The organism is Thiobacillus denitrificans ATCC 25259, assembly GCF_000012745.1.
In the GTDB taxonomy this organism is placed as follows: Bacteria; Pseudomonadota; Gammaproteobacteria; order Burkholderiales; family Thiobacillaceae; genus Thiobacillus; species Thiobacillus denitrificans_B.
On record NC_007404.1, the window covers coordinates 2255378 to 2309666 of the forward strand.

General features: G+C 66.1%; 61 protein-coding genes and 1 tRNA gene (2 of these 62 cut by a window edge). 19 read left to right on the forward strand and 43 right to left on the reverse strand.

Going from position 1 to position 54289, the window contains the following annotated elements; all coding sequences use genetic code 11:
- The 3 genes in view from TBD_RS10890 to TBD_RS10900 are tightly spaced (at most 25 nt apart) and all read right to left on the reverse strand, a layout consistent with a single transcriptional unit that may run on beyond the window.
- Positions 1–107, reverse strand: the start of a protein-coding gene (locus TBD_RS10890) for an anaerobic ribonucleoside-triphosphate reductase activating protein (protein WP_011312682.1). The gene continues 583 nt to the left of window position 1, outside the view; the window shows 107 of its 690 coding nt (coding positions 1–107); the start codon lies at positions 105–107; the stop codon falls past the left edge of the window.
- Positions 108–132: 25 nt separating this feature from the next.
- The gene (gene nrdD, locus TBD_RS10895; RefSeq protein WP_041432715.1) at positions 133–318 is read right to left on the reverse strand and encodes an anaerobic ribonucleoside-triphosphate reductase; all 186 of its coding nucleotides are present in this window, start codon (positions 316–318) and stop codon (positions 133–135) included.
- Between the two features lie 16 nt (positions 319–334).
- Positions 335–2365, reverse strand: a complete 2031-nt coding sequence (locus TBD_RS10900) for a ribonucleoside triphosphate reductase (RefSeq protein ID WP_011312683.1) — start codon at positions 2363–2365, stop codon at positions 335–337.
- 133 nt (positions 2366–2498) lie between these two features.
- On the opposite strand from TBD_RS10900, the gene TBD_RS10905 reads away from it, so the two are divergent.
- The 6 genes from TBD_RS10905 to TBD_RS10930 all read left to right on the forward strand — a co-directional run bounded on the left by TBD_RS10905 (position 2499) and on the right by TBD_RS10930 (position 6654).
- A complete protein-coding gene (locus tag TBD_RS10905) occupies positions 2499–2939 on the forward strand; it encodes a hemerythrin domain-containing protein (RefSeq protein ID WP_011312684.1) in 441 nt (146 codons plus the stop codon).
- 8 nt (positions 2940–2947) lie between these two features.
- Positions 2948–3205 (forward strand): DUF2249 domain-containing protein, encoded by a 258-nt coding sequence (locus TBD_RS10910; protein WP_011312685.1) that lies wholly within the window; start codon positions 2948–2950, stop codon positions 3203–3205.
- Positions 3202–4482, forward strand: a complete 1281-nt coding sequence (locus TBD_RS10915) for a hypothetical protein (protein ID WP_011312686.1) — start codon at positions 3202–3204, stop codon at positions 4480–4482. The genes TBD_RS10910 and TBD_RS10915 overlap by 4 nt, the downstream gene beginning before the upstream one ends.
- 152 nt (positions 4483–4634) lie before the next feature.
- Positions 4635–4889 (forward strand): DUF2249 domain-containing protein, encoded by a 255-nt coding sequence (locus tag TBD_RS10920; RefSeq protein WP_011312687.1) that lies wholly within the window; start codon positions 4635–4637, stop codon positions 4887–4889.
- 8 nt (positions 4890–4897) lie between these two features.
- Positions 4898–6040 (forward strand): hypothetical protein, encoded by a 1143-nt coding sequence (locus TBD_RS10925; protein ID WP_011312688.1) that lies wholly within the window; start codon positions 4898–4900, stop codon positions 6038–6040.
- A complete protein-coding gene (locus TBD_RS10930) occupies positions 6037–6654 on the forward strand; it encodes a hypothetical protein (RefSeq protein ID WP_011312689.1) in 618 nt (205 codons plus the stop codon). Before TBD_RS10925 ends, TBD_RS10930 begins: the two co-directional genes overlap by 4 nt.
- 10 nt (positions 6655–6664) lie before the next feature.
- On the opposite strand, the gene TBD_RS10935 is transcribed toward TBD_RS10930, so the two are convergent.
- From TBD_RS10935 to TBD_RS10950, 4 genes are all read right to left on the reverse strand, one after another.
- On the reverse strand, positions 6665–7270 hold the full coding sequence (locus TBD_RS10935) for a TetR/AcrR family transcriptional regulator (RefSeq protein ID WP_041432716.1): 606 nt from the start codon (positions 7268–7270) through the stop codon (positions 6665–6667).
- Positions 7271–7378: 108 nt separating this feature from the next.
- Complete coding sequence (locus tag TBD_RS10940) at positions 7379–7585, reverse strand: YgaP family membrane protein (RefSeq protein WP_011312691.1); 207 nt, start codon at positions 7583–7585, stop codon at positions 7379–7381.
- A gap of 71 nt (positions 7586–7656) precedes the next feature.
- Complete coding sequence (locus tag TBD_RS10945; RefSeq protein WP_011312692.1) at positions 7657–8802, reverse strand: OmpP1/FadL family transporter; 1146 nt, start codon at positions 8800–8802, stop codon at positions 7657–7659.
- Between the two features lie 26 nt (positions 8803–8828).
- Entirely contained in the window at positions 8829–9422 is a 594-nt protein-coding gene (locus tag TBD_RS10950) for a hypothetical protein (protein ID WP_011312693.1), read from the reverse strand.
- 258 nt (positions 9423–9680) lie between these two features.
- On the opposite strand from TBD_RS10950, the gene TBD_RS10955 reads away from it, so the two are divergent.
- Positions 9681–10925, forward strand: a complete 1245-nt coding sequence (locus TBD_RS10955) for a nitronate monooxygenase (RefSeq protein ID WP_011312694.1) — start codon at positions 9681–9683, stop codon at positions 10923–10925.
- Between the two features lie 28 nt (positions 10926–10953).
- On the opposite strand, the gene ubiT is transcribed toward TBD_RS10955, so the two are convergent.
- From ubiT to TBD_RS10985, 6 genes are read right to left on the reverse strand one after another with little or no spacing between them, the layout of a single operon-like run.
- Positions 10954–11406, reverse strand: a complete 453-nt coding sequence (gene ubiT, locus TBD_RS10960; protein WP_011312695.1) for a ubiquinone anaerobic biosynthesis accessory factor UbiT — start codon at positions 11404–11406, stop codon at positions 10954–10956.
- 10 nt (positions 11407–11416) lie between these two features.
- A complete protein-coding gene (gene queD, locus TBD_RS10965; protein WP_011312696.1) occupies positions 11417–11866 on the reverse strand; it encodes a 6-carboxytetrahydropterin synthase QueD in 450 nt (149 codons plus the stop codon).
- Between the two features lie 13 nt (positions 11867–11879).
- Positions 11880–12773, reverse strand: coding sequence for a U32 family peptidase (locus tag TBD_RS10970; protein ID WP_011312697.1), 894 nt, complete (start codon positions 12771–12773; stop codon positions 11880–11882).
- Positions 12774–12780: 7 nt separating this feature from the next.
- The gene (ubiU, locus tag TBD_RS10975; protein ID WP_011312698.1) at positions 12781–13782 is read right to left on the reverse strand and encodes a ubiquinone anaerobic biosynthesis protein UbiU; all 1002 of its coding nucleotides are present in this window, start codon (positions 13780–13782) and stop codon (positions 12781–12783) included.
- Positions 13772–14722 carry a TIGR01212 family radical SAM protein gene (locus tag TBD_RS10980; RefSeq protein WP_011312699.1) on the reverse strand — a complete coding sequence of 317 codons (951 nt, stop codon included), beginning with the start codon at positions 14720–14722 and terminating at the stop codon, positions 13772–13774. Before TBD_RS10980 ends, ubiU begins: the two co-directional genes overlap by 11 nt.
- Positions 14719–15927 (reverse strand): NAD(P)H-dependent flavin oxidoreductase, encoded by a 1209-nt coding sequence (locus TBD_RS10985; RefSeq protein WP_041432718.1) that lies wholly within the window; start codon positions 15925–15927, stop codon positions 14719–14721. Before TBD_RS10985 ends, TBD_RS10980 begins: the two co-directional genes overlap by 4 nt.
- A gap of 167 nt (positions 15928–16094) precedes the next feature.
- On the opposite strand from TBD_RS10985, the gene TBD_RS10990 reads away from it, so the two are divergent.
- The 7 genes from TBD_RS10990 (at position 16095) to TBD_RS11020 (ending at position 20722) form a co-directional block, all read left to right on the forward strand.
- Entirely contained in the window at positions 16095–16700 is a 606-nt protein-coding gene (locus tag TBD_RS10990; protein WP_011312701.1) for a riboflavin synthase, read from the forward strand.
- Positions 16700–17785 (forward strand): bifunctional 3,4-dihydroxy-2-butanone-4-phosphate synthase/GTP cyclohydrolase II, encoded by a 1086-nt coding sequence (gene ribBA / locus TBD_RS10995; protein ID WP_011312702.1) that lies wholly within the window; start codon positions 16700–16702, stop codon positions 17783–17785. The genes TBD_RS10990 and ribBA overlap by 1 nt, the downstream gene beginning before the upstream one ends.
- A 17-nt stretch (positions 17786–17802) precedes the next feature.
- Positions 17803–18270 carry a 6,7-dimethyl-8-ribityllumazine synthase gene (ribH, locus tag TBD_RS11000; RefSeq protein ID WP_011312703.1) on the forward strand — a complete coding sequence of 156 codons (468 nt, stop codon included), beginning with the start codon at positions 17803–17805 and terminating at the stop codon, positions 18268–18270.
- The gene (gene nusB / locus TBD_RS11005) at positions 18270–18707 is read left to right on the forward strand and encodes a transcription antitermination factor NusB (protein WP_011312704.1); all 438 of its coding nucleotides are present in this window, start codon (positions 18270–18272) and stop codon (positions 18705–18707) included. The genes ribH and nusB overlap by 1 nt, the downstream gene beginning before the upstream one ends.
- A gap of 107 nt (positions 18708–18814) precedes the next feature.
- Positions 18815–19768, forward strand: coding sequence for a thiamine-phosphate kinase (gene thiL / locus TBD_RS11010; RefSeq protein WP_011312705.1), 954 nt, complete (start codon positions 18815–18817; stop codon positions 19766–19768).
- Complete coding sequence (locus tag TBD_RS11015; protein WP_011312706.1) at positions 19758–20237, forward strand: phosphatidylglycerophosphatase A family protein; 480 nt, start codon at positions 19758–19760, stop codon at positions 20235–20237. Before thiL ends, TBD_RS11015 begins: the two co-directional genes overlap by 11 nt.
- Positions 20225–20722 carry a CinA family protein gene (locus TBD_RS11020; protein ID WP_011312707.1) on the forward strand — a complete coding sequence of 166 codons (498 nt, stop codon included), beginning with the start codon at positions 20225–20227 and terminating at the stop codon, positions 20720–20722. The genes TBD_RS11015 and TBD_RS11020 overlap by 13 nt, the downstream gene beginning before the upstream one ends.
- A 389-nt stretch (positions 20723–21111) precedes the next feature.
- Here the strand turns inward: TBD_RS11020 and TBD_RS11025 are convergent, their stop codons facing one another.
- Positions 21112–22002 carry a helix-turn-helix transcriptional regulator gene (locus TBD_RS11025; RefSeq protein WP_011312708.1) on the reverse strand — a complete coding sequence of 297 codons (891 nt, stop codon included), beginning with the start codon at positions 22000–22002 and terminating at the stop codon, positions 21112–21114.
- A 180-nt stretch (positions 22003–22182) separates the two neighbouring features.
- On the opposite strand from TBD_RS11025, the gene recA reads away from it, so the two are divergent.
- Positions 22183–23232, forward strand: a complete 1050-nt coding sequence (gene recA / locus TBD_RS11030) for a recombinase RecA (protein WP_238376448.1) — start codon at positions 22183–22185, stop codon at positions 23230–23232.
- Positions 23210–23671, forward strand: a complete 462-nt coding sequence (gene recX, locus TBD_RS11035) for a recombination regulator RecX (RefSeq protein WP_011312710.1) — start codon at positions 23210–23212, stop codon at positions 23669–23671. Before recA ends, recX begins: the two co-directional genes overlap by 23 nt.
- On the opposite strand, the gene TBD_RS11040 is transcribed toward recX, so the two are convergent.
- The 18 genes from TBD_RS11040 to TBD_RS11125 all read right to left on the reverse strand — a co-directional run bounded on the left by TBD_RS11040 (position 23668) and on the right by TBD_RS11125 (position 38803).
- A complete protein-coding gene (locus TBD_RS11040; protein ID WP_148203050.1) occupies positions 23668–25311 on the reverse strand; it encodes a tetratricopeptide repeat protein in 1644 nt (547 codons plus the stop codon). The two genes, recX and TBD_RS11040, sit on opposite strands and share 4 nt — an antisense overlap.
- A gap of 189 nt (positions 25312–25500) precedes the next feature.
- Complete coding sequence (locus TBD_RS15245) at positions 25501–25836, reverse strand: pilin (RefSeq protein ID WP_011312712.1); 336 nt, start codon at positions 25834–25836, stop codon at positions 25501–25503.
- A 276-nt stretch (positions 25837–26112) separates the two neighbouring features.
- Positions 26113–26188: transfer RNA gene (locus TBD_RS11050), tRNA-Lys, on the reverse strand.
- Positions 26189–26267: 79 nt separating this feature from the next.
- Complete coding sequence (locus tag TBD_RS11055; RefSeq protein ID WP_011312713.1) at positions 26268–27530, reverse strand: YeeE/YedE family protein; 1263 nt, start codon at positions 27528–27530, stop codon at positions 26268–26270.
- A 190-nt stretch (positions 27531–27720) separates the two neighbouring features.
- Complete coding sequence (gene queC, locus TBD_RS11060) at positions 27721–28395, reverse strand: 7-cyano-7-deazaguanine synthase QueC (protein WP_011312714.1); 675 nt, start codon at positions 28393–28395, stop codon at positions 27721–27723.
- Positions 28392–29042 (reverse strand): 7-carboxy-7-deazaguanine synthase QueE, encoded by a 651-nt coding sequence (gene queE / locus TBD_RS11065; RefSeq protein WP_011312715.1) that lies wholly within the window; start codon positions 29040–29042, stop codon positions 28392–28394. Before queE ends, queC begins: the two co-directional genes overlap by 4 nt.
- 45 nt (positions 29043–29087) lie before the next feature.
- Positions 29088–29885, reverse strand: coding sequence for a tol-pal system protein YbgF (ybgF, locus tag TBD_RS11070; RefSeq protein ID WP_011312716.1), 798 nt, complete (start codon positions 29883–29885; stop codon positions 29088–29090).
- The gene (gene pal, locus TBD_RS11075) at positions 29872–30438 is read right to left on the reverse strand and encodes a peptidoglycan-associated lipoprotein Pal (protein WP_011312717.1); all 567 of its coding nucleotides are present in this window, start codon (positions 30436–30438) and stop codon (positions 29872–29874) included. The genes ybgF and pal overlap by 14 nt, the downstream gene beginning before the upstream one ends.
- An 89-nt stretch (positions 30439–30527) precedes the next feature.
- Entirely contained in the window at positions 30528–31811 is a 1284-nt protein-coding gene (gene tolB / locus TBD_RS11080; RefSeq protein WP_011312718.1) for a Tol-Pal system beta propeller repeat protein TolB, read from the reverse strand.
- Positions 31812–31902: 91 nt separating this feature from the next.
- Positions 31903–32775, reverse strand: a complete 873-nt coding sequence (locus tag TBD_RS11085) for a cell envelope integrity protein TolA (protein ID WP_011312719.1) — start codon at positions 32773–32775, stop codon at positions 31903–31905.
- Positions 32772–33182, reverse strand: a complete 411-nt coding sequence (tolR, locus tag TBD_RS11090) for a protein TolR (RefSeq protein ID WP_011312720.1) — start codon at positions 33180–33182, stop codon at positions 32772–32774. Before tolR ends, TBD_RS11085 begins: the two co-directional genes overlap by 4 nt.
- Before the next feature lie 5 nt (positions 33183–33187).
- Complete coding sequence (tolQ, locus tag TBD_RS11095; protein ID WP_011312721.1) at positions 33188–33883, reverse strand: protein TolQ; 696 nt, start codon at positions 33881–33883, stop codon at positions 33188–33190.
- Positions 33880–34281, reverse strand: coding sequence for a tol-pal system-associated acyl-CoA thioesterase (gene ybgC, locus TBD_RS11100; protein WP_011312722.1), 402 nt, complete (start codon positions 34279–34281; stop codon positions 33880–33882). The genes tolQ and ybgC overlap by 4 nt, the downstream gene beginning before the upstream one ends.
- A gap of 2 nt (positions 34282–34283) precedes the next feature.
- Entirely contained in the window at positions 34284–35309 is a 1026-nt protein-coding gene (gene ruvB / locus TBD_RS11105) for a Holliday junction branch migration DNA helicase RuvB (RefSeq protein WP_011312723.1), read from the reverse strand.
- A 32-nt stretch (positions 35310–35341) separates the two neighbouring features.
- Complete coding sequence (locus TBD_RS11110; protein WP_238376449.1) at positions 35342–36808, reverse strand: GGDEF domain-containing protein; 1467 nt, start codon at positions 36806–36808, stop codon at positions 35342–35344.
- A gap of 44 nt (positions 36809–36852) precedes the next feature.
- Positions 36853–37428: a Holliday junction branch migration protein RuvA gene (gene ruvA, locus TBD_RS11115; protein WP_011312725.1), complete on the reverse strand. Its 576-nt coding sequence runs from the start codon at positions 37426–37428 to the stop codon at positions 36853–36855.
- 121 nt (positions 37429–37549) lie between these two features.
- Positions 37550–38065 (reverse strand): crossover junction endodeoxyribonuclease RuvC, encoded by a 516-nt coding sequence (gene ruvC, locus TBD_RS11120; RefSeq protein ID WP_011312726.1) that lies wholly within the window; start codon positions 38063–38065, stop codon positions 37550–37552.
- A gap of 6 nt (positions 38066–38071) precedes the next feature.
- A complete protein-coding gene (locus tag TBD_RS11125) occupies positions 38072–38803 on the reverse strand; it encodes a YebC/PmpR family DNA-binding transcriptional regulator (protein WP_011312727.1) in 732 nt (243 codons plus the stop codon).
- A 41-nt stretch (positions 38804–38844) separates the two neighbouring features.
- Between TBD_RS11125 and TBD_RS11130 the strand changes: the two genes are divergently transcribed.
- Positions 38845–39834: an ROK family protein gene (locus TBD_RS11130; RefSeq protein WP_011312728.1), complete on the forward strand. Its 990-nt coding sequence runs from the start codon at positions 38845–38847 to the stop codon at positions 39832–39834.
- Positions 39835–39839: 5 nt separating this feature from the next.
- Here TBD_RS11130 and TBD_RS11135 read toward each other — a convergent pair whose 3' ends face one another.
- From TBD_RS11135 to TBD_RS11150, 4 genes are all read right to left on the reverse strand, one after another.
- Positions 39840–41024, reverse strand: coding sequence for a toxic anion resistance protein (locus TBD_RS11135; RefSeq protein ID WP_011312729.1), 1185 nt, complete (start codon positions 41022–41024; stop codon positions 39840–39842).
- Positions 41021–42697: a flotillin family protein gene (locus tag TBD_RS11140; protein WP_011312730.1), complete on the reverse strand. Its 1677-nt coding sequence runs from the start codon at positions 42695–42697 to the stop codon at positions 41021–41023. Before TBD_RS11140 ends, TBD_RS11135 begins: the two co-directional genes overlap by 4 nt.
- A 22-nt stretch (positions 42698–42719) precedes the next feature.
- Positions 42720–43331: a YqiJ family protein gene (locus TBD_RS11145; protein ID WP_011312731.1), complete on the reverse strand. Its 612-nt coding sequence runs from the start codon at positions 43329–43331 to the stop codon at positions 42720–42722.
- A gap of 257 nt (positions 43332–43588) precedes the next feature.
- Entirely contained in the window at positions 43589–44902 is a 1314-nt protein-coding gene (locus TBD_RS11150) for an NAD(P)/FAD-dependent oxidoreductase (RefSeq protein ID WP_011312732.1), read from the reverse strand.
- Positions 44903–45019: 117 nt separating this feature from the next.
- Here TBD_RS11150 and TBD_RS11155 point away from each other — a divergent pair, with 117 nt between their 5' ends.
- Positions 45020–46513: a helicase HerA-like domain-containing protein gene (locus TBD_RS11155; protein WP_011312733.1), complete on the forward strand. Its 1494-nt coding sequence runs from the start codon at positions 45020–45022 to the stop codon at positions 46511–46513.
- Between the two features lie 75 nt (positions 46514–46588).
- On the opposite strand, the gene trpC is transcribed toward TBD_RS11155, so the two are convergent.
- The 5 genes from trpC to TBD_RS11180 form a co-directional block, all read right to left on the reverse strand.
- Positions 46589–47377 carry an indole-3-glycerol phosphate synthase TrpC gene (trpC, locus tag TBD_RS11160; RefSeq protein WP_011312734.1) on the reverse strand — a complete coding sequence of 263 codons (789 nt, stop codon included), beginning with the start codon at positions 47375–47377 and terminating at the stop codon, positions 46589–46591.
- Positions 47378–47382: 5 nt separating this feature from the next.
- On the reverse strand, positions 47383–48414 hold the full coding sequence (gene trpD, locus TBD_RS11165; protein ID WP_011312735.1) for an anthranilate phosphoribosyltransferase: 1032 nt from the start codon (positions 48412–48414) through the stop codon (positions 47383–47385).
- On the reverse strand, positions 48411–48980 hold the full coding sequence (locus TBD_RS11170) for an anthranilate synthase component II (protein WP_011312736.1): 570 nt from the start codon (positions 48978–48980) through the stop codon (positions 48411–48413). The genes trpD and TBD_RS11170 overlap by 4 nt, the downstream gene beginning before the upstream one ends.
- 143 nt (positions 48981–49123) lie before the next feature.
- Complete coding sequence (locus tag TBD_RS11175) at positions 49124–50392, reverse strand: NAD(P)/FAD-dependent oxidoreductase (protein ID WP_011312737.1); 1269 nt, start codon at positions 50390–50392, stop codon at positions 49124–49126.
- A gap of 40 nt (positions 50393–50432) precedes the next feature.
- Complete coding sequence (locus tag TBD_RS11180; RefSeq protein ID WP_011312738.1) at positions 50433–50636, reverse strand: hypothetical protein; 204 nt, start codon at positions 50634–50636, stop codon at positions 50433–50435.
- A gap of 164 nt (positions 50637–50800) precedes the next feature.
- Here TBD_RS11180 and TBD_RS11185 point away from each other — a divergent pair, with 164 nt between their 5' ends.
- The gene (locus tag TBD_RS11185; protein ID WP_011312739.1) at positions 50801–52093 is read left to right on the forward strand and encodes a sigma-54 interaction domain-containing protein; all 1293 of its coding nucleotides are present in this window, start codon (positions 50801–50803) and stop codon (positions 52091–52093) included.
- Positions 52094–52126: 33 nt separating this feature from the next.
- On the opposite strand, the gene trpE is transcribed toward TBD_RS11185, so the two are convergent.
- Positions 52127–53620 (reverse strand): anthranilate synthase component I, encoded by a 1494-nt coding sequence (trpE, locus tag TBD_RS11190; protein ID WP_041432726.1) that lies wholly within the window; start codon positions 53618–53620, stop codon positions 52127–52129.
- Positions 53621–53741: 121 nt separating this feature from the next.
- On the reverse strand, positions 53742–54289 hold the 3' portion of the coding sequence (locus TBD_RS11195; RefSeq protein ID WP_011312741.1) for a phosphoglycolate phosphatase. It continues 136 nt past the right edge of the window; 548 of the gene's 684 nt are visible here — the last part of the coding sequence; the start codon falls outside the window, past its right edge; the stop codon is at positions 53742–53744.

Sequence of the window (54289 nt, forward strand, 5' to 3'; positions counted from 1 at the left end):
TGGCAGTAGCCGCAGCGCCACGGGCAGCCCTGGCAGAACACCACCGCGGCCAGCATGCCGGGCCAGTCGGTGGTGGACAGCGGCGTGAGGCCGCCGACGCGGAGCATGTTGGCGCTCGCCGCCAAGGACAGATCAGCCGAGCGCGCAGCGGCCTTCGACGAAGAATTGCCGCTCGCGGTGCTCGCTCTGCTTGCCCTTGTTGAAGCTCGTCACCGGCCGGTGATAGCCCATGACGCGGGTCCAGACTTCGCAGCGCGTGCGCTCCTCGTCCTTGAGGGCCGCGGCGTCGAGGCTGTGGGGGATTGTCATATCGTTCATCTTCGTCTCCTTGGGTTTAGGCTGAAACAACACGCTTGCGCGACAGGGCTTCCTCGTCGCACTTCGGACAGAACTCGTGTTCGCCGGCGAGGTAGCCATGTTTGGGACAGATCGAGAAAGTGGGCGTGATCGTGATGTAGGGCAGGCTGAAGCGCTCGAGCGAGCGGCGCACGAGGTTCTTGCACGCCTCGGCCGACGAGATGTGCTCCGACATGTAGAGATGCAGCACGGTGCCGCCGGTGTACTTGCGCTGCAGCTCGTCCTGGCGCTCGAGCGCCTCGAACGCGTCGTCGGTGAAGCCGACCGGAAGCTGCGTCGAGTTGGTGTAATACGGCGCGCCCTCGGCGCCGGCCTGCAGGATGCCCGGATAGCGCTTGGCGTCTTCCTTCGCGAAGCGGTAGGTCGTGCCTTCGGCCGGCGTCGCCTCGAGGTTGTACATGTGGCCGGTCTCTTCCTGGAAGGCCGCGATCCGGCCACGGATGTGGTCGAGCAGGCGCACCGCGAAGTCGTGGCCCCATACCGTGGTGATGTCGTGCTCATCCGCGGTGAAGTTGCGGATCATCTCATTGACGCCGTTGACGCCGACAGTCGAGAAGTGATTGCGCAGCGTGCCGAGATAACGCTTGGTGTAGGGGAAGAGGCCGTTGTCCATCAGGCGCTGGATTTCCTTGCGCTTGATCTCGAGGCCGTTCCTCGCCATGTCGAGCAAGGCGTCGAGACGGCGCAGCAGGCCCGCCTCGTCGCCTTTGTACTCGTAGCCCAGGCGCGCGCAGTTGACCGTGACGACACCGACCGATCCGGTCTGCTCGGCCGAGCCGAAGAGGCCGTTTCCACGCTTGAGGAGTTCGCGCAGGTCGAGCTGCAGGCGGCAGCACATCGAGCGGATGTGGTTCGGCTTCATTTCCGAATTGATGAAATTCTGGAAGTACGGCAGGCCGTAGCGTGCCGTCATCGCGAACAGGCGGCCGGCGTTTTCCGATTCCCAGGGAAAGTCCGGCGTCATGTTGTAGGTCGGGATCGGGAAGGTGAAGACGCGGCCCTTGGCGTCGCCGGTCGTCATGACCTCGATGTAGGCGCGGTTGATCATGTCCATCTCGACCTGCAGCTCGCCGTAGGTGAAGGGCATTTCCTTGCCGCCGATCACCGGCACCTGCTCGCGCAGATCCTCCGGGCAGGTCCAGTCGAAGGTCAGGTTGGTGAACGGCGTCTGCGTACCCCAGCGCGACGGCACGTTGAGGTTGTAGATCAATTCCTGGATGCACTGGCGAACCTCTGCGTAACTCATCCGGTCATTGCGGATGAAGGGCGCCATGTAGGTGTCGAAGGACGAGAACGCCTGCGCGCCGGCCCACTCGTTCTGCAGCGTGCCGAGAAAATTGACGATCTGCCCGACAGCGGACGACATGTGCTTGGGCGGCCCCGCCTCGACCTTGCCGGGCACACCGTTCAAGCCCTCGTGGAGTAGCGTGCGCAGCGACCAGCCGGCGCAGTAGCCGGCCAGCATGTCGAGGTCGTGGACGTGGATCGAGCCGTCGCGGTGGGCTTCGCCAAGCTCGGGCGGATAGACGTGGTTGAGCCAGTAGTTCGCGACGACCTTGCCCGAGACGTTGAGGATCAGGCCGCCGAGCGAGTAGCCCTGGTTGGCGTTGGCGTTGACGCGCCAGTCCTGGCGCGAGAGGTACTCGTTGATGGACGCTTCGACGTCGACGACGGTCTTGCGGTCCTCGCGCAGCTTCTTGTGGCTTTCGCGGTAGGCGATGTAGGCGCGCGCGGTCTGGAAATGGTTGGATGCGATCAGGCTCTGCTCGACGACGTCCTGGATGCGCTCGATGTCGGGCGGGGTGTTGCGGAAGCTGTGCGCGAGCACCTTGACCACCTGGGCGGTCAGCAGGTCGGCTTCGTCGCCGCCGAATTCGCCGCTCGCCTGCCCCGCGCGCAGGAGCGCCGAGCGAATCTTTCCGGCGTCGAAGGGCGCCCGCCGCCCGTCGCGCTTGAGCACCTCGCGCAGCGCTGAAACCGTAACCGTGTCGCGACCTCTATCCGTCATGAGTTTCTCCTCGGTATCAATATTTTGTGGCAACCACGGCGTAACGATACAACATGTTGATTAAAGGTCAAGATGAATTTCAGGTTGTCTTGTCCTGTTACACTCCCCACTCAGCCATCACGGAGGAAAACCTATGAGCACTATCGTGGATTTTCTGGGCGCCGACCACCGCGCCTGCGACGACTTGTTCGCCTCGGCCGAAGCGGCCGCGGCGCAAAAAAACTGGGATAGCGCGCGCACGCTCTTCACGCGCTTCCACGAGGCCATGGAACACCACCTGACGATGGAGGAAGAAGTCCTGTTCCCGGCCTTCGAGAAGCGCCCCGGCATGGCCGCCGGGCCGACCCAGGTCATGCGCTCGGAGCATGTGCAGATGCGCGGACTCATGGACGACATGGCCAACGCGGTCGCCGCGAGCAACCGCGACGGCTATCTCGGGCTGTCCGAGACGCTCAACATGCTGATGCAGCAGCACAACCTGAAGGAGGAGAACATGCTCTATCCGATGTCCGACCAGGTGCTGAACAGCGAACGCGACGGCCTGATCCGGACCATGGAAGGCATGGCGCGGTAAGACTGCGCATGGAGGGGTCGGACGAAATCCTCGTCGACGCGCGCGGCCTGGCGGCACCCGAGCCGCTCGAACGCGTCATGGACGCGCTCGACACGCTGGGTCCGGGGCAGACGATCCGCCTGCTGCTGCATCGCGAGCCGTTTCCGCTTTACGAGCTGCTCGCCGAGCGGGGCTATGCGCACGCGACGCACGAGGACGTCGAGGGGAATTACGTTATCCTCATTCGATCCTCCCACGACCCGACCGCGCCGCCCGCCCGAGAATGAGTTTGCAAGCCGGCCTTTCCTTCGATCAAGCTCCCCCGTTCACGCTTCCCCTGCGGTTCTTCCTGACCGCGCCATTGTTCCTGCTGCTCGCCGCGGCTCTCATCGTCGCGGCGCCCGACGCGCTCGCGGCGCGTTCGACCCCGCATGCGTTCGCACTGACCCACGCCCTGACGCTCGGATTCCTCGCGATGACGATGCTCGGCGCGCTGACACAGATGCTGCCGGTCGTCGCCGGCGCGAAGGTCCCGCGGCCGCGGCTGGTCGCCTGGCTCGTCCATCTGCCGCTCGTCGTCGGTACGCTCGCCCTGATGGCAGGATTCCTGACCGCGGCGCCGGTCGCCTTCGGCATCGCGGTCGGCCTCCTCGGCTTCGGCCTCGTGGTCTTCCTGCTCGCCGCGAGCGTGAGCCTCGCCCGCGCGGCGCACTCCGCGACAGTCGGCGGCATGCGCCTCGCCGCCCTCGGCCTCGCGCTCACGGTCGTTCTCGGCGGCGCGCTCGCGCTGCTGCGCATGGGCTGGTGGACGCTGCCTGGCGTCCCCACCGTGGTCACCGCCCACATCGCGTTCGGGCTGCTGGGCTGGGTGCTGCTGCTCGTGATCGGCGTCGCCTACCAGGTCGTGCCGATGTTCCAGATGACGCCGCCTTATCCGCCCGCGCTGCGGCGCTGGCTCGGCGGCATCCTGTTCGCCTTGCTGCTGCTCTATGCCGTGGCGCCGACGGTCTTGCCGGTCGCCGCCTCCGCCGCGGCAATCGGCGTCGCCGGCGTGATCACGCTGTTCGCGCTGATCACGCTGAGGCTGCAGGCCAAGCGGCGCAGAAAGCTGCCCGACGTCACACTCGCCTACTGGCGCGTAGGCATGGCGAGCCTGATCGCCTGCGTCGCGGTGTGGCTGGGCGCGCGCCTCGCCCCGGACTGGCGCGCGAGCGACGCCTATCCGATGTTGCTCGGGATCCTGTTCATCGCCGGTTTCGCAGTGAGCGTCGTGAGCGGCATGCTCTACAAGATCGTGCCCTTCCTCGCCTGGTTCCACCTCCAGGCGCAACTGCAGGCGCGCGCCGGCAGCATACCGACGATGAAGGAGATGATCGGCGAACGCTGGATGCGCGCCCAGTTCTACCTCCACCTTCTCGCCTGCAGCCTGCTGCTCGTCGCCGCCGTCCGGGCGGAATGGACGCCGGCGGCAGGCGTGGCCCTCGCCGCATCGGCGCTGTTGCTGTGGCTCAATCTGCTGGCCGCCGTGCGGCGTTTTTGGCGCCACGGCGGACGCTTCCTCTAAGTCCCGCATTCCCCTGATCCTTCCCCCGGCGCCGCGCTCGACCCGTTCCCGGGCTTTGGGCGCGGACTGAAAATCGCGCGGCTGCGTCCGACATACAAATCGTGCGCCAGGGTTATAATAAGTATTCCATCTACATCTATAGGACGACAGCCATGAGTGCCCATCTCCACCTTCGGCAGGATCAGGTCTATCCCTTCGACGCCCGCGGCATCGCCAAGCGCTTCCGCCACGCCGCGATCTTCGGCGCGCTCGACGCGCTCAATGCCGGGGAACGCATGCGCTTCGTCAACGACCACGATCCGCTGCCGCTGCTCGACCAACTGCGCGCGCGCTACGGCGAGGGGGTCGAGATCCAGTACTTGCAGCGCGAGCCCGGGCAGATCGTGATCGACTTCATTCGCAACTGAGTCTTTCCATGGTGTTGCCGGCGCTGGTATTGCTCGCCCTGACGGTGTTCGCGGCGGCCTTGCTGGCGTCGCCGCACGGCGGGCGCGCCGCCGTCCTGCACCTGGTATTTGCGCTCGGCGCCATGCCGCTGATATTCGGCGCGATGACGCACTTCATCCCGGTGCTCACGCGCAGCCGCGGCGCACCGCCGCGGCTGGCCGCGATTCCGCTCGCGGCCATCGCCGCTGGCGCCCTCGTCGTCGGCTCGCTCGTCGACCCGCGTTTCGCGGGCGCCCGTCACGCCGCGGCCGGGCTCGGCCTCATGGCGACGACTGCCCTATTCGTCTGGAGCCGCGGCAGGCGACGGTCGATGCTCGGCCAGGCGCACCCCGGTCTCGCCTGGTACGACGCCGCGCTCGTCTGTCTCACTCTCGCGCTCGCGGCGATTCTTGCCGGTGCGATCTGGCCGCAGCAGTGGGGTGCGCTGCGTCGCCTCCACGTTCACCTCAACACCATCGGTTTCGTCGGCATGACCGCGCTCGGCACGCTCGCGGTCCTGCTGCCCACCGCGAGCGGCAAGCCCGATCCCGAAGCGGGACCCTGGCTGCGCGCCGATCTGCCGCTCGCCCTGGGCGGCACGCTGCTGACGGCGATCGGCGCGGCGTGGGCGGAGCCGATCGCCTGGCTAGGTGCGCTGCTCTGGGGGGCGGTGCTGCTGCATGTCGGGCGGCGCTGGGCGCGCCGTTATCGCGCCGACATCCTTTCGCTGCACGGCGCCGCGCCGCTGCTCGGTGCCGCCTGGGCCGGCCTGACGCTGAGCTTGGGCTTCGGCGTCGCCGACGCCGTTCCGGCTCTCGCCGCGTTCGACGCGCAACCGCTCTTCGCCTTCGTCGCCGGCTTTCTGCTGCCCCTCGTCTCGGGCGCAGCCAGCCAGTTGCTGCCCGTTTGGCTGCGCCCCGGTCAGCAGGGGCCGTGGCACGCCGACCTGCGCCGTCGCCTCGGTCGCTACGGCGGGGCGCGGGCTGGGCTCTTCCTCGTCGGCGGGATCGCGGCCGGGGTCGGCCTTGCCTGGGGGCTCGTGCTCGCGGCCGCGGTGCTGATCCTGTTCCTGCTACAAGTCGTGCTCGCGTTGGCTCACGGCACGTCCATTCGCAAAAGGAGGCCCTCATGAACACCCCGGCTTTTTTCGACGCTGCACCGCGCATCGCCGTATACGACCCGCTCGCCGAATTTCTCGGTGCCGCCGACGGCGGGCGGATCGAGTACGGCTATGGCGACGCGGTCAAGCTCGCGGGCCACTCCTGCCCGACCGTCGCGGGCGCCTACCTGATGACGCGCGCCGCGCTGGCGCGCCTCTACCCGGACGCGTTGCCCGAGCGCGGTGGCATCCGGGTCGACTTCGCGGCGTCGCAGTCCGCCGGCGTGACCGGCGTGATCGCGGCCGTCGCAGGCCTGGTGACGGGTGCTGCCGGCACCGGCGGGTTCAAGGGGCTGGCCGGACGCTACGCGCGGCGCGACCTATTGACTTTCGACGCGGCGGGCGCAGACGACATGTGCGTCACTCGTCTCGACACCGGCGCGCGGGCGACGCTCGCCTACCATCCCGAGACGGTGCCGGCCGAGCCTGCGCTGCAGGCCTTGATGGCCGCGGCGCTGAGCGGGACGGCGAGCGCACAGGAACGCGAGGAATTCGGACGACAGTGGCAGCTGCGGGTCAAGCGCATCCTGATCGACCATTGCGACGACCCGGCGCTGATCGAGTGTCGCATCGACGCGGCGGATTGAAGTCGCCCTGCTAGGGGCGCGCGGCCCAGCCGTCGATGAAGGTCGCGATGACGGCGTCGGCCTGCTCGCTCAGTTCGAAGCGATTGTCCGAAAGCACCCAGCGAAATGCGAGCCCCTGAACGGCCGCGATCAGGATGCAGGCGTTCTGCTGCGGAACGATTTCGGGCCGGATCTCGCCTTCGGCCTGCGCGGCGGCGATCAGGTCGGCGATGAAGCCGAGAAAGAACTGCACGAGACCGTTCATGCGCGCGCGAAACACCGGATCGCCGCTTTGCAGTTCCTCCGAGAACAGCAGGCGCGGGATCCCGGGCTGGCGCTGGATGAAATTGAGGTGCGCGCGGATCACGGCCTTCAAGCGCTCGAGCGGCGGCAGCCGGGCAAGGCCGAGGCCCGCCATTTCCTGCTGCAGGCGCTCCTGGATGGTGTCGATCAGCGCGACGAGGACGTGGCTCTTGCTGCCGAAGTGGAGAAACAGCGTCGGCTGCGCGATGCCGACCGCCTGCGACAGCGAGCGCGTGGTGAGCTTGGCGACGCCTTCGTGGCGGATGATCTCCATGGCCGCCTCGACCACGTCATGACGACGGACTTCTGCGGATTTCCTTTTTTTTGCGGGCATCGGGCTCGATCGTTGCGACCTGGGTTGCCGGATATTAAGCGTCCCCGGGGCCGGACGGCAAAGAACCGCGGAACGCCCGCGAGCATTCCGCGGGCGCGGGGACGATCCTCAGGAGCAGCAGCCTCCTTCCCTGACGCCGGCGCGCTTGAGCATGAAGGCGAGCGGACAGAAGCCGGTCACGCCGCTCTGCGCGAGATTCGCTCCGACGAAGGCGGTCAGCCAGAGCCAGGCCGGATTGTTGGTGAAATGCGCGAGTGCGATGCTGACAAGCACCATCAGGCCCGCCATCAGGTGCACGATACGGTCTACGGTCATGAGAACCTCCGAGTGAAAAGCCCCGTGGGGGGCGGGAAATGCGCGGAGGCCGGCCGGAGCCGGCGCACCGCTCAGTACTTGTAACTCACCTGCAGATTGACGATGTTCTGCTCGAGCTCGATCGTGGTGTTGCTTCCCGTATTCGAGGTGATCTCGTTATGGAAAGCGCGGGTATAGGCCAACGAGCCGGACACCTTGTCGCTGAATTCGCGCGTGATGCCGAGCGAGAGATGTTTCTCGGTGATCGCCAGCGAGCCGATGTTGTTGTCGACGTCTTCCTCACCGATCGGCGATTTGCCGTAGTTGAAGCCCGCGCGCACGGTCGTCTTGTCGTTGATCTGCTTCTGCACGCCGATCGCATAAACGGTCTGGTCGTCCCAGCCGAAATTCATCGTGCTCGCGCCGCCGGGGGTCTCGAAGGGGACTCGATCCAGCACGTCCTGGAAGCCGATGCGCTTCACGTCGGCCTCGATCAGCAAGCCCGGCATGGGCCGGAAGGCGACGCCGAGCGCGACGACCTGCGGCATGTCGAGCGTCATGCTGTAAGGGCCGGCGGTGGTGTTCCACTGGAACTCGTCCATGCTGGTCTTGCTGGTCCAGCTCGCGCCGAGCTGCACAGCCTCGTTGAACTTATAGATCACGCCCGCGTTCATGCCGACGCCGTAGACCTGGGTCTGCGGCAGGGTGAAGGCGTTGTTGTGGATCGCCAGGCTCTGATAGCCGATCTGCAGCGCGGCCCCGAGCGCAAGCCGGTCGCTGAACCGGTAGGCGAAGCCCGGGGCGATCTTGTAGGACTGCTTGGTCGTGACCACGGCCTGCGTGCCCGCGAGCAAGGGCCGCACGTCGGCAAAATCGACGCCGCTGCCGGAAACGCCGCCCATGTTGAGGCCCAGAAACAGCTTGTCGTCGACGTTGAACGCAACCGCCCCCGCCGGCATTAGGTAGTAATCGGAATCGCTGTCCTGGCCGTTGACCTTGCGCGGCGGGTTGAGCACGCCGACGCCCATGTCGAAGCGCACGTCCTTGATGCCGAGCGTGGCGAGGCCCGCCGGGTTGTACAGCAGAGTGGCCGCGTCCTGGGGCGCGGCGACGATGGCGCCGCCCATGCCCCACTGGGTCGCGGTGACGCCGAGCATCTGGTCGCCGTTGGTCGCGTGAGCATTCGCGGCAAAGCCCGCCAATGCAGCCGACACGGCGGCAAAAAGTTTCTTATTCATATTCAGTCTCCTCGATCAGGGGTGGGTTATTTCCGAACCGGGCTCAGCAGATTCGACGACACGCCCGGCGTGCCGCGGAATTTCTGATGACAGGCGACGCAGCCGGTCATGATGTCGCTGAGATAGGAAGCCGCTTTGGGCAGGTCGCCCGCGTCGGCCGCGTCGGCGAGCTTCAGCGCGCTGCCCTCGACGACTTCGTTCATCGTCGGCAACACGCCGAGGTCGGCGTCGTTGACCTGCTTGAGCGGAAAGTAAGGAAGCAGGCCGCCCTTGGGGATGCGGTGGTTCGCCAGCCGGCGCGCGGCTTCGGACGCGAACTCCGCGTTGTCGGTCGCGAGCGCCGCCGCAACGGCCTGGTAGTCCGCAAGGATTTCGTGCATGACCTGGCGCAGGGTCGTTTCCTTGGCGCGCCGCGTGTGCCCGGCGTGGAGCTTCTGGATCGTTCCCTTCAGTTCGGGCGAGAGCGCCATCGCTTTCTGCCGCAGTTCTGGCGTATAGCTCTTCATCATCTGCTGCATCTCGGCCGGCGGCATCGGCGGCGAGGCGGGGTCGGCGGCGAGCGCCGCGGCGGAGGCAAGGCTCGCGGCGGCGAGCAAGGGAATCGGCAGTCGGGTAATCATGAGTTCTCCAAGCATCAAAGGACGATAAGCGATCGTTAGATCATGTGATCTGTCGATCACATGATCGTCCGATTATATATTCGTTTTCGCGGGCGGATGCAAGGAAAATTCGCGCGCCCGGGCTGCGACTTTTTTCCGGGGGCGAGCGGATATAATGTCTTGTTTCCGCGCGCAGATTTCGCGCGAAGCCACAGTCCCGGCCGCGCGCCGGCACGAACACTCGCCTCTCATCAGAATGTCAACCGGTTTAAAGCTCAAATGAAACGCGTCGATGATTTCCGCCTCAATTTCGGCAACAAAGAACTGGTGCCGATCGTCATCGGCGGGATGGGGGTCGACATCTCGACCGCGGAACTCGCGCTCGAAGCCGCCCGCCTCGGCGGCATCGGCCACATTTCCGACGCGATGGTGCAGACCGTCTCGGACCGGCGCTTCGACACCAACTTCGTCAGCCAGAAGCTCAAGACCTACAAGGCCAACGTCGCGAGCAGCGACAAATCCGAGGTGCACTTCAATCTCGGCGTGCTCGAGGAAGCCACGCGCAATCACGTCGGCCGCACGATGGACGCCAAGCGCGGCGACGGCATGATCTTCATCAACTGCATGGAGAAGCTGACGATGAACGCGCCGCGCGAGACGCTGCGCGTTCGCCTGTCGGCCGCACTCGACGCGGGGATCGACGGCATCACGCTCTCCGCGGGTCTGCATCTCGGCTCGTTCGCGCTGATCGAGGACCATCCGCGCTTCCGCGACGCGCGGCTCGGCATCATCGTCTCGTCGCCGCGCGCGCTCGCGATGTTCCTGCGCAAGAACGCGCGCCTGCAGCGCCTGCCCGACTTCGTCGTGGTCGAGGGCCCGCTGGCCGGCGGCCATCTCGGCTTCGGCCTCGACTGGGCGCAGTACGAGCTCGCGACGATCGTCGCCGAGGTGCAGGCCTATCTGCAGAGCGAACACCTGGACATCCCGGTCATCGCCGCGGGCGGGATCTTCACCGGCAGCGACGCCGCGGCCTTTCTCGAGCAGGGCGCCGCGGCGGTGCAGGTCGCCACGCGTTTCACCGTCACGCGCGAATGCGGCCTGCCCGACAAGGTCAAGCAGGAGTACTTCAAGGCGAGCGAGGAAGACATCGAGGTCAACACGATCTCGCCGACCGGCTATCCCATGCGCATGCTCAAGGGCAGCCCGGGAATCGGCGCCGGCATCCGCCCGAATTGCGAGGCCTACGGCTACCTGCTCGATGCCAACGGCCGCTGCGCCTACATCGACGCGTACAACCGCCAGGTCGAACTGCAGCCCGACGCGAAGAAAATTTCGGTCATGGAAAAAACCTGCCTGTGCACGCACATGCGCAACTTCGACATCTGGACCTGCGGGCAGACCGCCTATCGGCTCAAGGACACCACCACGCGTGCCGACGACGGCAGCTACCGGATCCTGAGCGCCGAGCACGTATTCAACGACTATCAATTCAGCGTCGACGACAAAGTCGCGCTGCCTGCCTGACCGCGTCCACGGCGACAGCGCCGCGGCCCTAGGCCGCGAGCACCCGGCGCGCAAGGCGCGCGAGCGGCGCCGGTAGTTGCGCGAGAACGGCGTCGGGGTCGAGCGCATCGAGCAGATTCTTGACCGTCAGCCCGAGCGCGGTGTCGCCCTCGCTGACGAGGCGTCGACTGAAGAACAGCGTATCGGGGTCTTCCCGGCGTCCGAGCAGCAACAGAAAATCGCGTGCGCTCGCGCTGATCGTGAGGTCGGGCGTGCCGCTGTCGGCCGCGAAGCCGCGCGCGCTCACCGTGAAACGCAGCGTGAGGCCGAGGTCGTTGACGCGGATCGCGTAGCGGCGTCCGACCAGCGGCTGCCAGTCGAAGGCCTGCAGCGCGGGCCACAGCAGCCGGTTCGCCGCCGCCGAAAACGCGATGCTCGGTGGCGCGGGCGGAAGCCGGGCGACGACCTTGGCAAGCTGCGGCGGCACGGCGAGATTCAGCATCGGAGGCTCCTCAATCGGCCGCGCGCGTCGCGTCGGCCCAGTTGTTCGGGGTTTCGTACAGGCGTACGCGCTGCAGGCCGAGCCGGCCGCCGTAGCGCTCGCGATAGGCTGCATCCAGGACGCGGAAGGCCTCTTCGGCGAGGTGCTCGGCCGTCGGCACGACCGGCAGCACGACCGTCTTGTGCTCGGGAAGCGCGGCCAGCAAGTCGACCACGACGCGATCGCCCTCATACACGAGAAAGGCGTGATCCCAGCGGTCGACCAGAACCTCGCGCGCGATCGCCTTGACGTCGGAAAAATCCATCACCATCCCCTGCTCCCGCGCCCCCTCGGTCGCGACGATCGCACCCGCGAGCGTGATCTCGAGCGCGTAGCGGTGGCCGTGCAGGTGGCGGCACTGGCTGCCGTGGTTGGGGATGCGGTGACCGGCGTCGAATTCGAGCCGGCGCGTGATCAGCATGGCTCGGGCCCCTTCAGCACGGTTCTTCCCGCAGGTATTCGAGGCCTGCGCGGCCATGCCAATAGCCATCGATCGCCGCGCCCGGCATCGCCCGCTGCAAGGCAGCCGCGTCCCAGCCGTCGCCGTTCAGCGCGGCGGCAAAGGCCTCGACCACGCGCCCCATGTGCCGCGACTGCGGCGACAGCCGCAGGCTCGCGACGCCGATTTCGCGCAGGGCTGGCAGTTGGTCGATCAGGGTATGGACGCCGGAAGACTGCGTCTGGATGCCGTTCAAGGTCAGGAAGGCTTCGCCTTCGCGGGTCCCGAGCGCGAGGCCGTCGGGATGATCGAGGCAGCGGAACTGGCAGTCGTCCTTCGGCAGGTTGTAGTGGCGCGCGGTGAAGCAGCGCGCCGAGTACGCGAGCGGCAGACGTCCGTAGGCGAAGACTTCGGTCTCGATCCCCGCCGGCGCGTGCGCGAGCAACGCGGCAAGCCCGGCGCGCGAGGTCTCTACGGGCGGCAGCCAGCGCGTCGCGCCGAGCTCCGCGAGCAGCGCCAGCGTTTGCGCGTTGTAGACGTTGAGCGTCGAGCCCGCGACGAAAGGCACGCCGGCCTCGGCGAGCAGCCGCACCGCCCCCCACTCGTTGGCCTCGACGCCGAAGCGGCCGTCGGACGCGATGCGCCGCAGCGTCTTCAGGTCGGATTCGGACTCGATCAGCGTCTGCGTCGAGAGCAGCACTTGCTTGCCCGCCGCGGCCAGTTCCACCGCAAGGGCGAGCCAGTCGGGCAGGCGCAGCACGTGGCGGCGCGAGCACACGCTCTCGCCGAGGTAGACGCGCGCGACCGGCCAATGTGCGGCCTCGCCGTAGAAGGCGAGCACGTCGTCGCGCGGCCAGTAATACAGGAGGGGACCCAGACTCAGATTCATGCCTGCCTCACTTCCAGGGACGGTGGTAGGCGCCGAGCGTGTGGCTCTGCCCTTCCGACAGCTTGTTGAGTTCGGCCTGCCAGGCCGGCGTCGGTTTGAAATCGACGGCATCCTTCTTCACCGCGTCGATCGCCGCGCGCCACACTTTGGTGACCTGCGCGACATAGGCCGGGCTGCGCTGGCGACCTTCGATCTTGATCGCCGCGATCCCCATCTTCAGCATCTCGGGCAACAGATCGAGGGTGTTCAGACTCGTCGGCTCCTCGATCGCGTAATAGGTCTCGCCGCCGACTTCGAAGCGGCCCTTGCACAGCGTCGGATAGCCGGCTTTTTCATCCTTCCCGTAACGGTCGAGCAGCACGCCGTTCAGCCGCGACTCCAGCCCCGTCGGCGTGTCCTTCCACTGCACGGCCTTCGCCGGCGAGCACACCCCCGCCGAATTCGGCGATTCACCCGTGCAATACGACGACAGCAGACAGCGCCCCTCGACCATGACGCACAGGCCGCCGAAGCCGAACAACTCGATTTCGACGTCGGTGTGCATGACGACGTTTTCGACCTGCGGAAGCGAGAGCACGCGCGGCAACACGGCGCGCTGGACGCCGAAGTGCTCGCGGTAGAAATTGACCGCTTCGTAGCTCGTCGCCGAACCCTGCACCGAGAGGTGAAGCCGCAGCTGCGGATGGTGTTTGACCGCGTAGCGCATGAGCCCGGGGTCGGCGAGGATGATCGCGTCCATCCCGAGCTTCGCCGCGCGGTCCACGGCACCCGTCCAGCGCGTCCAGGTGTCGCTCTGCGGGTAGGTGTTGAGCGCGAGCAGAACCTTGCGCCCGCGGTCGCGCGCGTAGCGCAGTCCCTCCGCGGCCTGCGCCTCGTCGAAATTGAGCCCGGGGAAGGCGCGCGCGTTGGTGTTGTCGCGAAATCCCATATAGACGGCGTCGGCGCCATTGTCGACCGCCGCCTTGAGCGAAACGAGACTGCCCGCCGGGCAGACGAGATCAAGCGGCATGATGCGTCTCCTTCCAGTGCTCGGCCGCGCGCGAACCTTGCCGCGTGCCACGGCGCAGCAGTTCGTCGGCGATGCCGTTCAATACGTCCCATTTCTTGGCGCACCATGCCGGCGCGAGCAGGATGTCGGGCGACGCCGTGCCGGTAACGCGGTGATAGACCACGTCCCACGGCGTGCGCTCGATCAGGTCGGCGGCGATGCGCGTGTAGTCGGCTTCGTCGAGCGGCTGGTATTCGCCGCGTTTCCACTCGATCGCAAGCTTGGTGTGCTTGACTACGTGCAGCGGGTGCAGCTTGAGACCGTCGACGCCGATGTCGAGCACGCGGTCGAGACTGACGTGGCTGTGCGATTCGTCCTCGCCGGGCAGGCCGACGATCAGGTGGCAGCACACCGGGATGCCCAGCGCGCGCGCCGCGCGCGTCGCCGTGCGGTATTCGGCGAAGCCATGTCCGCGATTGACCCGCGCAAGCGTCGCGTCGAAGCTCGACTGCAGGCCGAGCTCAAGCCAGACCTCGTGCCCGCGGTCGCGGTATTCGGCGAGCAGCGCGAGCACCGGCGGCGGGACGCAGTCGGGGCGCGTGCCGATGGCGAGGCCGACGACGTCGGGCGCGGCGAGCGCCGAATCGTAGAGCGCGCGGAGTTCGTCGACGTGAGCGTAGGTGTTCGTGTAGGCCTGGAAGTAGGCGATGAAGCGGCGTGCCCCGGTCGCCCGCCCGATGCGCCCGCGCGCGCGGTCAAATTGCGCGACGAGCGAAGCAGGCTCGCGCGCGCCGGGCGCGAAGGACTTGTTGTTGCAGAAGGTGCAGCCGCCGATGCCCTTGCTGCCGTCGCGGTTCGGGCAGGTGAAGCCGGCGTCGAGCGCGATCTTGTGCACGCGCTCCCCATAGCGGTCGAGCATCGCTCGGCCGAAGGTATGCACGCGTTCGCTGAGCATGCTCATGCCGGTGCTTCCTGCAGCTGCGCGACGACCTGTTTCACGCCGGTCAGCAGGTAATCGATCAGTTCGCGCACGCTGCGGATCTCGCTGCCGAACGGCAGCGACTCCGAGCCGCGAAAGAAGAGGCCCTTCGCGAGATCGCCCTTGAGCGCGGCGACGAGTTGCGAATCGATGCAGAACTGCCCGGCGCGCGCGAGCCCGTCGCGTAAGCCGCAGCGCGTCAGACAGTGCAGGCCGATCGCACAGCGGTCGGGATCGGCCTTGGCGACGCCCTGGAGCTTGCGTTCGCGCTTCAGGTAATTGACGAGCCACGGCGTCTTCACCGCGCGCGCCGGCAGGCCCGCGACGCTCATGAAGGTGACGATGTCCTCGGGCCGGGCTTCGGCAAGCACGCGCTTGAAATTCGGGTGAGCGTCGCCCTCGGTCGTGACCGCGAACGCGGTGCCGACCTGCACCGCGCTCGCCCCGGCCGCGAGCGCGGCGAGAAGTTTCTCATGGCTGTTGATGCCGCCTGCGACGATGACCGGTATCTGGCCGCGCGCGATACAGAGCGCGTCGAAGACCTCGAAGATTTCCGGCAACACGCGCGCGAAGTCGAAACGCGCGTCGTTCAGATCGTTGGCGTCCGGCGCCCCGAGATGACCGCCGGCGTAGCGGGGATGCTCGATCACGATCGCGTCCGGCAGGCGGCCGGACGGCTTCTGGCGCATCCATTTTTTCAGCACCACCGCGACACCGCGGGCGTCCGAGAGGATCGGGATCAGCGCGACGTCGGGGTAGCCCGCGGCGAGTTCGGGCAGGTCGAGCGGCAGGCCTGCACCCATGACGATCGCGTGGGCGCCCGAGGCGCAGGCCTGCCGGACGTGGTCGGGATACGCGTCGACGGCCTTCATCACGTTCACTGCAACCAGCCCGCGCCCCGCTGCGGTCGCGAGCGCCGCCTTGATCTCGCGGTCGAGCGCGACCAGATTGAGCCGATGGAGCGTGTCGCGATCGCGGCAACGCTGCGCCGCGGCCGTGAGATCGGCGTGGTGATGACGCAGGTCGACGCTCGCGATCGTGCCGACGGCACCGGCATGCGCCACCGAACCGGCCAGCCCGTGTGCCGAAACGCCCACGCCCATGCCGCCCTGGACGATGGGCAGCAAGGAACGGCCACGAATGGCGAAGCGATCGGGCAGCGTCAGGGGGTTCAGCGATTGCGACATGGCGGCATTATAACCACTTGACGACCTGCTTATCTTCAATTTGACCGCGATTCGACCGCCGGCCTGCGCCTTCGCCGGAGGCGACGCAGTCATCGCCGCCTTCCCGGGGTTCACCCGCCCCCCCTAAACGCCTACAATGCCGGGTCTCACTGCAGGCCTCCCCACGCATGTTCACAGGCATCATCCAGGCCATCGGCCGCATCCACGAATACGAAGCGCGCGGCGCCGACGCCCGCATGGTCATCGAGGGCGGCGGGCTGGATTTTTCCGACGTCGCGCCGGGCGACAGCATCGCAGTCAACGGCGTCTGCCTGACCGCCGTGAGCCTCGCCGCGGGCAGCTTCACGGTCGACGTCTCCGCCGAAACCCTCTCGTGCACCGAAGGCTTCACGCCGGGCGCCGAAGTCAACCTTGAAAAGGCCCTGCGCCTGGCGGACAGGCTCGGCGGGCACCTCGTCTCGGGCCACGTCGACGGCGTCGGCACGGTCCACCGCTTCGAGCGCGTCGGCGAATCGCAGCTGCTCGAGATCGACGCGCCGGCCGCGCTCGCGCGCTACATCATTCGCAAGGGCTCGATCGCCGTGAACGGCGTGTCGCTGACGGTCAATCACATCGACGGCGCCCGCTTTGCCCTCAACCTGATTCCCCATACGGTCGACGTCACCGCGCTCAAGCATTTGCGCCCGGGCAGCCGCGTCAACCTCGAAGTCGACATGATCGCGCGCTACGTCGAGCGCATGACGCAATTCACCCATCCTACGGACAAAGACTGATGAGCCTCGCCTCCACCCTCGAAATCATCGAAGAACTGAAGGCCGGCCGCATGGTCGTGCTCGTCGACGAGGAGGACAGGGAAAACGAGGGCGACCTCGTGATGGCCGCCGAGCATGTCACGCCCGACGCGATCAACTTCATGGCCAAATACGGCCGCGGCCTCATCTGCCTCACGCTGACCGACGCGCGCTGCCGCCAGCTCGGCCTGAAGCAGATGGTCTCCGACAACCAGACGCCGCACGGCACCGCGTTCACGATCTCGATCGAAGCGGCCGAGGGGGTGACCACGGGCATCTCGGCGGCCGACCGCGCGGTCACGATCCGCGCCGCGGTCACGAAGGACGCGAAGCCCTCCGACATCATCCAGCCCGGCCACATCTTCCCGCTGCGCGCCCAGCCCGGCGGCGTGCTCGTGCGCGCCGGCCACACCGAGGCCGGCTGCGACCTCGCCGGGCTCGCGGGCCTCGAGCCGGCGTCGGTCATCTGCGAAATCCTCAAGGACGACGGCAGCATGGCGCGCCTGCCCGACCTCGTTCCGTTCGCGCAGGAACACGGCCTCAAGATCGGCGCGATCGCCGACCTGATCCATTACCGCAACCAGACCGAGAGCCTCGTCGAGCGCGCGGCCGACCGCCTGATCCAGACGATCTACGGCGCCTTCCGCCTGATCGCGTATCGCGACAAGTGCGCCAAGGAAACGCACATCGCGCTGGTCAAGGGCGAGATCCACGCCGACCGCGAAACCCTCGTGCGCGTGCACGAGCCCTTGAGCGTGATGGATTTTCTCGACGTGACGGGCGGTGGCCATTCGTGGCCGATCATGGGCGCGATGGAGCGCATCGCCGAGTCGCAGAGCGGCGTGCTGGTCTTGCTGCACCGTCCCGAAACCGCCGACGCGCTGCTCGGCCGCATCAATCCCGCGCCCGCCGCGAGCCACAAATACGACCTGCGCGACTACGGCATCGGCGCACAGATCCTGCGCGACCTCGGCGTCGGCAAGATGAAGCTGCTCGCCAGCCCGCGCAAGATGCCGGCGATGGACGGCTTCGGCCTGGAAGTCACCGGCTATTCTGAAAAAGCATAATCAACGAAGGCACGACCATGGGAACCAGCAGCGACATTTTTGAGCTCGACCCGATCTACCAGGGCAAGGGGCTCAGGATCGGCATCGTCATGAGCCGCTTCAACAAGGACATCTGCGAAGGCCTTCTGTCGGCCTGCGAGACCGAGCTCGACCGTCTCGGGGTCGCACGCGAGGACGTGCTGCTCGTCGACGTGCCCGGCGCACTCGAACATCCGCTCGCGCTGCAGAAAATGGCGCAGTCCGCCCGCTACGACGCCCTGATCGCGATCGGCGCCGTCGTGCGCGGCGACACCTACCATTTCGAGATCGTGTCGAACGAGTCCTCGCGCGGCATCCTCGACGTCCAGCTCGAAACCGGCGTGCCGATCGCCAACGCGATCCTCACCGTCGACACCGAGGAGCAGGCGCACGTGCGCATGGCCGAAAAAGGCCGCGACGCCGCGCGCGTAGCGGTCGAGATGGCCAACCTGCTGAAGCGTCTCTGATGGCCGGCTCCCGCAAGGTCGCGCGCGAATTCACGCTGCAGGGCATCTACGCCTGGATGATCGGCGGCGCCGACGTCACGCTCATCGCCGCGAATCTCAAAGAGGACGAACAGTTCAAGCGCGCCGACGAAGCCTACTTCCGCACCCTGCTCTACGGCGTGCTCAAGGAAGAGGACATGCTGAGCTCGCGCATCGCGCCGCTGCTCGACCGCGCGGTCGCCGAGCTCTCGCCGATCGAGCGCTCCATCCTGCTGATCGGCGCCTACGAGCTGCTGCACTGCCCCGACGTCCCCTGGCGCGTCGCGATCAACGAAAGCGTCGAGCTGGCGAAGAAGTTCGGCGGCACCGACGGCCATAAATACATCAACGGCGTGCTCGACAAACTCGCGCAGGATGTGCGCGCGGTGGAGATCGAGCATGCAAAAAAAAGGGATTAGGGATCGGGATTCAGGGGTCAGGGAAAAGCGAGTCCCCCGAATTCAGGCTGCGCGGCGCAGCCGCACGAAGCCCCCTGAACCCTAGCCCCTGATCCCCGACCCCTGAGATGGAATTCGACCTCATCGCGCGCCACTTCACCCGCCCCACCCCGGGCGCGGTGCTCGGCGTCGGCGATGACTGCGCGCTCGTCGCGCCGACGTCGGGCATGCAGCTCGCGGTGTCCTCCGACATGCTGCTCGAGGGCCGGCATTTCGCGCCGCAGGACAGTCCCGCCGGGATCGGCCACAAGTCGCTCGCCGTCAATCTGTCTGACCTCGCGGCGATGGGCGCAAGCCCGCGCTGGGCGACGCTGGCCATCGCGCTTCCGGCCGACGACGACGCCTGGCTCAAGGCCTTCGCGCGCGGATTTTTTCGCATGGCCGATGCGCACGGCATCGAACTCGTCGGCGGCGACACGACTCGCGGCGCGCTCACGATCAGCATCACGGTGATCGGTGAACTGCCGCCGGGCGAGGCCTTGCGCCGCGACGGCGCGAGGCCCGGCGACGACGTGTGGGTGTCAGGCGTCATCGGCTCGGCCGCCACCGCACTCGCGTATCGCCAGGGCCGCCTCTTCATGGAACAGATCGACGCCGCCAAGGTCTTGCCGGCGCTCTATCTGCCGACACCACGGGTCGCGCTCGGCATCGCGCTGCGTGGCGTCGCCGCGAGCGCGATCGACATCTCGGACGGACTGCTCGCCGACCTCGGCCATATCCTCGAACGCTCGGCGGTCGGCGCGGTCGTCGATCTCGCCGCCCTGCCCACGCTGCCGGTGCTGCAGCGCTATCTGCACGAATCGGTTGCGCGCGACTGCATCCTCGCCGGCGGCGACGACTATGAATTGTGCTTCACGGCGCCCGCGGCGCGGCGCGATGCGGTGCTCGAAGCCGCCGCCCGCGCCGACACCCCGGTGACCCGCGTCGGCCGTATCACCGCCGACCCCGGCCTGCAGGTCGTCGGCGCCGACGGCCATGCCCTCGCCATCACCCGCACGGGCTACGACCATTTTGCGGCCTGATCTCAGATTCGTCTTCGCGCATCCGGCGCATGCGCTCGCCTTCGGCTTCGGCAGCGGCCTCGCGCCCAGGGCGCCGGGCACCGTCGGCACGCTGCTCGGCTTGCCCCTGTTCCTCCTGATCGCGGCGTCGGCGCCCGATCTCGCGAACCGCCTCGTGCTCGTCCTCGCCGCCTTCCTGCTCGGGATCTGGGCCTGCGCACGCACGGGGCGCGCGCTCGGCGTCGCGGACCACGGCGGCATCGTGTGGGACGAGATCGTCGCCTTCGCGCTCGTCCTGCTGTTCACGCCGGCGGGATGGGCCTGGACCGCAGCCGCCTTCGCGCTGTTCCGCCTCTTCGATATCCTTAAACCCTGGCCGATCCGGCTCGCCGACCGGCGCCTCAAGAACGGTTTCGGCGTCATGTTCGACGATCTGCTCGCGGCGGCCTATGCGATCGCTGCGCTGAAAGGACTGCAATGGCTCGTGTGAGCGACGAAGAACTACACCACCTCGCGGTCGAATTGAGCGAGAAGCTGCGCGCGCGCGGCTGGATGCTCGCCACTGCCGAATCCTGCACCGGCGGCTGGGTCGGGCAGTTGCTGACCTCGCTGCCCGGCAGTTCGCACTGGTACGAGCGCGGCTTCATCACCTACGCCAACGCCGCGAAGGTCGAGATGCTCGGCGTGCCAGCCGATCTGCTCGAGCGCCACGGCGCCGTCTCCGAGGAGATCGCGAGCGCAATGGCCGCAGGTGCCTTGACGTACAGCCACGCGCAGGCGGCGCTCGCGGTTTCCGGCATCGCCGGCCCCGGGGGCGGCACGCCGCAGAAACCCGTCGGCCTCGTGTGTTACGGCTGGGCGCTCGCCGACGGCACGGTCATGTCGTCGACCTGCCGCCTCGACGGCGACCGCGAGGAGATCCGTTCGCGCGCGGTCGCCGCGTCGCTGCGCGGGTTGATTGAGCTGGTGGGATGAGGGGCTAGGGGCTAGGGGCTAGGGGCTAGGGGCTAGGGGCTAGGGGCTAGGGGCTAGGGGCTAGGGGCTAGGGGCTAGGGGCTAGGGGCTAGGGGCGGGAAAAGCGTAGCCCCGTTCGCGCTGCGGTCAAGCTGCCACGCCTCGCAAAGCAGGGCCAGCACCGAGCGCTGCCACTGAGTCTCACCCCCTGAATTCCGCGCCCCAAACCCTGCCTCCTGCCTCCTGCCTCCTGCCTCCTGCCTCCTGCCTCCTGCCTCCTGCCTCCTGCCTCCTGCCTCCTGCCTCCTGCCTCCTGCCTCCTGCCTCCTGCCTCCTGCCTCCTGCCTCCTGCCTCCTGCCTCCTGCCTCCTGCCCCCTGCCTTTTACCCCCTGAGTCCCGACCCCTGACTCTATCGAAACGCCCACGCCGCGAACGGTTCGATCTCCTCACGGTTGAGCAGCATCAGCTGGTTGGCGTGCGGGTTCAGGCTGTGGTCGGCCGTCGTGTCGACGGCGAGGCGCTGCAGGACATAACCCAGAAGCGCGCGCCGCACCGTCACTTCGATGACTTCGCCGGACGCGCCGTAATCGAGCAGCAGATTCTCGCGGCGCGCCGGGTCGAGGCCCGAATGGGGGACGAGTTGCAGCGTCACCTGCTCGACCCAGTCGTCGTCGTACTGCCCGCCCGATTCGGCAGGCGCGTCCAGGCACTCGGCGTCGACGATCCTGGACAGCACGAAATCGCGAAAGTCGCAGCCGTCCTCGCTATAAGCGCGGACGTGCCAGCGCAGGCCGGTGTCGACCAGGGTGTGCGGCTCGAGGAGGCGCGGCTCTTGATTGTCGCGTCCCGAAAGCGAACGGTAAGTCACCCTCAGCTTGCGCCTGCCGTGGATCGCCCGGGTGATCGCGGCGAGCGTATGCGCGCTGGGCAGGCGCACCGGGAGCGGCAGCGAGGCGGTCGGCAGGCCGTAGATCAGCGTGTCGCCGTACGGCCCGTTCGCGACCGCGAGATTCGCCGCGATCACGGGCAGGGCGCGCGCGGGGCTGAGGTCGGCGAACGCCGCGGCAAAGCCATGGGCCGGGACGAAGCCAAATACGCCGTGATTGTAGGCCAGGTTGCCGGGGGCGAGATCGCTGTAGAGCTTGAGGTCCTTGGTCGCCGCCGGGTCTGAGAGTCCGAAGGCGCGGGCGACGTCGCTGCGCGTCACGACCCCCGCGTACCAAGCCATGATTTCAATGTACTGCAGCCGCTGGCGCGTCGCCCATTTGAGATCCAGGCGCATTTTTTCTTTTGTAATCATGTCGCTCGCTCCGCTTGCGGTCGTGGCCTGGGATTATAGGGCCGCACCACGCCTATACGGAACGATTAGACAGTATTTTCTATACAGGTGATATTTTTTATTGACACCACGAAATGTATCTCCTACATTCACGGCATGCGGACGCTGCTCCGCTTCCATTTAAACCCAGGAGAGAGAACCATGGCATCCCCCGCATTGACAGACGACAAATCGAAGGCACTCGCCGCCGCGCTCGGACAGATCGAAAAGCAGTTCGGCAAGGGCTCGGTCATGCGCTTGGGCGACCATGACGTTTCGCGCGACATCCAGGCCGTCTCCACCGGCTCGCTCGGACTCGACATCGCGCTCGGCGTCGGCGGCCTGCCGCGCGGCCGCGTGATCGAGATCTACGGCCCGGAGTCGTCCGGCAAGACCACGCTCACGCTGCAGGTCATCGCCGAAATGCAAAAAATGGGCGGCACTGCCGCGTTCATCGACGCCGAACACGCGCTCGATCCGAGCTACGCGCACAAGCTCGGCGTCGACGTCGACAACCTGCTGGTCTCGCAACCCGACACCGGCGAACAGGCGCTCGAAATCGCCGACATGCTGGTGCGCTCGGGCAGCGTCGACGTCGTCGTCGTCGACTCGGTCGCCGCCTTGACGCCGAAGGCCGAAATCGAAGGCGAGATGGGCGACTCACACATGGGGCTCCAGGCGCGGCTGATGAGCCAGGCCCTGCGCAAGCTCACCGCCAACATCAAGCGGACGAATACGCTGGTCATCTTTATTAATCAAATTCGCATGAAGATCGGCGTCATGTTCGGCAACCCCGAGACGACTACCGGCGGCAATGCACTCAAGTTCTACGCCAGCGTGCGCCTCGACATCCGCCGCACCGGCGCGATCAAGAAGGGCGACGAGATCATCGGCAACGAAACCAAGGTCAAGGTCGTCAAGAACAAGGTCTCGCCGCCGTTCAAGGAAGCCTACTTCGACATCCTCTACGGCCAGGGCATCTCGCGCGAAGGCGAGATCATCGAACTCGGCGTCGCCCACAAACTCGTCGACAAGTCCGGCGCCTGGTACGCCTACAACGGCGAAAAGATCGGCCAGGGCAAGGACAACGCGCGCGAATTCCTAAAAGAACACCCGGAAATCGCGCACGAGATCGAGGCCAAGGTTCGCGCTGCCGTCGGCGTCAACAACCCCACGATCGCGGTCGAGGATGAAGACGAAGTCGAGGCCTGAGCCGAGCGAGTTGCGTGAGCGCGCGCTGCGCTATCTGGCGCGGCGCGAGCATAGCCGTTGGGAACTGGCGCGCAAGCTCGAGCAGGCGGGGTTTGTCATTGAGGAAATCGCGCCTCTGCTCGATGAGTTTGAAGAAAAGAACTGGTTGTCGGACCGGCGGTTTGCTGAGAGTTGGGTGGCCGATCACCAAGCCAAGGCCGGGAGCATGAAGCTGGCCTACGAACTCAGGCAGCGCGGTGTCGCCGAAGAGCTGATCGCTACAGTGCTCGCCGACACCGCGGACAACGAACTCGAACGTGCACGAGCGGTGTGGCGGCGAAAGTACGCAGGCGCCCCTGCCGACGCTGCCGAGAAAATGAAGCAGATGCGGTTTCTTCAGAGTCGGGGGTTTACGCTGGACGTCGTTCGCCAGATCGTCGATTCGGCGAAGGTCATCTAGACCTCCCCTAACGGCTTCCCACGTTGGGCAGCAGGGTCGCTCTTCTCGGAGTCTCGCGTGAGAACGGCCATGCAAGCAGCTGGAAATCGCATTCCAGCGCAGCCGTATTCGAAGTCAGCCTTTGCCAGCCGCCAGTCACCTTGATCCTTGTAAACGTGCCCGCGCGCGATATAACTGTCCCGTCTGCTTGGGTCAAGCCGGATCAAGGCCGTCGCATCGGCAAGCGCGCGCGAGTGGTCTCCGCGCTTCATGTGTGCGAACGCCCGTCCCTTGAGCGCCTCCCGATACCCGGGATCTGCCCGCAACGCTCGGGTAAAGTCATCCACCGCACCACCGAAATCGCCACGCTCCATTCGCAGCCCGCCGCGATTCGCGTATACACGCGCCGAGCCCAGCACCCGCTCGTCCGGCAATTTTTTCGCCGCATCGTCCCATAGCGCATAGGTACTGGAAAAAGTCTGAAGCCGGTCACTGGACACCCACGCGAAAGCCAGTGCGACGCTCAAGGCCAACGACCAAAACATACCGTTGGAAAGCCTATAAGTGAGCACGGGCATCGCGATAAACAATGGCGCCAGCCATAAATAGGACCGGTAAAGCACGAAGGGCTCCTGGATTTTCACGGTCGAAAACTCGACTACGAACAGAAGCAAAGGTGCCAATAGCGCGTATCCCACAAGACCGCGCCGTCCCCCCTTCAGCAGCCAGACCAGCGTAGTCAAGGCGTACGTGGCTAGCGCGAAGAGGCCCACCAAGTACTTTGGCTGCGCAAAATGCTGTGCAAAGGGAACGCGTATGTCGATGGACATCCAGCCCGGATAAGGCATGAGCATCAGACCGAGGTATTTGAAAAAAAGCGAGGCTTGGGTCAGGGCGCTCAGTGCCCACAAGGACGGCACGCTCTCGCTTCCACCCTGCTGGTGCACGAGCGCTGCCGCGAAAGGCTCATAGGTGGTCCCGAGGAGACCGCGCATCTTGACCACAACCAGGATCGCGATCCCCAGGTACAGGGCTGCCGGCAGTATCAGCCGACGCATCGTCTGCCGCGTCAGCGGCGCCGCCAATGTCGTCAGCGCCAGCGCCGCAGCAGGGATCGTGACCGCGTGTTCCTTGCTGAAACTCGAAAGCAAATAAAAGAAGGCAGAAAAAATGAAAAACGCTTTCTTGCGCGTCACCAGACCGTCGAAATACGCGCTCAACGCCAACAGGCCGAACAGCGTGGCCATCAGGATTGTTCGCTGGATCAGGTACCCGACCGCGTAGACAGCTGCCGGATGCAGCAAGAAGAGCAAGGCCGCCGCCAAGGCGGCGCGTCTATTGTTTGGATGCGGAGCAACATGATCCGCCACCTGCCGAATAAGCTTGTGCAGCACAAAAGCCGTAGCCAGATGCAGGCATACGTTCAGAAAGCGCTGGACGAATAGAGGGTCTTCAAAAATCAGGTCGACCCAGGCCGTCATGAAATAAGGGAGCCATCGAGGCGCAAACGAGAAGCCGTTCAGGAAAACCTTATCAAGTCCCCCTCGCTCGAAGAAATTCGTATCGTCAAAAAAAGGCGCATAGTCGAGCGAAGGCCAGTACAGGGCGAAAGTCGCACCTAGCAGTAGAAACGGGATCAGTCCTTTTAGGCGATCGATCATATTCACCTCATAGAATATCGGCATAGCGCGACCGAATCAGAATCGCTGATGGTCGCAGCGGCGGTCTTTCCATCGTATCAAGGTGAAACCGTTTGCACATTCCCCGATCCCCTCGGTCCGCAACATCTGCTCACAGTGCCCCAGACAAAAAAGCCCCTCCGAAGAGGGGCTTTTTTGAACGCAGAAGACTTACTTACAGTTGGCGTTGGCATCGCAGCTAATAGTGGTGGGTTTGCTGTCCTTTGCAGTCGCGGTAAAGGCCGCATAGACCGTTTTATTCTTGCCCGCCGTGGTGTCGTCGATAGTCGCACAGGCTGCCACGTTGGCAGCGGGAATCGAGTTGTTCTGGGATGCTTCGGCGAGGGCGATACGGGCGTAAGCCACAGCCTCGGCCTTGCAGGCACTGACCTTCGACTTGTCGACATACTGACTGTAAGCAGGAATGGCCACGGCGGCCAGAATACCGATAATCGCCACGACGATCATCAGTTCGATCAGGGTGAAGCCTTTTTGAATCTTGCGCATTTGATATCTCCTTGGATGGGGGCAGGTAAACACGAGTTGCCGTGTCTGACGCATTAACGAGCAGACGCCGTGCCAACTTTAGGAAAAAAGAAGCTTCACCCCGCTCCAAGGGCTGATCCCAAGCCAGGCGCGGCTTTCACTGTGTTTGGGCGAGCGGCGCAGGATTCAGAGGGGCGACCCATCCCCGCACACGCCTGCCCGCAGCGGCATGCAGTGACAATTTCCGTCAGGTCCGGGAAAGAAAAAAGCCACGCTTGCGCGTGGCTTTTTTAGATTTGGTGGGTCGGGCGAGATTCGAACTCGCGACCAACGGATTAAAAGTCCGCTGCTCTACCGGCTGAGCTACCGACCCGCTTTGTCTGACACGTTTGGTGTCCGGCAAAGCCCGAAATTATACTTAATTTTGAATCGTCGTCAAAGCCGGATGTGCTTTAAACCGCTTCCAGCTTGCGCATTCCGGCCGGCAGCAGCCGAAGGTCGGCGAGCGCGGTGACGAAGGCCTTGAGGAAGGTCGCCTCGCTCTCGTACACCATCTTGTAGTACTGCACTTTCATCGTCACGGCGCTGCCAAGCACGATCGCGACGAAGGTCAGAATGGACCCGATCGCCAGGGTGGAGAAGCCCGTGACGCCCTGACCGATCGTGCAGCCCATGGCGAGAACGCCGCCGAAGCCCATGAGGACTGCACCGACGAGATGATTGAAGAAGTCGCGCACCGAGGCGAACCATTCGAAGCGGAAGCTGCGCGAAATGAGCGCCCACAGCAGCGAGCCGGCGACGACGCCGGCGAGCGCCATGATGCCAAAGGTGAGCAGAGTGCGGTCGAAGCCGTTGGTCGCGTAGCCAAGAGACTGGCCCATCGGGTTGATGAAGGTGAACGACTGCGAGGCGAGCGGGCCGGCGGCGGCGGGGCGAACCGCATCGGCGGGCGCGTAGAGGTCCCAGTCCTGCACGTAGGTCTGCAGCGACATGATCTCGCCGTCAGCGTCGACCATGACGTTGCTCGTGATATACCAGGCCGCAAGCACGGCGAGGCCGACGACGAGGCCGCCGAGGATGTTGTCGAAGCTGCTGCGGAATTCGGCCGACTTGAACGCCCAGATCAGCAGCAGGCCGCCGATGACCGCGCCCATGACCATGCGGCCGGTGTCGGCGTTCTCCGCGAACAGCATCGCGCCGAGATCCTGGTTGGTGGTCAAGGAGACGGCGGTCGGGTTGGTCCAGCCGTAGAACAGCGTCGAGTACAGGGTCTTGTCGCTGCCCGGGAAGGGGTTGATCATGAAATAGGCGATCACGGCGATGACCAGGAACACCATGACCGACTTGAGGTTGCCGCCGCCGATGCGGACCAGGGTCTTGTTGCCGCAACCCGAGGCGAGCACCATGCCTATTCCGAAGAGCGCGCCGCCGAGCAGGTTTTCGAGCCAGGGGAAATTGTTCTGGCGGTACGGTGGGAAGGTATTCGTGACATTCACGAGACCGGCGGCCTCGAGGCCCATGACGCCGAGCACGCCGACCGCGATCGCGAGGACCCAGGCGCGCATGCGTCCGGTGTCGCCCATGTTGACCCAGTCGGACACGGCGCCCATGGTGCAGAAATTGGTCTTGTTGACGACCGCGCCCATGACGAGGGCGACCGCGAAGGTCGACCACAGTAAGAACGATTGGGCGCTTGCGAAATCTTCATAAGTCATGAGTCTGTCTCCTCTCGTCGGGGAGGCGAGCTGCTGCCGCGTGCTCTGCCAAAGGCAGAATCATAATGCGTTCGCGCCAAGGCCAGGCTGGATAATAAGTACCATTAGCGGCCGTCCATGCGCCCCAAATCGGCCGCCTTCGCGGCTCCGACCACTTCGCCGGGCCGCCGGACCGGCCTTCGGATTCAGGTCACCGGGCGTATCGCGTGGGGTCGGCCAAGCCGGCGGCAAGAAACCCCTCACGCCTGAGGCGACAGGCGTCGCAGCGTCCGCAGGCGCGCCCTTCGGCGTCGGCCTGGTAACAGCTCACCGTTTGCGCGTAGTCGACACCGAGCGCCGTCCCGCGATGGATGATCTCGGCTTTCGAGAGGTGTTGCAGGGGGGCGTGGATACGGAGTTGCGCACCTTCGACGCCGGCCTTGGTTGCCAGATTCGCCATGCGCTCGAAAGCCTCGATGAATTCGGGACGGCAGTCCGGATAGCCCGAATAGTCGACGGCGTTGACGCCGATGAAGATGTCGCGCGCGCCGAGCACCTCGGCCCACGCCAGCGCGAGGGCGAGCATGACGGTATTGCGGGCGGGCACATAGGTGACGGGAATGCCCGCGACAGGACTCTCGGGCACGGCGATCGACGCGTCGGTCAGCGCCGAACCACCGAAGTCGCCGAGGCCGAGACGGATCACGCGATGCTCGACCGCGCCGAGCTGCGCGGCAAGGCGCGCCGCGGCGGCGAGTTCGGCGGTGTGACGCTGGCCGTAATCGAGGCTCAGGGCGTGGCAGGCAAAGCCCGCCTCGCGCGCCATCGCGAGCGCGGTGGCGGAATCGAGGCCACCCGACAAGAGGACGATCGCACACGGCTTCATCGGCCCGGGGCGCTGCCCCACAACAGCTTGTGCAGCTGCACCTGCATCCGCACCGGCAGGCGGTCGGCGAGGATCCACTCGGCGAGTTGCGCCGGCGCGAGTTCGCCCTGCACCGGCGAAAACAGGACCGGGCATACCCGCTCGAGCGCGCGTTCGCGCAGCACCTCGCGCGCCCACTCGTAGTCCGCGCGGTCGGCGAGCACGAATTTGATCTCGTCGTGCGCGCCGAGATGGGCGAGGTTCTCCCAGCGGTTGCGGGCGACCTCGCCCGACTCGGGCGGCTTGACGTCGACGATGCGCGACACGCGCGGGTCGACCGCGCTCACGTCGAGCGCGCCGCTCGTCTCGAGGGACACCGAATACCCAGCGTCGCACAGGCGCGCAAGCAGCGGCAGGCAATTCTTTTGTGCGAGCGGTTCGCCGCCGGTCACACAGACGACGGAGACGCCGAACCCCGCGACACGCGCGAGGACCTCGTCGAGTGACACGGTCTCGCCGCCCTGGAAACTATAGGTCGTATCGCACCAGCGACAGCGCAAGGGGCAGCCGGCGAGGCGCACGAAGACGGTCGCAAGACCGGTGCGGCTGGTCTCGCCCTGGAGCGAAAGGAAGATCTCGGTGATGCGAAGCGTGGGCGGAGCGAGCACGGCGGGCGTATCGGGCGCAGCGCCGCGAAGACGCTGCGGAGGAGTCTATTTAAGGACGGCCAGCCGGCGTTCGGCGAGGGCCGCGGCATTCGTGCCTGGATGCTTCGCGACGATCTGCTCGAGCGTCTTGCGGGCACCGGCCATGTCGTCCAGCGCGATCTGGCTGGTCGCCATATTGAGCAGCGCGTCCGGCACTTTCGGGCTCGCGGGATACGCCGCAACGAGCTTCTGCTGTTGCGCGAGCGCCGCCTTGTAGTCCTTCAGCGCGTAATAGGCGTAACCGACCCAGTATTGCGCGTTGGCCGCGAGCGTGCTGGCCGGATACGTCTTCAGGAAACCCTTGAAGCTCGCGATCGCGTCTTCGTATTTGCCTTGGCGGAACTGGCCCAGCGCAGCCTCGTAGGCGCGCGATTCGGAGACGGCGTCGGGCGCAGCGGCCGACGCCGCGTCGCCGGGCGCTGCAGTGCTTGCGGCTGCGGCCGGCGCTGCCGCCTTCGCCATCTCACCGACGCGCTGGTCAAGGTCGGCGTAGAGATCGCTTTGCCGCTTCGCCAGCGTGTCGAGCTGGTGTACCTGAACTTCGGCCTGACCGCGCAGCCGGGCGACTTCGGCCTTGAGACGCTCGACTTCCTGCTGCACGTCGAGCAGCTTCGAGTTCTGCTGCATCGCGGTCTCGAGCTTGGCCAGACGGGCGTCGAGCGCCTCGACCCGTTGCTGCAGCGCCTGGGTCTGGCGCGCGAGTTCGCTGTCGCCGAACAGGGCCGCGGACGCCGGCGTCGCCAGCGCGACGGCCGACGCGAGGAAAACGCCGGAGAAGCGCAGGCGCCCCTTATTCGTCGCCATAGACGATGTCGGTACGGCGATTTTCGGCGTAGGCCTCTTCCGTATCGGCCTCGTTGCGCGGCTTTTCCTCACCGAAGCTGATCGCTTCCATCTGCGCGTCGCTCACGCCGAGCACGGCCAGCGCCTTGCGCACCGCTTCGGCGCGCTTCTGTCCCAGGGCGAGGTTGTATTCGCGGCTGCCCCGCTCGTCGGCGTTGCCCTGCAGCGTGATGCGTGCGTCGCGCTTCGACGCGAGGTAACCGGCGTGTGCTTCGAGGACCGGGCGGTATTCATCCTTGACGACAAAGCTGTCGAAATCGAAAAAGACGCTGCGCTTGGACAAGGCGTTGGCCGGCTCCTTGCGCGGATCGCCCGCGGCCTGATCGCCCGGCAGCGCGCTCCCCTCGACGCCTGCGCCGTCAACGCCGGTGCTCTCGGCGCCGGCCCCAACCTTGTCGACCGTCGTGACACTCGAGCCGCCGGTACGATCTTCGACGGTCGCGTCCTTGCTGCCGGTGGTGCCACATGCGGACAGGACCAGGGCCAGCAGGACGGGGATAGCAATCTTCTTCATGGATCTCTCCTTTTAATGAAAACAATGTATGGGCAGTTCAGCTTCCGCAAGCGGATGGCTGCCCAACCCTCCCAAACTCAAGCCAACACCTACGGCCCCCACGCAGGCTCGCGCGCGTCGACGCCGGATTCCGAGAGGCGGGCGCGCGTTTTGCCGTCGAGGGTGACGGTTCCGAGCACGCCGCGTCCGCCCTGCACCGTCGCGTACAGCACGGCCTGCCCGTTCGGCGCGAAGCTCGGCGCCTCGTCGCGCGTCGTTTCGGTCAGCACACGCGTCTGTCCGGAGGCAAGTTCCTGCAGCACGACGCGAAAGCGCCCGCCGTCGCGGCTGATGTATGCAAGATAGCGTCCGTCCGGGCTGATCGTCGGCGAAACATTGTAACTGCCCTCGAAGCTCACCCGCTTCGCGTCGCCGCCGCTTTTCGCGACGCGGTAAATCTGCGGACTGCCCCCGCGATCGGACGTGAAATAAAGCGTCTGCCCGTCCGGCGAGAATACCGGTTCGGTGTCGATGTCGCCGCTTCGCATGAGACGTGTGAGGCCGCTGCCGTCGACGTTGATCAGGTAGATCTGCGACGCCCCGTCGCGGGTCAGCACGACCGCGAGCTGCCGGCCGTCGGGCGACCAGGCCGGCGCCGAATTGGAACCCTTGAACGCGGCGACCTTGCGCCGTCCGCCCTGCTGCAGCGACTGCACGTACACCACGGGCTTCTTGTCCTCGAAGGACACGTAGGCGAGACGCGTGCCGTCGGGCGAAAACATCGGCGAAATCAAGGGCTCGAGCGAACGCACGATCGTGCGCGGATTCTGCCCGTCGGCGTCGGCGACGCGCAGTTCGTAACGCTTGCCCTGCTTCTGCACGTAGGCGATGCGGCTGCTGAACGCGCCGGGGATGCCGGTCAATTTTTCGTACACGACATCGGCGATTCGATGGCCCGTGGCGCGCCACTGCGCCGCCGTGATCTTGTAGCTATAGCCTGCGAGTTGCGTGCCCTTGACGACGTCGAGCAATCTGAAGCGTACTTCGAAACGCCCGCCGCCCAGCGCGACGACCTGCCCGATGACCATCGCTTCCGCGCCCTTGGTCCGCCACGCCGCATAGTCCACCTGGGACGGCTCGACCGGCTGCGCCGCACCGGTGACGTCGGTCATGCTGAACTGTCCGCTGCGCGCGAGATCGTCGGCGACGATCTGCGTGAGCGGCGGCGAAGGCTGACCCGCAGCGGTCTGGAAGGGCACCATCGCGATCGCGATCTTGTTCGCGGCACCGCCGACGACTTCGATCTCCATCGCGGCGTGAGCAGCGCGCGTGGCGCTCAGACCCAGGCACAGCAGGGAAAAAACCAGGAGGGCACGCAACAGGGATACAGGCATCTTGTTCGCTAGCACAGGGTTGGCGGGTGAGTTTAGCACAGGCCTTCAGGCCAGGCCGGCGGCGGCGTGGCGCCCCACGGGGCGCTACAGCTCACTCCTTAGGGCGATGTACGAAGGAAAGTTCCGGCACGAACTCGGCCCGCGCATCGCGGTCGGCGGGCAAGGGCAAAGGCGAGGATTTCTCGATCGCGCGCTTGACGGCGTCGTCGTACGCGGGGTTGCCGCTCGAACGCGTCACCCGCACGCTCTGCACTTCGCCTGTCGGAAGCAGCCTGACCAGGCATCGCACTTCGGGATTGCCGGCCAGGTTGTCGGGCAGGCGCGTATTGCCGCGCACCTTGGCGCTGATGAGATCGCGATGCTGCCCGACGAGACGGGCGATTTCGCTCTGCCGCGCGCCGGCGGCCGCTTTCGCTTCCGCCTGCTTCAGCAGACGCGCCTGATTCGCCGCCTCTTCGTCGGCCATCCGCCGTATCGCGTCCTCTTCCTCCATCTGCCGCAGCAGGTCGCGTTTTCTCTGCGCGGCGGCCTTTTCCTGTTCAGCTTTTTGCTGCGCTGCCTTTTCCTGCGCTGCCTTTTCCTGCGCTGCCTTTTCCTGCGCCGCTTTTTCTAATGCGGCTTTTTCCAGCGCGGCCGCCTTCGCCGCCGCGGCCTTTTTCTTCTCGAGCGCGATGTCGGGCGCCTTCGGCGGCGGGGGCTCATTCTTCACTTCGGGTTCGGGGACCGGCCGCGGCGCGGGCTGCGGCGGCTCGGGCGGGGGCGGCGCCGGCACGGGTGGACGGGGTGCCGGCGGTTGCGGGATCGATTCCCAGAGGTCGACCGTTACCGGCGCGGGATGCCGCGTCTGCCACGACACGCCGAACACGAGCAGCAACACGAAGAGCAGGTGCACGCCGAGCGCGAGAAGTCCCGCGGCGAGCCTCGGCACGGGGCGGGAGACGAAACGCCCGTCGCCGCGCGTCATGGCGCAGGCCGGGCGAGCAGGCCGATGCGCGTGATCTGCTCGCGCTGAAGAAGCGTCATGGTCTTCATCACTTCGTCGTAGCGGACGTTCTTGTCGGCCGCGATGACGACGGCCTGCTCGGGCGAGGCGCGATGCAGGCCCGCGATCTCATCCGCCAGGTCCGCCGCGCCCACCTGGCGCTCGGCGCCGCCCTGTGCGCGGTCGCGCAGGACGTACTCGCCCGACTCCTTGATGATGATTTCGAGCGGCTGCGACGGCGTCTGCGAGGTCTGTCCGACGCTCGGCAATTCGACCTGGGCCGGGTTGATGAAGGGTGCGGTGACCATGAAGATCACCAGCAGCACCAACATCACGTCGATCATCGGCACGACGTTGATCTGGGCGACCTGTTTGCGCGAGCGTGCCATCGCGTTCAGGCGGGCCGTTGCGTGACCTGTCGCTGCAGGATGTTGGAAAACTCCTCCATGAAGCTCTCCATCCGGTTGGCGAGACGGTCGACGTCGTGGGTGTAGCGGTTGTAGCCGACGACCGCGGGGATCGCCGCAAAGAGCCCCATCGCGGTCGCGATCAGCGCCTCGGCGATGCCCGGCGCGACCTGGGCGAGCGTCGCCTGCGCCACGGTCGCGAGGCCCTGGAAGGCCAGCATGATGCCCCACACCGTGCCGAACAGGCCCACGTAGGGCGACACCGAGCCGACCGTGGCGAGAAACGCGAGATGCGACTCGAGCGCGTCGAGCTCGCGCTGATAGCTCGCGCGCATCGCCCGTCGCGTGCCGTCGATGATGACGTTGAGCGAGAGCCCGGCCTGCTGGCGCAGCTTCATGAACTCGCGAAAGCCGGCTTCGAAGATGCGCTCCATCTCGCTCGCTTCCTCACGGCCGGCGGCGACCCTTTCGTACATCGCATGAATGTCGCCGCCGCCCCAGAACTCGTGCTCGAAGCGATCGGTGACGCGCAGCGCGCGCTTGAGCGCGAACATCTTGATGAAGATGTACCACCACGACATCAGCGATGCGCCAAGCAGAAGCAGCATCACGATCTGCACGGGCAGCGAGGCGTTGAGGATGAGATGGAGCAGCGACAGGTCCTGACTGATATCGGGGTTCACGGCGTGGGGCTCAGGGCTTGAAGTATCGTTGCGGGCATTTTAACGGGTTTGAAATTCGCGACGTCGACGCAGGCCAGCGTCACCACGGCCTCAGCTAGACGCTGCGTGCCGCGCATGAGTTCCTGGCGCACCGTCAGGCTCGCGCGGCCCGCGCTGTGCAGGACGGCCGAGACCTCGAGCGCGTCGTTGAAGCGCGCCGGCGACAGGTAGTCGATCTCGACCCGGCGGACGACGAAGACGATTCCCTGCGCGTCGCGCAGCATGTCCTGCTCGAAACCGAGCGCACGCAGCCACTCGCTGCGCGCCCGCTCCATGAATTTCAGATAATTCGCGTAGTAGACGACCCCGCCGGCGTCGGTGTCTTCCCAGTACACGCGGATGGGCCAGCGAAACGTCATACTCAGAAGAGTTCGGCGTCGCTGGCGGGCGTGGCGATCCCGAGATGCCGGTAAGCCAGCGGCGTCGCGACCCGGCCGCGCGGCGTGCGCTGCAGATAGCCCTGCTGGATGAGATAGGGTTCGAGCACGTCCTCGATCGTGTCGCGCTCTTCGCCGATCGCGGCCGCGAGATTGTCGAGACCGACCGGTCCGCCCATGAATTTCTCGACCACGGCGCCGAGCAGCTTGCGGTCCATGACGTCGAGCCCGGCGCGGTCGACGTCGAGCATCACCAGGGCGGCATCGGCGACCGCGCCGGTCGCCTCTCCGCCCGCCTTGACCTCCGCGTAGTCACGGACGCGCCGCAGCAGGCGGTTGGCGATGCGCGGCGTTCCGCGCGAGCGCCGCGCGATCTCGAGCGCGCCGGCCTCGTCGAGGTTCATCTGCAGCAGACCGGCCGAACGGTGGACGATGTAGCCGAGCTCCTCGGCCGAATAGAACTCGAGCCGCGCGACGATGCCGAAACGGTCGCGCAGGGGGTTGGTCAGCATGCCTGCGCGCGTCGTCGCGCCAACGAGCGTGAACGGCGGCAGGTCGAGTTTGACCGAGCGCGCCGCCGGTCCCTCCCCGATCATGATGTCGATCTGGAAATCCTCGAGCGCGGGATAGAGCACTTCCTCGACTACGGGCGAGAGACGGTGGATCTCGTCGATGAACAGCACGTCGTGCGGTTCGAGGTTGGTCAACAGCGCCGCGAGGTCGCCGGCGCGCTCGAGCACCGGACCCGAAGTCTGGCGCAGGTTGACCCCCATTTCGCGCGCGATGATGTGCGCGAGCGTCGTCTTGCCGAGCCCCGGCGGGCCGAACAGCAGGACGTGGTCGAGCGCCTCGCTGCGCTTTCTCGCGGCGTGGATGAAAATCTCGAGCTGCTCGCGCGCCTTGGCCTGGCCCACGTATTCGGCGAGCGTGCGCGGACGCAGCGCGCGCTCGATCTGCTCTTCCTGCGGGCCGACGGCGGTCGGTACGATAAGGCGGTCGGTTTCGATCATGGAACGCAGCGGACAGCGGGCATGCGGGAATTCTACCCTGCGCCGGTTTCGTCCAGCGGCGCGTCGATGACGATCTGATTGCGCCCGCTGGCCTTGGCTTGATACAGGGCCCGGTCGGCACGGCCCAGCGCGTCGTTCATAGTGTCGCGCGACGTCCGGCGCAGCCACGTCTGCCCAGCGCTGATGCCGGTCTGGATATCCAGGCCCAAGGCAGCGAGCTCGCTGCGGAAATGGTCGGCCAGGCGCCGGTACCACAAGGCCACGCCGGCCGTATCGAGATCGGCCAGCAGGATGACGAACTCGTCGCCTGCCAGCCGCGCCGGCAGATCGGCACGGCGGGTCAGGGCCTTGAGCGTCTGCGCCAGCGCGAGCAGCACCTGGTCGCCGACACCATGGCCGAAGCTGTCATTGATGCGCTTGAAATAATCGATGTCGAGCAGCACCAGCGCAATGCGAAGGCCGCGCCCGGCGAATCCCAGCGCCTGCGGGAACCGCGTCTCGAATGCGCGGCGATTGGGCAAGCCGGTCAGCGGATCGGTCAGGCTCAGATGCTCCAGCTGCTCGCGCTGCGCCTGAAGCTGCAGGGCGATCAGGTTGATCTCGCCAGCCGTCGGCGCGAATTCGACGTAGTGCGGCACGATGGCCTGCACCGGCTCGCCATGCGCCAAGGCGGTCAGGGCGTCGCGGGTCGCGTCGATATCCCGCAGCATCGCCCGGCGCAGGTGCAGCATGCTCGCCTGCAGTAGCAGCAGAACGGCCAGCAGGGTCGCGCCACCGGCGATGAGCTGCGCCTTGCCGCTGTGCGTCAGGGTCTGACCCGGCATCCGCCCGACCAGCGTCCAGCCACCTTCCCCCACGTCCAGTCGGACCTCGTGGGCGGCGTCAGCCACCTCGCCGTTGCTGACGACGGTCTTGCCGGCGGCGTCGAGCAGAGTGAGGGTCTGCCCGGGATGGGCGGCCTCTTCGAGAATCCGCTTCAGGGCATCCAGTCGCATACTCAGAAGAACACCGCCCAGCAGCTCGTTATCGACCCCGCGCACGGCGGATACCAGGTCGAGATGGTCGCGGCCGCCGACGCCCCGCTGGAGGTGCAGTCTCCTGCCGCGAAGCGGTTGTCGGGACCGCAGTTCCGCGCGGCAGTCCGGGCCGATCCGCAAGGTCGTCCCGTCGCCCAGCACCTCACCCTCGGGCGTGAGCAAGGTCAAGCCGTGCAAGTCCGGGATCAGGGGCTGGCGCGACTGGACCCAGTCCTGCGGGGCGGGCGAGCCACCGAAGCGCAGCAGGTCCTCCAGCTCGGGATCGCGCGCCAGCTTGTCGACCAGGCTGCGATAGTGGTCAAGACGCCGCTTCACGCCATCCCGCGCGCTTTCGGCGTGTAATCGCAGCAACCCATCCCGGTTCTGGCGTTCGGCCTTCAGGCTGAACCACAGGCTCAGGCCCACCCCCCCAACCAGCATCAGCACGACCCCAAGCAGCAGCCATACGAAATGGCGCCGCAAGGAGGCGGTCGCGGCTCGGGCGGGCGCATGAGCAGGCATGCCGATCAGGCCCGCGACAGGGCGCGCAGCGCCTGGCGGATGGCCTCGCCGACCGCCAGACCGGCGGGGAGCTCGCGCACGGTCGCGGCCGTCTCGCGCTCGTTGTAACCGAGCGCAAGCAGCGCCTGGCGCACGTCGTCGGACGCGCCGGCGGACGGCACGCTGGCCAGGGCGCCGGCGAACACGGGCTTGCCCTTCAGTTCGAGCAGCAGGCGCTCGGCGGTCTTCTTGCCGATGCCCGGCACCTTGACGATGCGGCCGATTTCCTGCGCCGCGATCGCGGCAGAGAGGTCGTTCACCGAGAGTCCCGACAGCACCGACAGCGCCGTCTTCGCACCGATGCCGGAAACCTTGAGGAGTTCGCGAAACGCCGCGCGTTCGACCTCGCTGCCGAAGCCGTACAACAGGTGCGCGTCCTCGCGTATCGCCAGATGCGTGAGCAGCGCGACCTTCTCGCCGATGCCCGGCAGGTTGTAGAAGGTGCTCATCGGCACGTCGATCTCGTAGCAGACGCCATTGACGTCGACGAGCACCTGCGGCGGCTGCTTCGCGGCGAGCGTGCCAGTGATGCGGCCAATCATAAGTTCTCCATTTTTTTCAACAGGATATCCGCAATACGCGGCGACTGCACGGGACCGCGGCGCGCACCGCCGGAAGCGAACCGGCGCGAGGGCGAAAAGGGTGCGGAAAACAAGCGGCGGCTCAGACCAGCCGCCCGCCCTTGAGACGATAGCCCGCGGTCGACTGCGCGCCGAGGCGGCTGCCGTGGGCATGGGTGATCGCGCAGGCCAGCGCGTCGGCGGCGTCGGCCGTCGGCGCGATCGGCAGGGCGAGCAGCCGCTTGACCATTTCTTGGACCTGCGTCTTCGCCGCCTTGCCGTGGCCGACGACGGCCTGCTTGATCTGCAGCGCCGTGTATTCGGCGACCGTGAGGTCGTTCGAGACCGCCGCGCAGATCGCGGCGCCGCGGGCCTGCCCGAGCAGCAGCGTCGATTGCGGGTTGACGTTGACGAAAACGATCTCGACGGCGCAGGTGTCGGGCCGATAGGTCGCGATGACCTCGTTGATCCCGCCGAATAGTATGCCCAGGCGCGCCGGCAGGCTGCCCTCGCCGCTCTTGACCACGCCGCTCGCGACGTAGGCGAGCTTCTGCCCGGTCTGCTCGATCAGGCCGAAGCCGGTGAGCCTGAGGCCGGGATCGATGCCGAGGATGCGCAAAGACGCCTAGTCCGGCAACACGGCGTTGGTGTAGACCTCCTGCACGTCGTCGAGGCTTTCGAGCGCGTCCAGGATCTTCTGCATCTTCGCGGCGTCGTCGCCGGCGAGTTCGGTCTCGGCTTCGGGCCGCATCGTGATTTCGGCGACGGCTGGTTTGAAACCGGCTTTCTCGAGTGCCTCTTTGACCGCTTCGAAGGCCTTGGGGTCGGGCGAGGTCAGGACCTCGATCGATCCGTCGTCATTGGGGATCACGTCGTCCGCGCCGGCGTCGAGCGCGGCTTCCATGACCGCCTCTTCGCTCGCGCCGGGCTCGAGCACGATCTGCCCGACATGCTTGAACTGGAAGGCGACGCAACCGTCGGTGCCCATGTTGCCGCCGTGCTTGGTGAAGGCGTGGCGCACGTCGGCGACGGTGCGCGTCTTGTTGTCGGTCAGGCAGTCGACCATCACTGCTACGCCACCGATGCCGTAGCCCTCGTAGCGCGCCTCCTCATAGTTCACGCCTTCGAGCTGGCCGGTGCCGCGCTTGATCGCGTTCTCGATGTTGTCCTTCGGCAGCGACTCGGCCTTGCCTTTCTCGATCGCGAGGCGCAGGCGCGGGTTCATCGCTGGATCACCGCCACCCATCTTCGCGGCGACCGTGATTTCCTTGATAAGCTTGGTGAAGATCTTGCCGCGCTTGGCATCCTGGCGACCCTTGCGGTGCTGGATGTTGGCCCACTTCGAATGTCCTGCCATGTCGATTCCAACGCAATTTGAATAGCCGGAGATTTTACACCGTGGCCCCTTCCCTCCGTTTCGGCATCGACCTCGGCGGCAGCAAAATCGAACTCATCGCACTCGACCGCGACGGCCGGGAAATCCTGCGTCGGCGCGTCCCGACGCCGCAGGGCGACTACCCCGCGACGGTCGCCGCGATCGCCGCGCTGGTCGGCCACGCCGAATCGGGCTTGGGACAGCAGGGCAGCGTCGGCGTCGGAACCCCGGGCGCGGTCTCACCGGCGAGCGGCCGCATGAAGAACTGCAACTCGACCTGCCTCAACGGCCAGCCGCTCAGGGAGGATCTCGAACGCGCGCTCGGCCGCGAGGTCCGGGTCGCCAACGACGCCAATTGCCTGGCGCTGTCGGAAGCGACCGACGGTTCGGCGGCCGGGGCCGAGAGCGTGTTCGGCGTAATCCTCGGTACCGGCGTCGGCGGCGGCGTGGTCGTGCACGGCCGGCTGCTCCAGGGCGCCAATGCCATCGCCGGGGAATGGGGGCACTCACCGCTGCCCTATTTCCAGTTCGCCGGCGCGCAGGCCGACCGCGCCATGACTGGACACCATCCTGCGACCGGCGAAGCGATCGTCCACCCCTGGCCGCAACCGCGCGAACTGGACGCCGCCCCCGCCTGCTACTGCGGCAAGAAGGGCTGCATCGAAACCTGGCTCTCGGGACCCGGTCTCGCCGCCGACCACGTGCGCTACGGCGGCGAGGACCTGCCCGCGCACGAGATCGTGCAACTGGCGAACGCGGGCTACGGCCCATGCAGCGCGACGCTCGCGCGCTACGAAGAAAGACTTGCGCGCGCGCTCGCCGGCGTCATCAACCTCGTCGACCCCGACGTGATCGTGCTCGGTGGCGGGCTCTCCAATATCGCCCGGCTGTATGACACCGTGCCGCGTCTATGGCCGCGTTACGTGTTTTCCGATCGCGTCGACACCAAGTTCGTGCCGCCGAAATACGGCGATTCGAGCGGCGTGCGCGGCGCGGCCTGGTTATGGGAGTAGCCGGTTTAACTCGGTAGCATTGCGGCCGGCGCCCCAACCGCCCCGCGCCGCGCCGAGATTTCGCGCTCGGCGGTTTCGATCATGCCTTTTAACAGTTGGGTATTCTTGCCCATGATGTCCAGTGCCTGGCTGCGGAAGGCGTCCATGGCGTCCATTGCGCGCGTGGTGTTCTCGAAGGCGGCCTTCAGGTGATCGACGGCAATCACCGGAGCCGACGCAAACGCACCGGTTGTCTCGACATGCTTGCCGATCATCACCGAAGTTTGCTCGACCAGGTCGCCGATCGCCTGTGAACCGGCATTGAGCATGTCCATGACCTTGATTTGCGCGCCGGTCGCGCGCGCCACAGCCTGGGCGGTGGCGAGAGCGCTCATCCCGGTGGTGGCCATGCGGTCGCAGCCATTGACGAGCTCGCGCCCGGTCTTTTTCAAGATACCGATCTGGCGATAGGCGTTCACGTTGACCACTTGCTGCGCGAGCAGATCCGAATGCACCTGACGCACGTAGAACAGCACCTCCTGCTCCAGCGCCTCGGCCTTCAGGGGATTGGCCCGTTTCAACACCGACACTTCCGCGGCAAGCCGAACATCCAGTTTTTCCGCGAAGAACGCCGCTTCGCGAATGCGGCCCATCCCCTCCCACAACTGGCCTTCCATCTCCGCGAGCGCGGTCAGGTCGCGCTTGATTTCATCCTGCGCGGTCCGGAGCTCGCTCATCAGCATGGCGATCTCCCCGCCCGCCGAATCGAATTTTCGGAAATAGGCCTGCAGCTTGGTCCCGTAGGGGATGAGCCCAAAGAGCTTGTGCGCCGAGAGCAGGTCGCCGGCACGCGCGGGGTTGAGTTCCGCAAAGACGCCGCGTAGCTCGTTGATGGTCTTGAAAGCCAGGCTGTCGGAGAATCCGACGAAGCTTTTGTCCATGAAGCGCCCGGTCAAGGCGCTGGCGTTCGCAATCGACTGCCGTCCCAATGCATTGGCCGCGTCCAGCTTGACACGAAACTCCTCGCTGCCCAGATCGGCAGCCAGAAGCCCCTGGACGTAGCTTTCCACCTGCGCGGAAAGCGCGTTAGCGCGTTCGGGTTTCAACGTCACCAGGTCGTTGGCCTCGCTTTTGGCCACGGGGGCGAGAAGTTCTGGCGGAGACAACTCCATGGAGGGACCGGCTGCGGACAATGGCGCTTCCATATTCATTCTTCCAGCTCCGGTACGCGCTCAGTCTTGACGGAAGCGTTCGGCGTAAAAAGCGATGCGTCCAGCCGCGCGGACACCCCTTCCTTGAGGCCAACCTCGCTGAGCAGGGAGTCGATCAGCGGCTGCTGCGCTCGGTAGGCCAGCGCAGCCGATACGGCCTGCTCGGCGAGGTTGCCAGTAGCCGATGCGCCAAGCCCCGCACTGGCCGCGCCGGCGGCACTGCCGCGATTCAACCCATCCACCTGAATGATCTTGATGCCGTCGATGCGCTCGATCGGCTTGACCGAGGCGGCAATGATTTCGGGCAGGGCACGGATCAATTCCAGCTTGACGTTCATCGCGATCTGCTCGGGCGAGAGCACGTTGACGGCATCGTTGAGCTTGCGCTTGCCCTCGGCTTCGACCTCATAGTTGGTGGCATTCGCCTCGGCCAGCGTACGGATCGCCTGTGCGCGATCTTCGGCTGCCTGCCGCTCTGCCTCGGCTGCCACGGTCAACTCGATCGCCCGACGCTGGGCATCTTCGTCCGCCTTCACCATCGCCACCTGCTTTTCGCGTTCGGCACGTGCCACCTCTTCCGCGGTGACCACGCTTTGTGCCGCCTTGACCGATTCGGCACGCGCCAGGTTGGCCTGCGCCTCGGCGACCGACTGCTGCTCGGATTTCTGCGCGATGGCGATCGCACGTTCCTGCTCGGCGATCTCGATCGAGCGCTGCTGTTCGATCGCTGCGACTTTCAGCCCACGTTCGGCCTCGATCTGCCGCTGTTGGACGCTGCGGTCACGTTCGACCTCGGCTTCCTTGATCTGTCGCTCGGCGGTGATGCGCGCCTGTTCGGATTCCTGCTTCTTGGCTGCCTCGAATCCCGCCACCTGGGCACTCTGCTCCGCCTGTCGGTTGGCCACTTCCTGTTCTTGGGAGAGCACGGCAAAAGTCTGCTGCTGCGCAATGCGCAATTGCTCCTGCTTGGTCATGAAGTTCTTCTCGGCGATCTGCACCGCCGTGTCCTGCTCGATGTCATTGCGCTGTTTGGCTCGCAACTGGGTTTCTTCGGTGAGTTTGGTCAAACCCTCGGCATCGAAGGCATTGTTGGGGTCGAAGAACTGCATCGCCGTCTGGTCGATCCGGGTCAGCGAAACCGACTCCAGCTCAAGCCCGTTCTTCATCAGGTCTTCCTGCACGGTGTTCTGCACCGCCTGTATGAAGTCCTGACGCATGTCGAGCAGCTCCTGCATCGTCATCGACACGGCTGCCGCGCGCAGCGAATCGACGAACTTGTCCTCGATCAACTCCTTCAGTGCAGTCGGGTCCATTGTTCGTTGCCCCAGCGTCTGCGCGGCCTGCGCGATGCCCTCAAGCATGGGACGCACCCGCACGAAGAATGCTGCAACCGCGTCCACCCGCATCCGATCCTTGGTGAACAAGCTGTCCTTGCCGCTGCGCGCAACCTCCAGCTTCAGCGTGTTCATATTGACCGGAATGATCTGATGGAAGCCGGGCAGCACGATCGCGCCGCCGTCCATGACCACCTTCTGCCCGCCGAGCCCGGTGCGAACGAAAGAAAGCTCCTTCGAGGCGCGCTGGTAGAGGCGCACGATGATGATGCCAATGACCAGAATGGCCAGCAAAACGACCGCCCCCAGCATGAGCGCGGGATACAGATTTTCCAGCATGGTGTTGCTCCCTTTGGTGTGATTATTCGGTGATCGGATTGGGGGTGGCCTGATAGCGCCCAGCGCTCAACTCACGCAGCAGCAGCACACGTTCCCCGGCACCAAGATTGGGCGAGTCTGCGGCAGGCTCCACCATCACGTAGTGCGTCTGCCCATATTCGTCCTGAAAACGGGCTTCGGCGGATTTGCCAGGCCGAGCCTCCCCTGCCGTGACCACGGCAGTGCGCCCGACGAAACTGGATGCGGCGATCGCCGCGGACTCATCACGCGGCATGGCGCGAGAAAGCGTGAAACCGACCGCACGCGTCGCCGGTAGAGTACCAACCAGCGCCAGCGGTGATGCTGCAAGTGCAGGGAGCGCCTGTCCGAGTACCGCGGCCGCCACGCCTTGGAGCGCAAACCCCAGCAGCGAAAACAAGGTGAGAAATAGAACCAGGATCACCAGGAAAGGTAATCGTCCGACGTGTAACCAGGCCAAGCCTCCGCCATCCGGGGCCTCACCGACGAAGCCATCGACGACGGACGACAGCGACCCACCGACTGCGAGCGCGAACAATTCGAGCGCGCCGATGCCGACCACCACTACCAGCGCGGCCGAGAATAGCCAGTTCCCCTCGCTGAGCAGAAACTCCATCGATCCCCCCTTATGTGTTTTCTTTAAGACGTCGGCGTGTTCCGCCATCGCTGTGGGCGGAATCCACGACACTCACCATTTCGGGCGACGGGGGGTCAAACTTGAGTGCAAGCAACCCCGCACGCGGGAAATTCTCCCTAAACCGGATATCGCCTTCCGGATTGCTGTCCACCTGAAGCTAAGCGGCGAGCGCACGCCGCCCTATGAGCGGAAGTGTGCCGGTGGCCCGATCGCATGCAGCAACAATTCGGGAAAAATCAGTGCAGCTTGATCCGCGCCCGTGTCGGCGTGCTGATGAAATGCGCGTAGGTCGTGAGCGAGGTCTTGAACCAGCCGTGCAATGCGACCTGGTGCATCTTGTGCAGCGACCAGTACACGAGTCGGGCCAGCGCGCCCTCGATCATGATGCTGCCGCCGGTGAGTCCACCCATCAGGTTGCCGACGGTGGAAAAACGTCCGAGCGCGACCAGTGAACCGTAGTCGCGATAGACGTATTCAGGCAGGGATTTGCCGCGGAAGCGCCGGCAGATCGACTTGACGAGCATCGATGCCTGCTGGTGCGCGGCCTGCGCCCGCGGTGGCACGAAGCCGCTGCCGTCGGGCAGTGGGCACGCGGCGCAATCGCCGAAGGCGAAGATGTTGTCGTCGCGCGTCGTCTGCAGCGTCGGTCGCACGACCAGCTGGTTGATGCGATTGGTCTCGAGGCCGTCGATGTCCTTGAGGAAATCGGGCGCCTTGATGCCGGCCGACCACACCATCATGCTCGCCGGGATGAGCTTGCCGTCGGCAGTGACCATGCCGTTCTCGCGCACCTCGACGATGCGCTCGCGGGTATGCATTTCGACGCCGAGCTCGGCGAGGCGCTCGGCGGCGGCCGCCGACAGGCGCGGCGGCAATCCGGGCAGGATGCGGTCCGACGCCTCCACGATCAGAAGCTTCAGGCTCTTGTCCGGCTCGATCTGATCCATGCCGTAGGACGAAAGCTCGCGCGTCGTGTCGTGCAGTTCGGCGGCGAGTTCGACACCGGTCGCGCCGGCACCGACGATGCCGACCGTGAGCTGTCCGGGCGCGACGGCCTCGGTCTGGGTGTTGGCGCGCAGGCAGGCGTTGATGTGGCGGCGATGGAATTCGCGCGCCTGTTCCGGCGTATCGAGCATGATGCAATGCTCCTTGACGCCCGGGACGCCGAAGTCGTTGCCGACCGAACCGACCGCGATGACCAGCGTGTCGTAGCGGAAGCTGCGGCGCGGGATGATCTCGCGACCCTCCTCGTCGAAAGTCGGTGCGACGCTGACCTCCTGGCGTGCGCGGTCGAGGCCGTCCATGCGCCCGAGGCGGAAGGTGAAGCCGTGCCAGTGGCCCTGCGCCAGATATTCGAGACGCTCGGCGTAGGAATCGAGGCTGCCTGCAGCGACTTCGTAAAGCAACGGCTTCCACAGATGCGAGGGTGAGGCGTCGATCAGCGTGATGTTCGCGCGCTTCTTGCCTCCGAGCTTGTCGCCGAGCCGCGTCGCGAGTTCCAGACCGCCCGCACCGCCGCCGACGATGACGATTTCGTGTTTCTCTGTCACGTGTCCCCCTTTTGATAGGCGGCGATGATAACCGCAACATTAGCCGGCGCTTCTATAGGGCGCGGGCGGCGGCGGGAAGCCGTTTAGAATCCTCGCATCCGGGAACCAGGAGCCGCCATGACCGAACCCTTGCTCATCGCGAAAAGCGCGACCGCCGATCTTGTCCTGTTGCCGCAGATGGCCAACCGCCACGGCCTCGTCACGGGTGCGACCGGTACCGGAAAGACGGTGACCCTGCAGACGCTCGCCGAGCACTTCTCGTCGATCGGCGTGCCCTGCTTCATGTCCGACGTGAAAGGCGACCTCTCGGGAATCTCGCAGCCCGGCGGCGGCAACGCCAAGGTTGCCGAGCGCGTCGAGATGCTCAAGCTCGAGGGCTTCGAACACCGCGCCTGCCCGGTCACGCTCTGGGACCCCTTCGGCGAGGCCGGCCATCCGGTGCGGACGACGGTATCCGACCTCGGGCCGCTGCTGCTCTCGCGCATGCTCGACCTCAACGACACGCAGGCGGGCGTCCTCAATCTCGTGTTCCGCATCGCCGACGACAACGGGCTGCTGCTGCTCGACCTCGCCGACCTGCGCGCGATGCTCACTTTCGTCGGCGAGAACGCGCGGAAGTTCACGACCGAATACGGCAACGTCTCGGCCGCGTCGATCGGCGCGATCCAGCGCGGCGTGCTCGCGCTCGAGTCGCAGGGCGGCGCCGCGGTCTTCGGCGAGCCGATGCTCGACATCGCCGACCTCATGCAGACCGACCGCGGGCGCGGCGTGATCAACATCCTCGCGGCCGACCGCCTGATGCAGGCGCCGAAGATGTACGCAACGCTGCTGCTGTGGCTGTTGGCGGAACTGTTCGAGAACCTGCCCGAGGCGGGCGACCTCGACAAGCCCAAGCTCGTCTTCTTTTTCGACGAGGCGCACCTGCTGTTCGCCGATGCGCCGGCCGCGCTGGTCGAGAAGATCGAACAGGTCGTGCGCCTGATCCGCTCGAAGGGCGTCGGCGTCTACTTCGTGACGCAGAATCCGGCCGACGTTCCCGACAAGGTGCTGTCGCAACTCGGCAACCGCGTGCAGCACGCGCTGCGGGCCTTCTCCGCGCGCGACCAGAAGGCGGTGCGCGCGGCTGCGGAGACGATGCGCGACAACCCCGAGCTCGACGAGACGACGGCGATCACCGAACTCGGCGTCGGCGAGGCGCTGGTTTCCTTCCTCGACGCCAAGGGGCGCCCCGGCGTCGTCGAGCGCGCCTACATCGTGCCGCCCGAGGGGCAGATCGGCCCGATCAGCGAAGATCAACGCAGGCAGTTGATGCAGACCTCGCTTGTCGCCGGCGTCTACGACAAGGCCGTCGACCGCGAGTCCGCGCACGAGATCCTCAAAGCGCGCGCACAGCGTGCGCTCGAGAACGCGGAAGCCGAAGCAAAGGCGAAGTCCGCCGCGAGCCAGCCCGCAGGCGGCGGCATCCTGGGCGACATTCTTGGCGGACGCGGCGGCCGGCGCGAAAGCGCGGTCGAGGCGATGGCAAAGTCCGCCGCGCGCTCGATCGGCAGCCAGGTCGGCCGTGCGCTCATCCGCGGCGTGCTCGGGAGTCTTTTCGGCGGCAAGCGCTGAACGCCGAGCCTTCCCGAGGAGTCGCCGGAAGCCCCTCTCTCGTGAAGTCGTTTTTGACGTCGCCCCGGAGACGCGTCAGGCAAACAGCCTGGCAAGCTCGGCGCCCGGGTCGGCCGCACGCATGAAGGCCTCGCCGACCAGAAAGGTATTGACGCCGCGGCTGCGCATCGTATCCACGTCGGCCGGCGCGAGGATGCCGGACTCGGTGACGACGATGCGCTCGGGGCCTATCTTCGGCAGCAGCGAAAGCGTGGTATCGAGGCTGACCTCGAAGGTGCGCAGGTTGCGGTTGTTGATGCCCTGCAGCGGCGTGCGCAGCGTCAGCGCGGCGTCGAGTTCGGCGGCGTCGTGCGACTCCACGAGAACCGCCATCCCCAATTCATTCGCCAGCGCTTCGAGCGCCTGCATCGCCGGCAACTCGAGCGCGGCGACGATCAGCAGGATGCAGTCGGCGCCCATCGCGCGCGCCTCGTAGACCTGGTAGGCGTCGATCATGAAATCCTTGCGCAGGACCGGAAGCGTACAGGCCGCGCGTGCGGCCTTGAGGTAGTCCGCGCTGCCCTGGAAATATTCCGCGTCGGTCAGTATGGACAGACATGCCGCGCCGCCCTTTTCATAACTGGCGGCGATTTCCGCGGGCCGGAAGTCGGCCCGGATCACGCCCTTGGACGGACTTGCCTTCTTGATCTCTGCGATCACGGCCGGCCGGCCGGCATCGCGCTTTGCCCGCAGCGCGCCGACGAAATCGCGTGCCGGCGCGGCCGCCTCGGCACGCGCGCGCATTTCGGCGAGCGGCACCCGGGCGAGGCCGGCCGCGACCTCGGCGCGTTTGGTCGCGAGGATTTTTTCGAGGATGTCCGACATCGTGCTCACGCCTGCTTTGCCTGCGTCGAGTAGGCGACGAGTTGTTGCAACTTGTCGCGTGCAGCGCCGCTGCGGATCGCCTCGCGCGCCAGCTCGATGCCCTCGCCGAGCGTCGCCGCGCGGTCGGCGACGTAGATCGCCGCGCCGGCGTTGAACAGCACGATGTCGCGCGCCGGGCCCGGCAGGTCGTCAAGCACCGACAGCAACATGTCCTTGGCCTGCGTCGCATCCCACACCTTGAGCGCGTCGCTGCCGCAGGGCTGCAGCCCGAACTCGCGCGGGTTGATCGTGTATTCGCTGACCTCGCCGTCCTTCAGTTCGCCGATCAGGGTATCGCCGGCGAGCGTGATTTCGTCCATGCCGTCGCTACCGTGAACGACCATGACGTGGCTGCTGCCAAGGCGTTGCAGCACGCGCACGAGGATGCCGACGAGGTCGGCGTGGAAGACGCCGAGCAGTTGATGCGGCGCGTTCGCCGGATTGGTCAGCGGCCCGAGAATGTTGAAAAGCGTGCGCACGCCGAGTTCGCGGCGGACCGGCGCCGCGTGCCTCATCGCGCCGTGGAAGTTCGGCGCGAACATGAAGCCGATGCCGATCGCGTCGATGCTCGCGGCGACCTGCTCGGGCGTGAGCGCGAGGTTGACGCCAAGCGCCTCGAGCACGTCGGCGCTGCCGCTCGTCGATGAGACCGAGCGGCCGCCGTGCTTGGCGACCCGCGCGCCGGCAGCTGCGGCGACGAAGGCCGCGGTCGTCGAAATGTTGAAGGTGTGCGCGGCGTCGCCGCCGGTGCCGCAGGTGTCGACGAGATGCTCGCGCTGCTGCACCGGTACCTCGAGCGCGAACTCGCGCATGACCTCCGCCGCCGCCGCGATCTCGCCGACAGTCTCCTTCTTCACCCTGAGCCCGGTGATGACGCCGGCGATCTGCACGGGCGTGAGCTCGCCGCGCATGATCTGGCGCATCAGCGCGAGCATCTCGTCGTGAAAGATTTCGCGCTGTTCGACCAGGCGGGTCAGCGCCTGCTGCGGCGTGATCATCGCGTTCCCTTCAGGAAGTTCTTCAACATCGCGTGGCCGTGCTCGGTCAGGATCGATTCGGGATGGAACTGCACGCCCTCGACCGCAAGCGTCTTGTGACGTACCCCCATGATCTCGCCGTCGTCGCTCCAGGCCGTGATCTCCAGGCAGTCGGGCAGCGATTCGCGCTCGATCACGAGCGAGTGGTAGCGCGTGGCGCGGAAGGGATTGGGCAGGCCCTTGAAGACGCCCGCGTCCAGATGCTCGATCATCGAGGTCTTGCCGTGCATGAGTTCCTTCGCGCGCACGATCCTGCCGCCGAAGGCCTGACCGATGCTCTGGTGCCCGAGGCAGACGCCGAGGATCGGAATCCGCCCCGAAAATTCCTTGATCAGCGGCACCGAGACGCCGGCTTCGTTGGGCGTGCAGGGGCCGGGCGAGACGACGATGTGGTCGGGCGCGAGTGTCGCGATTCCGGCGAGGTCGATTTCGTCGTTGCGCACGACCTTGACCGCTTCACCGAGCTCGCCGAAGTACTGCACAAGGTTGTAGGTGAAGCTGTCGTAGTTGTCGATCATCAAAAGCATGGCTGTCCTTCGGCTCGCGGCACCCGCGCTCGCGCGCGCCGCCGGACCGGAAATTATAGCTGCGCGGCCCGCCGGCCATAAAAAAAGCGCGCCCCATAAAAAAAGCGCCCGAAGGCGCTTAGGGGGCAGGAGTCCGAAATTGTTTACTTGAGTTTCTTGATGCCCATGAGGCCGAGCACGTACTTCTCGTACAGCGGCTCGGTCGAGCCTTTTTTCATCTTGCGGATGAAGTACTTCTCGAAGGCGACCTTGGCCAGATGCACCCACTTGCCTTCCTTGAACCAGTTGACATTGCGCGGCGGAATCTGCGGCAGGGCCACGAAGGCGGCGCCGGTGTCGCCGAAGTCGGCGAGGCAGATCGCGTTCCAGGTCGCCTTCTCGGCAGGCTCGCGGCCGTCGAGCACGGCGCGGATGTTGTGCGCGGTCGCCGTCACCATCGATTCGATCATGTAGCCGGTCTTCGGCGTGCCGGTCGGCACGGGAGTGACCTCGACGGGTGGGATCGCGACGCACACGCCGACGGAGTAGACGTTCGGGTACTTCGCGTTGCGCTGGTAGGGGTCGATCGTGATGAAGCCGCGCGGATTGGTCAGCCCCTCGATGCCGAACACAGCATCGATGCCCTTGAACGCCGGCAGCATCATCGAGTAGCCGAACGGCAGTTCGTGCTCCTTGATCACTTCGCCCTTGTCGTTGTGCTCGGCGACGAACATCTTGCCAGCCTCGACCTTGGTGACCTTGGCGTTGCAGATCCACTTGATGTGGCGCTCGCGGAGGACCGATTCGAGCATGCCCTTGGAATCGCCGACGCCGCCCAGTCCCAGATGGCCGATATACGGCTCGGCCGTGACGTAGGTCATCGGCACGCGGTCACGAATCTTGCGCTTGCGCAGGTCGGTGTCCATGATCATCGCGTACTCGTACGCCGGGCCGTAGCAGGAAGCCCCCTGCACCGCGCCGACCACGATCGGCCCCGGGTTCTTCACAAAATCGTCCCACGCGCGGCCCGCGGCCTGGGCATGGTCGACCGTGCATACCGACTGGGTGTAACCCTCGGGGCCGAGGCCCGGGACTTCGTCGAACGCGAGCTTGGGCCCCGTCGCGATGACGAGGAAGTCATAGTCGACGGTCCTGCCGTCGGTGAGGTCGATCTGGTTCCTGTCGGGATGCACGCGCGCGGCGCCGACCGGAATGAAGTCGATGTTTTTCTTGTTGAGGTAAGGCGCGGCCTCGAGCGTGACGTCGTCACGCTTGCGCCAGTTCACCCCCACCCAGGGGTTGGACGGCGTGAACTGGAAGTACGAATTGTTGGAAATGACGGTGACCTTGTCCTCGGCCCGTGCCGACTCGCGCATTTCATACGCCATGGTCATGCCGCCGACGCCGGCGCCGAGTATTACGATGTGTGCCATGTGTTGTTCTCCTGGGGTGCTGTGTGGTTGGGTAGGCGACTCACCACTCGAAGACGCGCACCATGGCGTCGAGGCCGTCCTGAACGATCTTCTGCAAGTCCTCGGGGCAGTCCTCGCGCTCGAGCGCGAGGGTCGTGTAGGCGGACAGGCTCTTCAGCGCACAGGCGATCCTGGCCACATCGTCGACCAGTTCCGGGGGGATGTTCACGCCCGGCTTCAGCTTCCAGTTCGTGTTTTCAGACATGTTCGCTCCGTCCTATCGAGGGTTGTGTCTCCCTGTTATAGCAACCGGCATGCCAACCGCGAGGGGCCGTAATTACGCGGGGCGCGGCGGTGGTCCAACGCTGACATGGCTTTGATGTCATGGCACTGTTAGCATGTGTCATGACGATCAGCGGGGACCACGCCATGCCATCCATCGAACTGCAGGACATCATCGACGCGAACGACCAGCCTTTCGTCGTGATCGACAGCGCATACCGCATCGTCGCGGCCAACCGGCGCTACGCGGAAACCTATGGCGCGACGCCCGAGGCGATCGTCGGCGAGCACTGCTACGCCGTGTCTCACCACTCGCCGCGGCCCTGCCACGAAAACGGCGAGCAATGCCCGCACCGCGCCCTGTTCGAGAACGGCGAGGCGGTCGAGGTCGTGCACACGCACTTTCATGCCAACGATCAGCCCGAGCGCACTCGCATCCGCGGCCACGCGCTGCGCGGCCCGGACGGCGAGCGCTACCTGGGCGAGCAGCTCTACCCGCTCGAAGCCGACATCGGCCTGGATTGCGACGCCATGCAGATGGTCGGGCAGTCCCCGGCGTTTCTCGCGTGCGTCGACAATCTCGCGCGCGTCGCCGAAAGCGAAGCGTCGATCCTGCTGTATGGCGAAAGCGGCGTCGGCAAGGAACTCGCCGCGCGCTTCATCCATGCTCGCTCGCAGCGCAGGGGCGGCGCCTTCATCGTGATCAACTGCGCCGCGGTGCCCGAAACCCTGTTCGAAAGCGAGCTGTTCGGCCACGAACGCGGCGCGTTCTCGGGCAGCAGCGGCCTCAAGAAAGGCCTGTTCGAACTCGCCGACGGTGGCACGCTATTCCTCGACGAGGTCGCGGAGATCCCGCTGGCGCTGCAGGCCAAGCTGCTGCGCGTACTGGAGACCGGGGAATTCCGCCGTGTCGGCGGCACCCACACGCTGACCGCGGACGTGCGGCTGGTGTCGGCGACCAACCGCCGCCTGCTGGACGAAGTCGACGAAAAGCGCTTCCGGCTCGACCTCTACTACCGGCTGGCCGGCATCGACGTCGTGCTGCCGCCGCTGCGCGAGCGCCGCGCCGACCTGCCCGCGCTGGCCGCCTTCCTGCTCAAGCGACTGGCCGGCGGCCGCCGAGCCTGCCGGCTCGACGCGAGCGGACTGGCGGCGCTGCAGGCCTACGATTTTCCGGGGAACGTGCGCGAACTGCGCAACCTGCTGCAGCGCGCGGTGCTGACCTGCCGCGACGGCGTGATCGGCGCCGCCGATCTGAACCTGCCCGTCGCCGCCGTGACGCCGGTCCAGCCGGCGACGCAGGGGCTCGCCGACATCGAGCGCGCGCACATTCGCGCGCTGCTCGCCAGCCGCGGCGGCCACCGCGGACGGGTCGCCCAGGCACTCGGCGTCACCGAGCGCACGCTGTACCGCAAGCTCAAACGCTACGGCCTGAGTTAGCGCCCGCGCGTTTCGGCGGGCCGGGCAAACGCCTTATTCGACGACGTCGCCGAAGCGCGCGTAGGCGAGCTCGGCCGCACGCACGACCGCCCGCGCCTTGTTGAGCGTCTCGGTCCACTCGTTGTCGGGGACCGAGTCGGCGACGATGCCGGCGCCGGCCTGGGCGTAGAGCATTCCATCCTTGACGACGGCCGTGCGGATCGCGATCGCGAGATCCATGTCGCCGCTGAAGCCGAGGTAGCCGACGGCGCCGGCGTAGACCCCGCGCTTGCTCGGTTCGAGCTCGTCGATGATCTCCATCGCCCGCACCTTGGGCGCCCCCGAGACCGTACCTGCCGGAAAGCTCGCGCGCAGGACGTCGAGCGCGGAGAGTCCGGGCTTGAGCTTGCCTTCGACGTTCGAGACGATGTGCATGACGTGCGAATAGCGCTCGATCTGCATGTGTTCCGTGACCTTGACGCTGCCGGTCACGGCGACCCGCCCCGTGTCGTTGCGCCCGAGGTCGAGGAGCTGCAGATGTTCGGCGCATTCCTTCGGGTCGGCCATCAATTCGGCCGCGAGGCGCTGATCGTCCTCGCGCGTGAGCCCGCGCGGCCGCGTGCCGGCGATCGGCCGCAGCGTGACCGTGTCGCCCTCGAGCCGGACCAGGATCTCGGGCGACGAGCCGACGATGTGGAAGCCGCCAAGGTCGTAGAAATACATGTAGGGCGACGGGTTGAGGCTGCGCAGCGCACGGTAGAGCGACAGCGGCGAGGCCTCGAACGGCCGCGCCATCCGCTGCGACAGCACGACCTGCATGACGTCGCCGGCCGCGATGTACTCCTTGGCCTTGGCAACCGCGGCCTTGAACTCGGCTTCGCCGAATTCGGAGCTCGCTTCGGCGACGACCGGGCGCGGCTCGCTCGGCAGCGTGACCGGCGCGTGCAGCTTCTCGGCAAGCTCCGCGAGCCGCAAGTGCCCCTGCGCATAGGCGTCCGCCTGCATCGGGTCGGCGTGGGTGACGAGATAGAGCTTGCCGGCGAGGTTGTCGAAGACGGCGAGTTCCTCGGTCAGCATCAGCAGGATGTCGGGCGTGTGCAGGACGTCGTCCTTGCGCACGAGGTTCTTGTTGAATTCCGGCGTCAGTCGCTTCTCGATGTAACGGATCGTGTCGTAGCCGAAGTAGCCGGCCAGGCCGCCGGTGAAGCGCGGCAAGCCCAGGACCGGCGCGGCCTTGAAGCGGGTCTGATACTCGGCGATGAAAGCGAGCGGATCGGGCGTGCTGCATTCCTCGACGACCTGGCCGTCGGTTTCGACCGTCAGGAGGTGGGCGCGCACCCTGAGCACGGTGCGCGCCGGCAGGCCGATGAAGGAATAGCGTCCGAAGCGTTCGCCGCCGACGACCGATTCGAGGAGATAGGTATAGGGCGCGTTGGCGAGCTTGAGATAGACCGACAGCGGCGTCTCGAGGTCGCCGGGCAGTTCGCGCACCAGCGGGATACGGTTGAAGCCCTGGCGGGCAAGGTCGAAGAATTCTTGTTCGGTCATGGCAGGGGTCGGGATCCGGGATTCAGGGGTCAGGGAATGTGCTGCGCGTCTTGTCAGGACGAGCGCCGCCATCGGCGGCACGGCCCCTGAATCCTGATCCCCGAATCCCGCCCCCTTGCCATCACGCCTTCGTCACCATCAGCGCCGCCTCGGCGAGACTCGGCACGACTGCGTCGAGATCGAGTTCGGTGACCGGGCGCCCGCGGTTGTAGCCGTAGGGCACGCAGAATACCGGGCAGCCTGCGGCGCGCGCGGCCTGCGTGTCGTTGAGCGAATCGCCGATCAGCAACAGCTCGGCTGGGGCTACGCCGAACACCTCGCACGCATGCAACAGCGGCAGTGGGTCGGGCTTGCGCTTGGGCAGCGTATCGCCGGAGAGGATCAGCTCGAAGTAGTCGTACAGCCCCGTGCCCTTGAGGAGCGGGACGGTGAACTGCTCGGCCTTGTTGGTGATGCACGCCATGTGCAACCCCATCGCCTTGAAGGCCTGTAGGCCCTCGACCACGCCGTCGAAGGGGCGCGAGTGCAGCGACACGTGCTCGCCGTAATGCTTCTGGTAGGACGCGATCGCCTGCGCGAACAACGCCGGATCCGGCTCGGCGTCCATCTCGCCGGTGAGCACCCGCTTGACCAGACGCGAGACGCCGTTGCCGATATAGGTCGAAATGG

Bases quoted from the DNA above. Each gene is read 5' to 3' on its own strand.
- nrdD (WP_041432715.1), bottom strand. From the start codon at position 318: ATGAACGATATGACAATCCCCCACAGCCTCGACGCCGCGGCCCTCAAG.
- TBD_RS10900 (WP_011312683.1), bottom strand. From the start codon at position 2,365: ATGACGGATAGAGGTCGCGACACGGTTACGGTTTCAGCGCTGCGCGAG.
- TBD_RS10905 (WP_011312684.1), top strand. From the start codon at position 2,499: ATGAGCACTATCGTGGATTTTCTGGGCGCCGACCACCGCGCCTGCGAC.
- TBD_RS10910 (WP_011312685.1), top strand. From the start codon at position 2,948: ATGGAGGGGTCGGACGAAATCCTCGTCGACGCGCGCGGCCTGGCGGCA.
- TBD_RS10915 (WP_011312686.1), top strand. From the start codon at position 3,202: ATGAGTTTGCAAGCCGGCCTTTCCTTCGATCAAGCTCCCCCGTTCACG.
- TBD_RS10920 (WP_011312687.1), top strand. From the start codon at position 4,635: ATGAGTGCCCATCTCCACCTTCGGCAGGATCAGGTCTATCCCTTCGAC.
- TBD_RS10925 (WP_011312688.1), top strand. From the start codon at position 4,898: ATGGTGTTGCCGGCGCTGGTATTGCTCGCCCTGACGGTGTTCGCGGCG.
- TBD_RS10930 (WP_011312689.1), top strand. From the start codon at position 6,037: ATGAACACCCCGGCTTTTTTCGACGCTGCACCGCGCATCGCCGTATAC.
- TBD_RS10935 (WP_041432716.1), bottom strand. From the start codon at position 7,270: ATGCCCGCAAAAAAAAGGAAATCCGCAGAAGTCCGTCGTCATGACGTG.
- TBD_RS10940 (WP_011312691.1), bottom strand. From the start codon at position 7,585: ATGACCGTAGACCGTATCGTGCACCTGATGGCGGGCCTGATGGTGCTT.
- TBD_RS10945 (WP_011312692.1), bottom strand. From the start codon at position 8,802: ATGAATAAGAAACTTTTTGCCGCCGTGTCGGCTGCATTGGCGGGCTTT.
- TBD_RS10950 (WP_011312693.1), bottom strand. From the start codon at position 9,422: ATGATTACCCGACTGCCGATTCCCTTGCTCGCCGCCGCGAGCCTTGCC.
- TBD_RS10955 (WP_011312694.1), top strand. From the start codon at position 9,681: ATGAAACGCGTCGATGATTTCCGCCTCAATTTCGGCAACAAAGAACTG.
- ubiT (WP_011312695.1), bottom strand. From the start codon at position 11,406: ATGCTGAATCTCGCCGTGCCGCCGCAGCTTGCCAAGGTCGTCGCCCGG.
- queD (WP_011312696.1), bottom strand. From the start codon at position 11,866: ATGCTGATCACGCGCCGGCTCGAATTCGACGCCGGTCACCGCATCCCC.
- TBD_RS10970 (WP_011312697.1), bottom strand. From the start codon at position 12,773: ATGAATCTGAGTCTGGGTCCCCTCCTGTATTACTGGCCGCGCGACGAC.
- ubiU (WP_011312698.1), bottom strand. From the start codon at position 13,782: ATGCCGCTTGATCTCGTCTGCCCGGCGGGCAGTCTCGTTTCGCTCAAG.
- TBD_RS10980 (WP_011312699.1), bottom strand. From the start codon at position 14,722: ATGAGCATGCTCAGCGAACGCGTGCATACCTTCGGCCGAGCGATGCTC.
- TBD_RS10985 (WP_041432718.1), bottom strand. From the start codon at position 15,927: ATGTCGCAATCGCTGAACCCCCTGACGCTGCCCGATCGCTTCGCCATT.
- TBD_RS10990 (WP_011312701.1), top strand. From the start codon at position 16,095: ATGTTCACAGGCATCATCCAGGCCATCGGCCGCATCCACGAATACGAA.
- ribBA (WP_011312702.1), top strand. From the start codon at position 16,700: ATGAGCCTCGCCTCCACCCTCGAAATCATCGAAGAACTGAAGGCCGGC.
- ribH (WP_011312703.1), top strand. From the start codon at position 17,803: ATGGGAACCAGCAGCGACATTTTTGAGCTCGACCCGATCTACCAGGGC.
- nusB (WP_011312704.1), top strand. From the start codon at position 18,270: ATGGCCGGCTCCCGCAAGGTCGCGCGCGAATTCACGCTGCAGGGCATC.
- thiL (WP_011312705.1), top strand. From the start codon at position 18,815: ATGGAATTCGACCTCATCGCGCGCCACTTCACCCGCCCCACCCCGGGC.
- TBD_RS11020 (WP_011312707.1), top strand. From the start codon at position 20,225: ATGGCTCGTGTGAGCGACGAAGAACTACACCACCTCGCGGTCGAATTG.
- TBD_RS11025 (WP_011312708.1), bottom strand. From the start codon at position 22,002: ATGATTACAAAAGAAAAAATGCGCCTGGATCTCAAATGGGCGACGCGC.
- recA (WP_238376448.1), top strand. From the start codon at position 22,183: ATGGCATCCCCCGCATTGACAGACGACAAATCGAAGGCACTCGCCGCC.
- recX (WP_011312710.1), top strand. From the start codon at position 23,210: ATGAAGACGAAGTCGAGGCCTGAGCCGAGCGAGTTGCGTGAGCGCGCG.
- TBD_RS11040 (WP_148203050.1), bottom strand. From the start codon at position 25,311: ATGATCGATCGCCTAAAAGGACTGATCCCGTTTCTACTGCTAGGTGCG.
- TBD_RS15245 (WP_011312712.1), bottom strand. From the start codon at position 25,836: ATGCGCAAGATTCAAAAAGGCTTCACCCTGATCGAACTGATGATCGTC.
- TBD_RS11055 (WP_011312713.1), bottom strand. From the start codon at position 27,530: ATGACTTATGAAGATTTCGCAAGCGCCCAATCGTTCTTACTGTGGTCG.
- queC (WP_011312714.1), bottom strand. From the start codon at position 28,395: ATGAAGCCGTGTGCGATCGTCCTCTTGTCGGGTGGCCTCGATTCCGCC.
- ybgF (WP_011312716.1), bottom strand. From the start codon at position 29,885: ATGGCGACGAATAAGGGGCGCCTGCGCTTCTCCGGCGTTTTCCTCGCG.
- pal (WP_011312717.1), bottom strand. From the start codon at position 30,438: ATGAAGAAGATTGCTATCCCCGTCCTGCTGGCCCTGGTCCTGTCCGCA.
- tolB (WP_011312718.1), bottom strand. From the start codon at position 31,811: ATGCCTGTATCCCTGTTGCGTGCCCTCCTGGTTTTTTCCCTGCTGTGC.
- TBD_RS11085 (WP_011312719.1), bottom strand. From the start codon at position 32,775: ATGACGCGCGGCGACGGGCGTTTCGTCTCCCGCCCCGTGCCGAGGCTC.
- tolR (WP_011312720.1), bottom strand. From the start codon at position 33,182: ATGGCACGCTCGCGCAAACAGGTCGCCCAGATCAACGTCGTGCCGATG.
- ybgC (WP_011312722.1), bottom strand. From the start codon at position 34,281: ATGACGTTTCGCTGGCCCATCCGCGTGTACTGGGAAGACACCGACGCC.
- ruvB (WP_011312723.1), bottom strand. From the start codon at position 35,309: ATGATCGAAACCGACCGCCTTATCGTACCGACCGCCGTCGGCCCGCAG.
- ruvA (WP_011312725.1), bottom strand. From the start codon at position 37,428: ATGATTGGCCGCATCACTGGCACGCTCGCCGCGAAGCAGCCGCCGCAG.
- TBD_RS11125 (WP_011312727.1), bottom strand. From the start codon at position 38,803: ATGGCAGGACATTCGAAGTGGGCCAACATCCAGCACCGCAAGGGTCGC.
- TBD_RS11135 (WP_011312729.1), bottom strand. From the start codon at position 41,024: ATGAATATGGAAGCGCCATTGTCCGCAGCCGGTCCCTCCATGGAGTTG.
- TBD_RS11140 (WP_011312730.1), bottom strand. From the start codon at position 42,697: ATGCTGGAAAATCTGTATCCCGCGCTCATGCTGGGGGCGGTCGTTTTG.
- TBD_RS11145 (WP_011312731.1), bottom strand. From the start codon at position 43,331: ATGGAGTTTCTGCTCAGCGAGGGGAACTGGCTATTCTCGGCCGCGCTG.
- TBD_RS11155 (WP_011312733.1), top strand. From the start codon at position 45,020: ATGACCGAACCCTTGCTCATCGCGAAAAGCGCGACCGCCGATCTTGTC.
- trpC (WP_011312734.1), bottom strand. From the start codon at position 47,377: ATGTCGGACATCCTCGAAAAAATCCTCGCGACCAAACGCGCCGAGGTC.
- trpD (WP_011312735.1), bottom strand. From the start codon at position 48,414: ATGATCACGCCGCAGCAGGCGCTGACCCGCCTGGTCGAACAGCGCGAA.
- TBD_RS11170 (WP_011312736.1), bottom strand. From the start codon at position 48,980: ATGCTTTTGATGATCGACAACTACGACAGCTTCACCTACAACCTTGTG.
- TBD_RS11175 (WP_011312737.1), bottom strand. From the start codon at position 50,392: ATGGCACACATCGTAATACTCGGCGCCGGCGTCGGCGGCATGACCATG.
- TBD_RS11180 (WP_011312738.1), bottom strand. From the start codon at position 50,636: ATGTCTGAAAACACGAACTGGAAGCTGAAGCCGGGCGTGAACATCCCC.
- TBD_RS11185 (WP_011312739.1), top strand. From the start codon at position 50,801: ATGCCATCCATCGAACTGCAGGACATCATCGACGCGAACGACCAGCCT.
- trpE (WP_041432726.1), bottom strand. From the start codon at position 53,620: ATGACCGAACAAGAATTCTTCGACCTTGCCCGCCAGGGCTTCAACCGT.